General features: G+C 56.3%; 55 protein-coding genes and 1 other RNA gene (2 of these 56 cut by a window edge). 29 read left to right on the forward strand and 27 right to left on the reverse strand.

Annotated elements, in window-relative coordinates; translation table 11 throughout:
- Positions 1–774: the 3' portion of an aminoglycoside phosphotransferase family protein gene (locus M2Q46_RS16210; RefSeq protein ID WP_302357631.1), read on the forward strand. 93 nt of this gene lie to the left of the window's left edge; the window shows 774 of its 867 coding nt (coding positions 94–867); its start codon lies off the left edge, out of view; the stop codon is at positions 772–774.
- Here M2Q46_RS16210 and M2Q46_RS16215 read toward each other — a convergent pair.
- The 5 genes from M2Q46_RS16215 to M2Q46_RS16235 all read right to left on the reverse strand — a co-directional run bounded on the left by M2Q46_RS16215 (position 766) and on the right by M2Q46_RS16235 (position 5,899).
- On the reverse strand, positions 766–1,323 hold the full coding sequence (locus tag M2Q46_RS16215; RefSeq protein WP_302357632.1) for a DUF1697 domain-containing protein: 558 nt from the start codon (positions 1,321–1,323) through the stop codon (positions 766–768). The two genes, M2Q46_RS16210 and M2Q46_RS16215, sit on opposite strands and share 9 nt — an antisense overlap.
- A gap of 339 nt (positions 1,324–1,662) precedes the next feature.
- Positions 1,663–3,081 (reverse strand): indoleacetamide hydrolase, encoded by a 1,419-nt coding sequence (gene iaaH, locus M2Q46_RS16220; protein WP_302357633.1) that lies wholly within the window; start codon positions 3,079–3,081, stop codon positions 1,663–1,665.
- Positions 3,082–3,203: 122 nt separating this feature from the next.
- A complete protein-coding gene (locus M2Q46_RS16225; RefSeq protein ID WP_302357634.1) occupies positions 3,204–4,349 on the reverse strand; it encodes a diguanylate cyclase in 1,146 nt (381 codons plus the stop codon).
- Between the two features lie 132 nt (positions 4,350–4,481).
- Positions 4,482–4,682: a hypothetical protein gene (locus tag M2Q46_RS16230; RefSeq protein WP_009454811.1), complete on the reverse strand. Its 201-nt coding sequence runs from the start codon at positions 4,680–4,682 to the stop codon at positions 4,482–4,484.
- A 515-nt stretch (positions 4,683–5,197) separates the two neighbouring features.
- Positions 5,198–5,899, reverse strand: coding sequence for a pirin family protein (locus M2Q46_RS16235; protein WP_060186610.1), 702 nt, complete (start codon positions 5,897–5,899; stop codon positions 5,198–5,200).
- A gap of 97 nt (positions 5,900–5,996) precedes the next feature.
- On the opposite strand from M2Q46_RS16235, the gene M2Q46_RS16240 reads away from it, so the two are divergent.
- The 4 genes from M2Q46_RS16240 (at position 5,997) to M2Q46_RS16255 (ending at position 9,878) form a co-directional block, all read left to right on the forward strand.
- On the forward strand, positions 5,997–6,914 hold the full coding sequence (locus M2Q46_RS16240) for a LysR family transcriptional regulator (protein WP_239054597.1): 918 nt from the start codon (positions 5,997–5,999) through the stop codon (positions 6,912–6,914).
- A gap of 61 nt (positions 6,915–6,975) precedes the next feature.
- The gene (locus M2Q46_RS16245) at positions 6,976–7,443 is read left to right on the forward strand and encodes a nuclear transport factor 2 family protein (RefSeq protein WP_060186612.1); all 468 of its coding nucleotides are present in this window, start codon (positions 6,976–6,978) and stop codon (positions 7,441–7,443) included.
- 261 nt (positions 7,444–7,704) lie between these two features.
- Positions 7,705–8,691 (forward strand): phosphate acetyltransferase, encoded by a 987-nt coding sequence (locus M2Q46_RS16250; RefSeq protein ID WP_009454816.1) that lies wholly within the window; start codon positions 7,705–7,707, stop codon positions 8,689–8,691.
- On the forward strand, positions 8,691–9,878 hold the full coding sequence (locus M2Q46_RS16255) for an acetate/propionate family kinase (RefSeq protein WP_137431228.1): 1,188 nt from the start codon (positions 8,691–8,693) through the stop codon (positions 9,876–9,878). The genes M2Q46_RS16250 and M2Q46_RS16255 overlap by 1 nt, the downstream gene beginning before the upstream one ends.
- A 15-nt stretch (positions 9,879–9,893) precedes the next feature.
- Here M2Q46_RS16255 and M2Q46_RS16260 read toward each other — a convergent pair whose 3' ends face one another.
- The 4 genes from M2Q46_RS16260 to M2Q46_RS16275 all read right to left on the reverse strand — a co-directional run bounded on the left by M2Q46_RS16260 (position 9,894) and on the right by M2Q46_RS16275 (position 13,931).
- Positions 9,894–11,195: a sulfate adenylyltransferase subunit 1 gene (locus M2Q46_RS16260; RefSeq protein WP_060186614.1), complete on the reverse strand. Its 1,302-nt coding sequence runs from the start codon at positions 11,193–11,195 to the stop codon at positions 9,894–9,896.
- The gene (gene cysD / locus M2Q46_RS16265) at positions 11,195–12,106 is read right to left on the reverse strand and encodes a sulfate adenylyltransferase subunit CysD (RefSeq protein ID WP_009454833.1); all 912 of its coding nucleotides are present in this window, start codon (positions 12,104–12,106) and stop codon (positions 11,195–11,197) included. Before cysD ends, M2Q46_RS16260 begins: the two co-directional genes overlap by 1 nt.
- A gap of 9 nt (positions 12,107–12,115) precedes the next feature.
- Positions 12,116–12,853, reverse strand: a complete 738-nt coding sequence (locus M2Q46_RS16270) for a phosphoadenylyl-sulfate reductase (RefSeq protein ID WP_153230905.1) — start codon at positions 12,851–12,853, stop codon at positions 12,116–12,118.
- Positions 12,854–13,040: 187 nt separating this feature from the next.
- Positions 13,041–13,931, reverse strand: coding sequence for a DMT family transporter (locus M2Q46_RS16275; RefSeq protein WP_226349426.1), 891 nt, complete (start codon positions 13,929–13,931; stop codon positions 13,041–13,043).
- Positions 13,932–14,083: 152 nt separating this feature from the next.
- Here M2Q46_RS16275 and M2Q46_RS16280 point away from each other — a divergent pair, with 152 nt between their 5' ends.
- The 3 genes from M2Q46_RS16280 to ahpF all read left to right on the forward strand — a co-directional run bounded on the left by M2Q46_RS16280 (position 14,084) and on the right by ahpF (position 17,984).
- Positions 14,084–15,520 (forward strand): PLP-dependent aminotransferase family protein, encoded by a 1,437-nt coding sequence (locus M2Q46_RS16280; RefSeq protein ID WP_115634349.1) that lies wholly within the window; start codon positions 14,084–14,086, stop codon positions 15,518–15,520.
- 191 nt (positions 15,521–15,711) lie between these two features.
- A complete protein-coding gene (gene ahpC / locus M2Q46_RS16285) occupies positions 15,712–16,275 on the forward strand; it encodes an alkyl hydroperoxide reductase subunit C (RefSeq protein WP_009454841.1) in 564 nt (187 codons plus the stop codon).
- Positions 16,276–16,391: 116 nt separating this feature from the next.
- Positions 16,392–17,984: an alkyl hydroperoxide reductase subunit F gene (ahpF, locus tag M2Q46_RS16290; RefSeq protein WP_115634348.1), complete on the forward strand. Its 1,593-nt coding sequence runs from the start codon at positions 16,392–16,394 to the stop codon at positions 17,982–17,984.
- 1,251 nt (positions 17,985–19,235) lie between these two features.
- On the opposite strand, the gene M2Q46_RS16295 is transcribed toward ahpF, so the two are convergent.
- Positions 19,236–20,144, reverse strand: a complete 909-nt coding sequence (locus M2Q46_RS16295) for a LysR family transcriptional regulator (RefSeq protein WP_083054460.1) — start codon at positions 20,142–20,144, stop codon at positions 19,236–19,238.
- A gap of 263 nt (positions 20,145–20,407) precedes the next feature.
- Here M2Q46_RS16295 and M2Q46_RS16300 point away from each other — a divergent pair, with 263 nt between their 5' ends.
- The 8 genes from M2Q46_RS16300 (at position 20,408) to M2Q46_RS16335 (ending at position 28,831) form a co-directional block, all read left to right on the forward strand.
- Positions 20,408–21,931 carry an acetyl-CoA hydrolase/transferase family protein gene (locus M2Q46_RS16300; RefSeq protein WP_060186617.1) on the forward strand — a complete coding sequence of 508 codons (1,524 nt, stop codon included), beginning with the start codon at positions 20,408–20,410 and terminating at the stop codon, positions 21,929–21,931.
- Between the two features lie 146 nt (positions 21,932–22,077).
- The gene (gene leuE / locus M2Q46_RS16305) at positions 22,078–22,713 is read left to right on the forward strand and encodes a leucine efflux protein LeuE (protein WP_026485490.1); all 636 of its coding nucleotides are present in this window, start codon (positions 22,078–22,080) and stop codon (positions 22,711–22,713) included.
- Between the two features lie 63 nt (positions 22,714–22,776).
- Complete coding sequence (locus tag M2Q46_RS16310; protein ID WP_009454851.1) at positions 22,777–23,763, forward strand: diaminopimelate dehydrogenase; 987 nt, start codon at positions 22,777–22,779, stop codon at positions 23,761–23,763.
- A 134-nt stretch (positions 23,764–23,897) separates the two neighbouring features.
- Entirely contained in the window at positions 23,898–24,089 is a 192-nt protein-coding gene (locus M2Q46_RS16315; RefSeq protein WP_009454854.1) for a YqaE/Pmp3 family membrane protein, read from the forward strand.
- Positions 24,090–24,175: 86 nt separating this feature from the next.
- Positions 24,176–25,762, forward strand: coding sequence for an ABC transporter ATP-binding protein (locus M2Q46_RS16320; protein ID WP_302357635.1), 1,587 nt, complete (start codon positions 24,176–24,178; stop codon positions 25,760–25,762).
- Positions 25,749–26,810 (forward strand): ABC transporter permease, encoded by a 1,062-nt coding sequence (locus M2Q46_RS16325; protein WP_009454858.1) that lies wholly within the window; start codon positions 25,749–25,751, stop codon positions 26,808–26,810. The genes M2Q46_RS16320 and M2Q46_RS16325 overlap by 14 nt, the downstream gene beginning before the upstream one ends.
- Positions 26,810–27,727 carry an ABC transporter permease gene (locus M2Q46_RS16330; protein WP_009454860.1) on the forward strand — a complete coding sequence of 306 codons (918 nt, stop codon included), beginning with the start codon at positions 26,810–26,812 and terminating at the stop codon, positions 27,725–27,727. The genes M2Q46_RS16325 and M2Q46_RS16330 overlap by 1 nt, the downstream gene beginning before the upstream one ends.
- 24 nt (positions 27,728–27,751) lie before the next feature.
- Positions 27,752–28,831, forward strand: coding sequence for a BMP family ABC transporter substrate-binding protein (locus M2Q46_RS16335; RefSeq protein WP_009454862.1), 1,080 nt, complete (start codon positions 27,752–27,754; stop codon positions 28,829–28,831).
- Positions 28,832–29,060: 229 nt separating this feature from the next.
- On the opposite strand, the gene M2Q46_RS16340 is transcribed toward M2Q46_RS16335, so the two are convergent.
- Together M2Q46_RS16340 and M2Q46_RS16345 are read right to left on the reverse strand one after the other, a co-directional pair.
- Entirely contained in the window at positions 29,061–30,467 is a 1,407-nt protein-coding gene (locus tag M2Q46_RS16340; RefSeq protein ID WP_035273323.1) for an MATE family efflux transporter, read from the reverse strand.
- 3 nt (positions 30,468–30,470) lie between these two features.
- On the reverse strand, positions 30,471–30,908 hold the full coding sequence (locus tag M2Q46_RS16345; protein ID WP_035273402.1) for a PaaI family thioesterase: 438 nt from the start codon (positions 30,906–30,908) through the stop codon (positions 30,471–30,473).
- Positions 30,909–31,053: 145 nt separating this feature from the next.
- Here M2Q46_RS16345 and M2Q46_RS16350 point away from each other — a divergent pair, with 145 nt between their 5' ends.
- Positions 31,054–31,545, forward strand: a complete 492-nt coding sequence (locus tag M2Q46_RS16350) for a copper chaperone PCu(A)C (protein ID WP_257724172.1) — start codon at positions 31,054–31,056, stop codon at positions 31,543–31,545.
- A gap of 66 nt (positions 31,546–31,611) precedes the next feature.
- On the opposite strand, the gene M2Q46_RS16355 is transcribed toward M2Q46_RS16350, so the two are convergent.
- From M2Q46_RS16355 to M2Q46_RS16395, 9 genes are all read right to left on the reverse strand, one after another.
- The gene (locus M2Q46_RS16355; protein WP_035273317.1) at positions 31,612–32,418 is read right to left on the reverse strand and encodes an alpha/beta fold hydrolase; all 807 of its coding nucleotides are present in this window, start codon (positions 32,416–32,418) and stop codon (positions 31,612–31,614) included.
- 90 nt (positions 32,419–32,508) lie between these two features.
- Positions 32,509–33,198, reverse strand: coding sequence for a tol-pal system protein YbgF (ybgF, locus tag M2Q46_RS16360; protein ID WP_254002203.1), 690 nt, complete (start codon positions 33,196–33,198; stop codon positions 32,509–32,511).
- 216 nt (positions 33,199–33,414) lie between these two features.
- Entirely contained in the window at positions 33,415–33,918 is a 504-nt protein-coding gene (pal, locus tag M2Q46_RS16365) for a peptidoglycan-associated lipoprotein Pal (RefSeq protein WP_009454878.1), read from the reverse strand.
- Between the two features lie 34 nt (positions 33,919–33,952).
- Entirely contained in the window at positions 33,953–35,179 is a 1,227-nt protein-coding gene (gene tolB, locus M2Q46_RS16370; RefSeq protein ID WP_223254118.1) for a Tol-Pal system beta propeller repeat protein TolB, read from the reverse strand.
- 99 nt (positions 35,180–35,278) lie between these two features.
- A complete protein-coding gene (gene tolA / locus M2Q46_RS16375; protein ID WP_257112305.1) occupies positions 35,279–36,397 on the reverse strand; it encodes a cell envelope integrity protein TolA in 1,119 nt (372 codons plus the stop codon).
- Between the two features lie 50 nt (positions 36,398–36,447).
- Positions 36,448–36,894 (reverse strand): protein TolR, encoded by a 447-nt coding sequence (tolR, locus tag M2Q46_RS16380; protein ID WP_035273311.1) that lies wholly within the window; start codon positions 36,892–36,894, stop codon positions 36,448–36,450.
- The gene (tolQ, locus tag M2Q46_RS16385; RefSeq protein WP_009454887.1) at positions 36,894–37,568 is read right to left on the reverse strand and encodes a protein TolQ; all 675 of its coding nucleotides are present in this window, start codon (positions 37,566–37,568) and stop codon (positions 36,894–36,896) included. Before tolQ ends, tolR begins: the two co-directional genes overlap by 1 nt.
- A gap of 2 nt (positions 37,569–37,570) precedes the next feature.
- Complete coding sequence (ybgC, locus tag M2Q46_RS16390; protein WP_035273401.1) at positions 37,571–37,996, reverse strand: tol-pal system-associated acyl-CoA thioesterase; 426 nt, start codon at positions 37,994–37,996, stop codon at positions 37,571–37,573.
- Positions 37,997–38,062: 66 nt separating this feature from the next.
- Positions 38,063–39,799: a proline--tRNA ligase gene (locus M2Q46_RS16395; protein WP_060186622.1), complete on the reverse strand. Its 1,737-nt coding sequence runs from the start codon at positions 39,797–39,799 to the stop codon at positions 38,063–38,065.
- A gap of 64 nt (positions 39,800–39,863) precedes the next feature.
- On the opposite strand from M2Q46_RS16395, the gene M2Q46_RS16400 reads away from it, so the two are divergent.
- The 3 genes from M2Q46_RS16400 to M2Q46_RS16410 are packed head-to-tail and all read left to right on the forward strand — an operon-like array spanning position 39,864 to position 42,617.
- The gene (locus M2Q46_RS16400; protein WP_009454891.1) at positions 39,864–40,430 is read left to right on the forward strand and encodes an RNA pyrophosphohydrolase; all 567 of its coding nucleotides are present in this window, start codon (positions 39,864–39,866) and stop codon (positions 40,428–40,430) included.
- The gene (locus M2Q46_RS16405) at positions 40,411–41,097 is read left to right on the forward strand and encodes a response regulator (RefSeq protein ID WP_022983208.1); all 687 of its coding nucleotides are present in this window, start codon (positions 40,411–40,413) and stop codon (positions 41,095–41,097) included. Before M2Q46_RS16400 ends, M2Q46_RS16405 begins: the two co-directional genes overlap by 20 nt.
- Positions 41,094–42,617, forward strand: coding sequence for a sensor histidine kinase (locus M2Q46_RS16410; RefSeq protein ID WP_137431226.1), 1,524 nt, complete (start codon positions 41,094–41,096; stop codon positions 42,615–42,617). Before M2Q46_RS16405 ends, M2Q46_RS16410 begins: the two co-directional genes overlap by 4 nt.
- Position 42,618: 1 nt before the next feature.
- On the opposite strand, the gene M2Q46_RS16415 is transcribed toward M2Q46_RS16410, so the two are convergent.
- Positions 42,619–43,542 (reverse strand): NAD(P)-dependent oxidoreductase, encoded by a 924-nt coding sequence (locus M2Q46_RS16415; protein ID WP_302357636.1) that lies wholly within the window; start codon positions 43,540–43,542, stop codon positions 42,619–42,621.
- Between the two features lie 224 nt (positions 43,543–43,766).
- Here M2Q46_RS16415 and M2Q46_RS16420 point away from each other — a divergent pair, with 224 nt between their 5' ends.
- The 4 genes from M2Q46_RS16420 to M2Q46_RS16435 all read left to right on the forward strand — a co-directional run bounded on the left by M2Q46_RS16420 (position 43,767) and on the right by M2Q46_RS16435 (position 48,860).
- The gene (locus tag M2Q46_RS16420; protein ID WP_302357637.1) at positions 43,767–44,804 is read left to right on the forward strand and encodes an ABC transporter substrate-binding protein; all 1,038 of its coding nucleotides are present in this window, start codon (positions 43,767–43,769) and stop codon (positions 44,802–44,804) included.
- Positions 44,805–44,887: 83 nt separating this feature from the next.
- Entirely contained in the window at positions 44,888–45,973 is a 1,086-nt protein-coding gene (locus M2Q46_RS16425; protein ID WP_022983206.1) for an ABC transporter ATP-binding protein, read from the forward strand.
- Positions 45,974–45,985: 12 nt separating this feature from the next.
- Positions 45,986–47,671: an iron ABC transporter permease gene (locus M2Q46_RS16430; RefSeq protein WP_022983205.1), complete on the forward strand. Its 1,686-nt coding sequence runs from the start codon at positions 45,986–45,988 to the stop codon at positions 47,669–47,671.
- A gap of 154 nt (positions 47,672–47,825) precedes the next feature.
- A complete protein-coding gene (locus M2Q46_RS16435; protein ID WP_302357638.1) occupies positions 47,826–48,860 on the forward strand; it encodes an FAD-binding oxidoreductase in 1,035 nt (344 codons plus the stop codon).
- A gap of 190 nt (positions 48,861–49,050) precedes the next feature.
- Here M2Q46_RS16435 and M2Q46_RS16440 read toward each other — a convergent pair whose 3' ends face one another.
- Positions 49,051–50,556 carry a tripartite tricarboxylate transporter permease gene (locus M2Q46_RS16440; RefSeq protein WP_022983204.1) on the reverse strand — a complete coding sequence of 502 codons (1,506 nt, stop codon included), beginning with the start codon at positions 50,554–50,556 and terminating at the stop codon, positions 49,051–49,053.
- A gap of 17 nt (positions 50,557–50,573) precedes the next feature.
- Positions 50,574–51,032, reverse strand: coding sequence for a tripartite tricarboxylate transporter TctB family protein (locus M2Q46_RS16445; protein ID WP_009454910.1), 459 nt, complete (start codon positions 51,030–51,032; stop codon positions 50,574–50,576).
- Between the two features lie 340 nt (positions 51,033–51,372).
- On the opposite strand from M2Q46_RS16445, the gene M2Q46_RS16450 reads away from it, so the two are divergent.
- From M2Q46_RS16450 to ssrS, 3 genes are all read left to right on the forward strand, one after another.
- Entirely contained in the window at positions 51,373–51,777 is a 405-nt protein-coding gene (locus M2Q46_RS16450) for a hypothetical protein (protein ID WP_035273300.1), read from the forward strand.
- 3 nt (positions 51,778–51,780) lie between these two features.
- A complete protein-coding gene (locus tag M2Q46_RS16455; RefSeq protein WP_009454914.1) occupies positions 51,781–52,092 on the forward strand; it encodes a cell division protein ZapA in 312 nt (103 codons plus the stop codon).
- A 53-nt stretch (positions 52,093–52,145) separates the two neighbouring features.
- Positions 52,146–52,329, forward strand: a non-coding RNA gene (gene ssrS / locus M2Q46_RS16460) — 6S RNA.
- Between the two features lie 54 nt (positions 52,330–52,383).
- Here ssrS and lgt read toward each other — a convergent pair.
- Positions 52,384–53,181 carry a prolipoprotein diacylglyceryl transferase gene (lgt, locus tag M2Q46_RS16465; RefSeq protein WP_026485505.1) on the reverse strand — a complete coding sequence of 266 codons (798 nt, stop codon included), beginning with the start codon at positions 53,179–53,181 and terminating at the stop codon, positions 52,384–52,386.
- An 84-nt stretch (positions 53,182–53,265) separates the two neighbouring features.
- Here lgt and M2Q46_RS16470 point away from each other — a divergent pair, with 84 nt between their 5' ends.
- Together M2Q46_RS16470 and msrA are read left to right on the forward strand one after the other, a co-directional pair.
- A complete protein-coding gene (locus M2Q46_RS16470) occupies positions 53,266–53,634 on the forward strand; it encodes a c-type cytochrome (RefSeq protein ID WP_302357639.1) in 369 nt (122 codons plus the stop codon).
- Positions 53,631–54,161 carry a peptide-methionine (S)-S-oxide reductase MsrA gene (gene msrA / locus M2Q46_RS16475; protein WP_251197126.1) on the forward strand — a complete coding sequence of 177 codons (531 nt, stop codon included), beginning with the start codon at positions 53,631–53,633 and terminating at the stop codon, positions 54,159–54,161. Before M2Q46_RS16470 ends, msrA begins: the two co-directional genes overlap by 4 nt.
- On the opposite strand, the gene M2Q46_RS16480 is transcribed toward msrA, so the two are convergent.
- Together M2Q46_RS16480 and M2Q46_RS16485 are read right to left on the reverse strand one after the other, a co-directional pair.
- Positions 54,158–55,108 carry a hypothetical protein gene (locus M2Q46_RS16480; protein WP_302357640.1) on the reverse strand — a complete coding sequence of 317 codons (951 nt, stop codon included), beginning with the start codon at positions 55,106–55,108 and terminating at the stop codon, positions 54,158–54,160. The two genes, msrA and M2Q46_RS16480, sit on opposite strands and share 4 nt — an antisense overlap.
- Positions 55,109–55,337: 229 nt before the next feature.
- Positions 55,338–55,365, reverse strand: the 3' portion of a protein-coding gene (locus M2Q46_RS16485; RefSeq protein ID WP_009454924.1) for a hypothetical protein. Its footprint extends 137 nt past the window's final position; the window shows 28 of its 165 coding nt (coding positions 138–165); its start codon lies off the right edge, out of view — the gene reads right to left on this strand; the stop codon is at positions 55,338–55,340.

Consider the following 55,365-nt stretch of genomic DNA (forward strand, 5'->3'; position numbering starts at 1 on the left):
AAGCCTTTCAGCACGGCGACCAGCGATCTGATGCCCGTGCGGCTGTCCGGGAAGTTGGAGGGGCAGCCGGCGATGATCAAAATCACACGAGATCTTGATGAGCGCATCGGCGGCCAAGTGCTGCAATGGTGGGCTGGCGATGGCGCGGCGCATGTATATGCGCTGGACCCAGACTCTGGAGCGTTGCTGATGGAGCGTGCAACGGGCTCCAGGGACTTATTGCGCATGGCTTTAGAAGGGGAAGATGATGCAGCGACGACCTGTATCTGCCGTGCCCTTGAGCAATTGCATTCAAACCGACCTTCGGCCCCACCTGACAATTTGCGCCCCCTGAGCGATTTTTTTGAATCGCTGGCACCGATGGCGCAGCAAGAGGGCGGTCTGATGGCTGAATGCGCACTAGTGGCCAATGAACTGCTGCGAGATCAGCGTGATCAGGTCGTTCTGCACGGGGATGCGCACCATAGCAACATTCTTGATTTCGATCAGCGTGGATGGCTGGCAATAGATCCCAAGCGCGTCACTGGTGAGCGCTATTACGACTATGTAAATGTGCTGTGCAACCCTGATCTTAAAACGAGCACCGATCCAGCGCGCTTTGCACGGCAGTTGTCGGTAGTCATCGAGGTTGCAGGGCTGGAGCGTCAACGCTTGCTCAGATGGGTCATGGCGCATGCGGCCTTGTCAGCTGCCTGGTTTCTGGAGGATGGATTGCGCACCGAGGCCAATAAAGAGTTGGCCGTTGCGGCGCTGGCTCGACGGGCCCTAGCTTGAGGGGTTCATCACTATTTCATTACCCGTACTCAAGGCGATCAGCTTGCTCATGGTGTTGAAGTTGCGTGTCGTCGCAACGACCTTGAGCTTTCTCTCGATGAAATTATTGTTGGCTTTCAGGTCTCGATACCGGGTCGCGCACACAATATAGGCGATGTCATCAATGACGCGGACCTGATCCGGTGCGTGCTCCAGGGCGTGGAAGGCATGCAGCAAGACGCTATCTGCTGGGGAGCGCAGCAGGGTGAAATGTAGCTGGCTGGGGCTTTCGTCCTTGAAAGGATTGTTCGCCATCACCCGCATGAAATAAGCCGGTGTTCGGGCAATGACCTGAATATCTCCGCCCAGCTTGTTCTTGATAGTGTGGTGAACCAGTTGCTCCAACTCCGGCTGTTCCAGCTCTGTGGACACAATCACATTGCCGCTTTGTATATAAGTCCGGACCTCTTTCAGACCCGCTGCTTCCAGGGCTGCGCGTAGTGGTGCCATCAATACCTTGTTCTTGCCGGTGGGCATGAGGCCGCGCAATAAAAGAATCTGTGTATTCATGGTGTGTGCTGGCCGTGAAGTTGGGGTGTTGCCGTGCAGGCGGGAGTTTCAGTGCGCCATTTTATGCTGTGTTAAAAAACAGTAGTGAGTTTAGTTTTCAAGGCTCGTCAGTCTGCACTGTGTGAGCATCACGGCTGGTTGGTGCAGATGTGGCGTCGGCGGTTTGGCGGTAATACGGACCCGGGCGCATGACGCTTTCGTGAGGAGCCTCATCAAAAAAACAGGCCGATTTCCCTAGGAATTCGGCCTGTTTCTTGTTGGGCTGATGGCATTTGGATGTGGCGAGTTATTCAGCCTGGTGCAGTAGCCTGCAGATTGCTTAATCCGTCTTTACGTCATTTAAGCCCGTTTGCCCAAACCCGGTGCCGGTGTCGTTGGCAGCAAAGGATCAATCGCACGACACAGAGCCAGCAACTGATCATCTGCACCGATATCGGCCTCAATCAACATCCCTACTGGCAGACCACCCGACAGACCGATAGGCAGTGAGATGCCCGGTGCGCCCAGGTTCGAACCCAGGTCGGTACGCGAGATGTAAGTGTTGAAGGTAGGTACTGCCTTGCCGTTCATCATGGTGGTTTCATCATCGCCAATCGGGCAGGCGGTCAGCGGGCTGGTCGGGAAGATCAAGCCACTGACATTGGACTGGCGCAGCAGGTCTGCATAGGCCTGTTGCATCAGGGGGCGGTCTACATTCAGCGCTTCTTCGTAGGCTTCCTGGCTGATGGTGTAGTCGCCCGTAATGGCGTCGAAAATCTCTTTCACATCGGGGCTGTGAATGCCAGCAATCAACTCGTCCAAGCTAATGTCGTACTTGTTTTCGGCCAGGTACAAAGGCAGGTTCTGCAAGGTTTCATACAGCACAATCGGCATGCCGACGCGGGCATTGATCTTCAGAACCGGAGACAGGTCTACATCGACCAGCGTGACACCGGCTTTTTGCAAATCATCCAGAAACGCCAGGGTCACGTTGGCCACACCGGCATCCATATCCTTCCAGAAGCTGTCACGGGGTACGCCCAGACGTAGTTCCTTCAAGGAAGGAGTGGCAATCACAGTAGGGGCCTTCTGGCAGAGCAGGCTGTCCAGCAAGCTGATGTCAGCCAGACTGCGAGTCATGGGGCCTGCTGTATCGCGGGTAGGGGACAAAGGCACAATGCCCTGGCCCGAATAACGGCCCACTGTAGGACGGAAACCGTACAGGCCGCAAAGCGCGGCAGGTAAACGCACCGAAGCGCCCGTATCCGTGCCCAGGCCAGCTGGAAACTGACGAGCTGCCACAACCGTTGCAGTGCCACCGGAAGAGCCGCCGGGAATACGACTTGGATCATAAGGGTTGCGACTGGGGCCCGTAGTAGCGTTATTGGTCGTAATCCCAAAAGCCAGTTCGTGCATCACGGACTTGGCGGGCAGCACGGCACCGGCCTTGCGCAATTGTGCGACTACATCTGCATCTTTCAGGGGCACGCGACCTTGCAGGGCGCCGGTGCTGGACGTGGTGGGCATGTCCGTGGTGTTCAGGTTGTCTTTCATCACCAAAGGCACACCGTCCAGCGCCAAGGCTTCGCCACGGGCGCGGCGTGCGTCAGACTGATCGGCTTGCTGGTAAAACAGCTCTGAATTCAAATGTGCCAGACCGCCCAAATGGGCCAATTCTTGTGATTGTTTGAGCAGCTCGTCGGCAATCTCACGGGCGCTGAACTGGCTTTTTTCCAGACCTGCCAGTAGTTCGCTGGCGCTAAGTTCGGTAAGTGACATGGGGTCTCCTGGGGAGGCGTGAACGCCCCCGGCTTTTGCTGTGATAGTCCTATCAATCAGCCTCTAACGGGGCTGTCTTGAAAAAAGAGACTGTAAGGGTATCAGCAAGCAGGAGGAATAACTCAGGACGCCTTCCAAACGACCTTGTTGCGGCCAGCATGCTTTGCTTCGTACAAAAGCCGGTCAGCTTGCTCAATGGCCTGGTTGATGTCGCCATTGCTGTTTAGCTGAACCACACCGAAACTGGCCGTCAGCGTATGCGCCGTGGCGGGGATATGCAGATTCATCACACTGCTGCGCAAACGCTCGGCAACCAGCACGGCGGTATGCAAGCTGGTGCTGCGTATCAGCAAGACAAACTCCTCGCCCCCAAAGCGGGCTGCCAAATCGTCCTGGCGAACCGTGCGAGCCAGTAAGGCCCCGAACTCCTTCAAGGCCCGATCGCCCGCCACATGGCCCCAGGTGTCATTGACCATCTTGAAGTGGTCCAGATCGCAGGTCATGACCGCCCAGCCGCTATGTCCATACAGCTCCAGCCGTTTTTTGACCTGCTCGAAAAAAGCACGACGGTTCAACAAACGGGTCAAAGGGTCCCGGCTGCGCTCATGATCCAGCGTCTGCACAATCGACATGGCCGTACTGGTCAAAATAGCCAGCGCGACCCAAATGCTGATGAACATATTGGTCGCCAGCATCAAGAGCCAAAACCCGGAGCGGGTCAGCTCTGGCTGCATCTCGCGAGGGATCAGTGTGGCCAGCGCAAATACACGAACAAAGGCATAAAGCAAGGCTGTCAGGTAAGAGGCCCGCAACAGCGTTGCCAAAGGAATCGTGCGTGACCTGCCGGACAAGATCGACTTGATGGGCAAAGCAACCAACAAGGCCAGGCCCCAGTTCAGAATTTGTAAACGCAGCCAGAGATCATCATCAATCTGGGAAAAATAAAAAAGCAGCCCCAGCGTGACGAGGACGATTATTCCAGCCAATCTGGGATGAGCACGTCCGCCAAAACGTAAAGCGACCCCATGAGACAAAGCCCAGACACCATATAAATACATAGCCGACAAGGGCAGAGTCCAGCGGGCGAGTTGCTCATTGGGCATCAGGCTATGGATCCCCATAGGAATAGCCGTGGAGATATATCCCGAGGCAATCCAGAGCAGGTAACGGTGATCGCGTAGACGGCTCCAGCAGTAAATCATCGCGATGCCCAGCAATGCCGCGCAGGCAGGGACGATCAGAACGAAATACTGGTTGGGAGAGGACACGGTGTGTTCGCGTGCATTAAGAAGAGTTGAAAACTGGCGTTACAACAATTGTAACGATATTGCTGCAGGGCAGACGCTTATCGATTGAGAACAAACAGTTTAATCAGAGAAAAGAAGAAGTTTTGATCTGCTTTATGAGCCGGTTTCCGTTAAGGGAAGGCTGCGCAGAATGAGAAGGACAGACAAGGGGAAGGATTGTTTACCTAAGCTAAACAAAAAATCAGGAATACTTTTCAAAACCACACCGAAAACAGACAGTTGAGACAGCCCACCTCCAACTGTATTTTTCATGGCAGGAAATTGAGCCACGAAAAATACCCCTGAATCCATCATCAATTAGCTCATAGAGCGGCATCACAGTTACGTTTCGCCCTTAAATTGCTCATGATGCCAGCCACTTGGAGCCCTGCCTGGGTGTCGGGGCGATTCAGAGTACTTGTCGCGGTCAGGAGATAGCGTAGGGATGCAAGCGCCCTGTTGTTTGACCGGGGCGCTTGTGGTTCGTCCGGGGGACGAACCACCCCGGGAGTTCAGGGTGCGCCCGTAGCTATCTCCTGACAAGGGCACCGGTGCGCAGCACCGGCAAGTGCTCAGCCCGGACACCCAGGCAGGGCTCCAAGTGGCGTCTTTCTGCCAAGGTGGAGTACTGAACAAACAACATTACGCCAGCAAACGGCAAGGCAACCCAAGCGTTCTATTGGGTTGTTTAATTTCCGAGCTGACATATGACCTTAAAAAGACATATATCTTCTCTTACCTGCGTTTATTTTCAGAGCACCAGAACAGCAAAAAGAAGCGGGGGGAGCGCTCAAACGGCCCCCCCCATCTTCAAAACAGCTCGTCCGCAATTACTGCGCCGTCTCAACCAGCACCAGCTCCGCATCCTCCAGCGCCTGAATTTCCAGCGTCGTTTCATTGCGAATCGCCGCCCCATCACGGGCATTCAACTCCAGACCATTTACCGAAACCCGCCCTGTGGCAGGCACCAGATAAGCCAGATGCTCGGCAGGCAAAGACAGAGTCGTGCTTTGACCTTTCTTCAAGGTCGCTCCCAGCACACGGGCCTGGGCACGAATCGGCAAAGCCTCTGCGTCACCTTCAAAACCACTGGCCAGGGCGACAAACTGCCCCGAACGCCCATCCTTGGGGAAAGGCTTGGCACCCCAGGCTGGCGGTAAACCACGACGCTCTGGCTGAATCCAGATCTGGAAGATCCGTGTCGTCCCGCTTTCCAGGTTGTACTCCGCATGGCGAATACCCGTGCCGGCACTCATCACCTGCACATCACCGGCTTCAGTACGACCCTTATTGCCCAAACTGTCCTGGTGGCTGATCGCCCCTTCACGCACATACGTAATGATCTCCATATCGGCATGATCGTGAGGTGGAAACCCGGTGTTGGACGCAATCGTGTCGTCATTCCAGACACGCAGGGCACCCCAGCTCATGCGAGCGGGATCGTAGTAATTAGCAAAAGAAAAATGGTGCTTGGCGTCCAGCCAGCCGTGGTTGGCGCCGCCCAGTTCATTAAAAGGCCGATGTTCAATCATGATGCGCTCCTTAATATTGGATACTAAAAAGAATTCTAGGCGTCTTGCTGATTGAATAAAATAGAATCAATAGCATAGAATTCATTCCAAAAACGACATGAAAACATTACCGGATCTACAAGCCTGGGCCATCTTTGCCACTGTGGCGGAAACCGGCTCCTTTGCCCAGGCAGCCGAAGTTCTGGGCCTGTCACAACCTACTGTCTCCAAGGCAATCACCCGGCTGGAAAAACAGCTGCATGTGTCCCTGTTCCACCGTACCTCCCGACGCCTGTCCCTGACAGAAACCGGGCAGGCCAGCCTGGAACAGGCCCAAGCCGTTCTGGCTGCCGGACAAAACGCGGAAGCCCTGGCACGCGACCAGAAAGAAAGCCTGCAGGGACGTATCAAGATTGCTGCCCCCATGTCCTTCGGGCTGGAGCATCTGGCCCCTTTGCTGCCCGCCTTCATGGAAAAGCACCCGGCCGTGCTGCTGGATCTGCACTTTAACGACGCTCAGGTCAACATCGTGGAACAAGGTTTCGACATGGCCTTGCGTATCTCGACCATGGATGATTCCAGCCTTCTGGTGCGCCGTCTGTGCAATTTGCGCCTGCGGCTGGTTGCCGCCCCCAATTACCTGGCCAAGTACGGCAGACCCTCACACCCCAGCGACCTGGCTCAGCACATGAGCCTGCGCTACGCCTACGAGCGACGCGGCAGTGTCTGGCGCTTTCAGCAAGGGCAGGAGTATTACTCCCAAACCGTGCCCTGCGCTTTGCAAGTCAACAATGCCCAGGCCCTGATCCCACCCTTGCTTCAGGGCCTGGGGCTTAGCGTGCTGCCTCAATTCCTGCTGGGCGATATGGTCGAGCAAGGCCAGTTGGAAATCGTGTTACCGCAATGGGATTTGCCCAGCCTGACCTTGCATCTGCTGACGCCTCCGGGCCGCTCGCGCTCGGCTCGTGTGCAAGCTTTTATCGATTTTCTGGTCGCGGGATTTGAACAGGCCGCCTGGGCCGATACCGGCCAGTAAGAGACTGCTTACGTTTTGCCGCTAGACTGTCTGGTCCACTCTTGTTTTCTAGGAGATCACTATGGATACACGTCCTCCCTTGCCACCTTTCGATCTGGAGAGTGCCCGCCAGAAAGTGCGTGCCGCCGAGGATGCCTGGAATAGTCGTGACCCGGTCAAGGTTTCGCAGGCATATACCGTGGATACGCGCTGGCGCAATCGCAGCGAGTTTCCGCAGGGGCGAGATCAGGTTCAATCTTTTTTAGAACGCAAATGGCAAAAAGAGCGTGAATACCGCTTGATTAAAGAAATCTGGGCCTGGCATGAAAATAGAATTGCCGTGCGCTTTGCTTATGAATGGCAAGATGAATACGGTCAGTGGTGGCGCAGTTACGGAAATGAAAATTGGGAATTTGACGAGCATGGCTATATGGCGGTGCGCCATGCCAGCATTAATGATGTGGCAATTACAGAATCCGAACGCAAGTTCCGTTGGCCCTTGGGGCGGCGCCCCGATGAGCATCCGGGTTTGAGTGATCTTGGCCTTTAATTAGACCTGGGTGGCTGATCCTGGATACGCTCAGATTGCGGTGGTTCGGGACGAATAAGCCACCACGGAAATAAAAATCCGGTTTGCATTTGGCTAAACCGGATTTTTTTTAATATTTAATCTTTATGCTTCATTCTTCATGGTCTGGAAAGAATAAAGGGCGAAATATTGAAGTTTCCCTGTTCGCAATCAAAGACACACGCTTGGATAAATGGTTTAGTGTTGGGTTAGCCTTCGTTCATCTCCAAGGAGTCTTCTATCATGAATCACCCTGCTGGCCCGGATACGGCCGCCGTGGATCGCACTGGGCCTTCCAGTCATTATTCCCGATTGATCGAGCAAGCTCGCAAAGAGCACAGTCGAATTTGTGTGGTGGCTCATCCCTGCGATGATGTGTCCCTTGGAGCCGCCTTGCAGGCACGGGCCCAAGGCCTGTTCGAGATCGTGCTGGTTGGCCCGCAGGCCCGTTTGCATTCCGTAGCGGCAGAGCATGGTTTAAGCCTGGAAGGGGTCACCTTGATTGATACCCCCCACAGCCATGCCTCGGCAGAGCGAGCCGTAGAGGAAGTGCTGGCCGGCCGTGCCCAGTTGCTGATGAAAGGCAGCCTGCATACGGATGAACTGATTCAGGCCGTGCTGTGCACCCAGGGCAAAGGTTTGCGGACTGGTCGCCGTTTGAGCCATGTTTTCATCATGGATGTGCCCAGCTATCCGGAGCCCTTGTTTGTGACGGACGGCGCCATCAATATTTTCCCCGATCTGAGCACCAAGGCGGATATTGTGCAAAACGCCATTGATCTGCACCACGGGCTGGGCTTGGGCAAACCGTTGGTCGCCATCCTGTCTGCGGTCGAGCAAGTGACCGAAAAAATCCCGACCACGCTGGAAGCGGCTGCCTTGTGCAAGATGGCTGATCGCGGCCAGATTACGGGCGGTGTGCTTGACGGCCCCTTGGCGCTGGATAACGCTATCAGCCCCGAGGCGGCGCGCATCAAAGGAATTGTGTCGCCCGTTGCGGGCAAGGCGCAGATTCTGGTGGCCCCTGATCTGGAGGCCGGCAATATGCTGGCCAAAAATCTGACCTTCCTGTCCGGCGCCCAGGCTGCCGGTATCGTGATGGGGGCTCGTGTGCCTATCATTCTGACCAGCCGAGCCGATAGCGCCCAGACCCGCATGGCCTCTTGCGCCGTTGCCAGCCTTTACGCGGGCTATCTGGAACGTAAAGTTGCTGTGGAGGCTGCGCACTAATGAGCGAGCAGATTCTGGTCATTAACGCAGGCAGCTCCAGCCTGAAGTTTCATATGTACAAGGTCCAGCCGGGTGACCATCTGGATTTTGAGTTTGGCGGTCAGGTTTCGGGCATTGGCAGTAGCCAGCCAGCCTTCAAAGTTAAAGATGCCCAGGGCCAATCCATGGTCAAGCAGGATCTGGATGGCGAGCAGGCCAGGGACCTGCATACAGCGCAGGCTTTGGTGGCGCGCTGGCTGCTGGAGCATGTGGATGGTCGGCCTATTGCCGTTGGCCACCGTATTGTGCACGGGGGCGCCCGCTACGACAGCAGCGTACCCTTGACCCCGCAGGTGCTGGAGTATCTGGACAGCCTGTCACCCTTGGCACCACTGCATCAGCAGAACAATCTGGCTCCTGTTCGCGTGATCTTCGAGCACTACCCGGAAATCTTCCAGGTAGCGTGTCTGGATACGGCCTTCCATCAAGGACATGCCCCGCATTTGCAGCATTTTGCATTGCCTGGTCGGTTCTTTGAACAGGGCGTGCGCCGCTACGGTTTCCACGGCCTGTCCTATCACTATATTTCCCAGCACCTGCGTCGCGAAATTCCCGAACTGGCTGACGGGCGCGTCGTCGTTGCCCATCTGGGTTCCGGAGCATCGGCTTGCGCCTTGAAAGAAGGCCGCAGCGTTCACACCACTATGGGCTTTACGGCGCTGGACGGCTTGCCTATGGGGACTCGTCCGGGGCGTCTGGATGCCGGTGTCGTGCTGTGGATGCTGGAGCAGGGCATGGAGCACGACGAGATCCAGTCCGTGCTCTACACCCAATCCGGCCTGAAAGGCTTGTCCGGCGATCAAGCGGATATGCGTGCGCTGGAAGCTTCCGATGATCCTCGTGCCAAGCTGGCGGTGCAGTACTTCTGCTATCACACGGCAGAGAATCTGGCGGGTTTGTGCGTTGCCTTGAAGGGGCTGGACGCCTTGGTCTTCACGGCGGGGATTGGCGAGCACAGCCCGTCTATTCGGGCAGGCATCGCCAAGCACCTGGAGTGGATGGGGGTGGAGATTGATCCGGCTCGTAATCAGGCAGGGGAAACCGTGATTTCTACCGACAGCAGTGCCGTGCGTGTATTGGTGATTCCAACCAACGAGGAACTGATCATTGCTGAACAGTCCCTCGCCTTGGTGCGTGCCAAACAGTAGGCCCGCTACACGTTTTTAGGCGGTTTTTTGAACCAGACCGGCAGCCACGGTCTGGTTCGTGCTGGGGTCGATCAAGATAAAGGAGCCCGTGCTGGAGTGATCCTGATAATCGTCCAGCACCAGCGGGTCACGGCTGACCAGACTGACACGACCAATATCATTCAGGGATAAGCTGCCAGTGGCTTGCTGCTCTTGCAGGCTATGTACATCGCGCAAGGCATGAACGGCTTGCACCTTGGCTTGGGTCAGGCGTGTGCCTTGTTTTAACCAGTAAGAGCGGGTGGTGTTCAAGGCCTGCTCGTCCAGCCAGCACAGCTGCGCATCAAAGTGTTTGCTGGTGCTTACTTCTTCATGGGCCAGTGTCAGCAAATCGCCCCGTGAAATGTCCAGTTCACGATCTAGCACTACAGTCACGGCGTCCCCGTCGCTGACAGAAGTTTGTTCTGTGCCCGCGCGAAACAGCTGTGTGATCACCGCCGTTTTTCCGCTAGGCCATACCTGAACGCTATCGCCCACCTGGATGCGGCCGCCACTGAGCTGACCGGCGTAGCCACGGAAGCCATCAGCACGGCTGCCGCCATGACGCGCCACCCATTGCACAAACAAACGGGCAGGGCGCTGAATGTTCTCGCGCAGATCCAGCGATTCCAGCAAAGGCAGCAGTGGCAAACCTTGATACCAAGGCGTATGTGGCGAAGCCTGGGTGATGTTCTCGCCCTTCAGGGCCGAGAGCGGAATGATATGAAAGTGTTCAATCCCCAACTGGGTAGCCAGTTGGCGATAGGCTTCATGGATGCGGTCGAACACGGCTTGGTCCCAATCGACCAGGTCCATCTTGTTCACCGCCACCACGATATGACGCAGGCCCAGCAGCTTGGCAACGGTGCTGTGGCGCTTGGTCTGGGTCAGCAGTTCACCGTCCTTGGCGCGGTGCGCATCAATCAGAATGATGGCGGCCTGGGCGGTGGAGGCGCCCGTAATCATGTTGCGGGTGTACTGCTCGTGACCGGGGGTATCGGCCACGATGAATTTGCGTTTGGGGGTCGCGAAGTAGCGATAGGCCACGTCAATCGTGATGCCTTGTTCGCGCTCGGCTTCCAGGCCGTCGGTCAGCAGGGCCAGATCGGGTTCGGCGTCCTCTCCACGCTTGTATTTGGAGCGCTGGATGGCCGCAATCTGGTCGGCAAACACGCCCTGGCTGTCTACCAGCAAGCGGCCAATCAAGGTGGATTTTCCGTCGTCCACGGAGCCAGCGGTAATCAGACGCAGCACGCCTTGATCGGCAGCCTGCAGCCAGGCGTCATTGACTGTGTTCATTAGAAATATCCTTGTTTCTTGCGGTGTTCCATGGAGGCTTCGGACGTCTGGTCATCCATGCGGGTCGCACCACGCTCGGTAATGGTGGCCAAGGCGGTCTCAGCAATAATGTCTTGCACGGACGCGGCAGTAGAGAGCACCGGGCAGGTGCAGGAAATATCGCCTACGGTGCGGAAACGCACATCGCGCCATTCGGAGGTTTCCCCATCCAGCAACGGAGTCAATGGCGTGATGGGTACGATCAGCCCCTGACGCTCCACCACTTCGCGCGAGTGGGTGTAGTAGATGGATGGCAGATCAATGGCCTCACGCTGGATGTATTGCCACACGTCCAGCTCGGTCCAGTTGGAAATCGGGAAGACGCGCAGGTTCTCGCCCTTGTGAATACGGGTATTGAACAAGTGCCACAGCTCGGGGCGTTGCGCTTTGGGGTCCCATTGGCCGAATTCGTCGCGAAAAGACACGATACGTTCTTTGGCGCGGGCTTTTTCCTCGTCACGGCGGGCGCCACCGAAACAGGCATCAAAGCCAAACTCGGCAATCGCTTCCAGCAAGGTGACGGCTTGGGCCCCGTTGCGGCTGGCGGTTTCATTGCGCAGCACCACGGTGCCGCGCGCGATGGAATCCTCCACGCTGCGCACAATCAGTTCGGCGTTCAGCTCGGCGGCGCGGCGATCCCGAAATTCGATCACTTCCGGGTAATTGTGGCCGGTGTCCACATGCATCAAGGGAAACGGCAGCGGGCCGGGCGCAAAGGCTTTCTGGGCCAATTGCAGCAGCACAGCGGAGTCCTTGCCGCCGGAGAACAGCAGCACGGGTTTTTCAGCTTCAGCCGCGATTTCACGCAGAATAAAAATGGCCTCGGCTTCCAGCCAGTCCAGATGAGTACGGGTAGAGAGTGGTTCGCCCATGGGGTTCCTTCAGGTGTTGACACTGCTATTCAGATTGCTGGCATGCAGGCCGCATTCCAGGCTGTCGCGCTGTTCCCACCACCAGCGCCCGGCGCGCACGTCCTCACCGGGGCGAATGGCGCGCGTACAGGGCTCGCAACCTATGGAGGGGTAGCCCTGGTCGTGCAGCGGGTTGTAGGGGATGCTCAAGCCACGGATCACGGCCCAGACATCGTCCTGCGTCCATTCGATCAAGGGATTGAATTTCTGCAGCCCAAAGACGCTGTCGTATTCCTTGCTGGACAGTTCGGTGCGGCTGGCTGTTTGTTCGCGGCGCTGACCGGTAATCCAGGCTGATCGGCCTTGCAAGGCACGACGCAGTGGCTCTACCTTACGGATCGCGCAGCATTCTTTGCGCAGCTCCACACTTTCGTAAAAAGCGTGTGTGCCATGAGTGCTGACGTGTTCCTGCACCCGGTCCGGATCCGGGTGAAAAAACAGGATGGGGCGTTCGTAGTGCTGCTGGATGTCCCGCCCCAGCTGCAAGGTCTCTTCGTGCAGACGACCAGTATCCAGGGTGACGGTTTGCAACTCGGGGGTGTAGATTGACATGGCATGAAACAGCACCATGTCTTCCGCAGCCAGAGAACTGGCCAGAACGGCATCCGTGTGTTCGCGCGCGATGTATTGCAGATCGTCGCGCAGCTGTTTCCACAGCATCAGTGGCCGGGCGCTCAGGGCAAGCGCGGCAGGGGCTTGGGCGGGCATGATCAGATGTCCTTGCGGCAATACCAGTACCGGCCCTGCTCAAAACGGAGTCACGTGGGCCGCGCTATCGCCTTTACATGGTTCATGAAGTGATGAGCCAGTGTGCTTGCGCGAGCCCTCGCTGGGAACGAAGTATTAGTTAGGTGAATATGCCCTTGCTGTATTTAGCCGCCTTGTCATTGTGTTTTCAGGCGCGTCGGCTGGCGGCAATAATGGCGATGATGACGATGCAGGACAGCCAGGTCAGCAGGTCCACTTGCTCGCTTAACCATACCGCCGAGATCAGCACGGTCAGGAAGGGTTGGGCCAGTTGTACCTGACCAATACGGGCCACACCACCCATGGCCATGGCCTTGTACCAGGGGAAGAAACCCAGCAAGGAAGAGAACAGGGCCAGGTAGAGCAGAGCCATGACAGATTGGGAAGAGGGCATTTCTGTCATGGGAAAAGTCAGCCACAAGGTGGCAGGAATGGTCAGCGGCAAGCTGGCTGCCAGGCACCAGCAGATGGTGCGCCAGCCACCCAGGGTACGGGCAACACGCCCCCCTTCGGCATAGCCTACGCCAGACATGAATACCGCCAGAGCCAACCAGATATCGCCGGTTTGCAGGGCGCCCTCACCAATATAAAAAGCGTAGAGCAGCACCAGGATGGCACCCAGCAGGCTCAGCATCCAGAAGCGACGGCTCAAGGGTTCACCGCTACGGGCGGAGGCAACAATGGCGGTTGCCAAAGGAATCAGCCCGCTTAATACGGCCCCGTGCGAGGAAGGCACGGTCTGCATGGCAATCGAGGAAAACACGGGCCAGCCTACGATTACACCCGTACAGGACAGGGCGATGCCGCGCCATTCCGACGCCGTGGGGCGACGGCTGCGGGTCGCCAGCAAGATGATGGCCGCAAACACCCCCGCGATACTGGCTCGTGCCATTCCGACCAGCCAAGGGTCAAAGCTTTGCACCGCCAGCCGTGTCATGGGCAAGGTGAAGGCAAAGACGGTAACCCCGATAAAAGCGTAGAGATAGATCAGCAATGCTGGGGCGGTACTGGGCATGGGAAGACTGGTGCTGCGGCTCATGAAAATCACCACGGATAAGAAATAGGTTTATCACAGCTTTGAGCTTAAAATAAATAAACAATACAGTTGCGATACAGTTCATCAATCAGTCGGTCAAGCTGTACTGGTCAAACTTCCGCTACAGTCGGTTTTCTCGCTTGGAGCTCAGCATCATGGAATGGTTGGATTGGCAGCCCGTGCGCGGTTCGGACGTGACACTTAGCGATCAACTGGTCGCCTGGGTGCAGCAGGCCCTGCATTTGCGGTATCGGGGCGGCAGTCGCTTACCCTCTGTGCGCCGGTTGGCGCAGTCTGCCGGGGTCAGTACGCATACTGTTGTGGCCGCGTACGACAAGTTGATGGCCTTGGGCTTGGTGGAGTCCCGGCCCGGTTCCGGTTTCTTTGTGCGGGTGCGCAGCCCTCGACGCCTGCGTTCCGAATCCCTGCATGTAGAAAAGAATGAGCCGCGCAAAATAGATGTGAACTGGATGTTGAACAGTTTCATGGGGCATAGCGACAGCGCGGGCATTCCCAGTCAGTGGCTGGATAACGAGATGATTCTGGCGGCCTTGCGGCAGGTCAGCCGTAGCGCCGGCTCCAACTTGCTGGGCTATGGGCATTCGCATGGCTACAGGCCCTTGCGTCAGCACATTGCGGGACAGCTGGAAGATAGCGGCATACAGGCAGATCCTGATACGCAGCTTTTATTGTGCAGTGGTGTTACGCAGGCGCTGGATTTGCTTCTGCGCCATTGGCTACGGCCTGGTGATGCGGTTATTGTGGAAGATCCGGCCTGGTATCTCTTGTTTGCTCGCCTGGCGGTGGTGGATGTGCGAGTGCTGAGTGTGCCACGCCGCGCAGATGGCCCGGACCTGGCGGTACTGGAACAACTGGCGCGCGAGCATCGTCCACGTCTGGTCATTTTGAATACCGTGGTGCATAACCCCACCGGCTTTAGCTTGAGTCCGGCGGTGGCGCACAGCATTCTGACTTTGGCCCAGACCTGGGACTTCCACATTATTGAAGACGATACCTATAGCGAGCTGCACGCCAATCCTGCCTGCCGTCTAGCGCAATTGGATCAGTTGAATCGGGTGACATTGGTGGGGGGCTATTCCAAAGTCATGGCAGCTGGTTTGCGGGTGGCCTATATGGCAGCAGCTCCCGAACTACTGCAGTCTTTGGTGAATCTGAAAATGCTGGCAGGGCTGACGTCACCGGAGCTGGGTGAGCGGGTCATTCACCGGGTGCTGGTAGATGGACCCTATCGCAAACACCTGGAGCGGTTGCGCCGTCACGCCAACGCCGACAGGCATAAAACCCTGGAGCAATTGGCGCATGTAGGCCTGGCGCCGGACGCACCACCCCAGGCGGGCATGTTTGTCTGGGTGGATACGGGTGTGGATACGGAAAGTCTGGTGCGCGCTTTGGGGCGACCAGGGCATTTATTGGTGCCGGGGGCCTTGTTTTCCCCGCAACAGCAACCATCTACATATATGCGTATTAATGTTTCTTTAGGCGACGATGCGCAGTTTTGGCAGGATTTTTCCCGTTGTTTGTTCAACGCCAAGCAGTCCTCCAGCCCCGTGCCCAGCGAAGTAGCCTTATAGCTTGAACGCTGATAGTTGCACTGTCATCTAGCTCTGTTAGCATAAGTTTGTGCGACGCATAGAAAGAAGTTTTTATGCGACGCGCGATAGCTAATAGCAATGAACGTTATTGCATTAATCAATTTTACTAATCGGCAGTGGCTTCCTATAATGGCTTTACTGTCAATGATTAATCACTCACCGGAGCAAATATGTCTTTGATCAACACCGTCATCAAACCTTTTAAAGCACAAGCTTTTCACAACGGCAAATTTATCGAAGTCAGCAACGAAACCGTTGCCGGTAAGTGGGCTGTTTTCGTTTTCTACCCAGCCGACTTCACGTTTGTTTGCCCAACCGAACTGGAAGACCTGGCTGACCACTATGCCGAATTCCAGAAAATGGGCGTAGAAATTTACTCGGTGTCCACCGACACTCACTTTGCTCACAAAGCATGGCACGACACTTCGGAAGCCATCAGCAAAGTTAACTACCCAATGATCGGTGACCCAACTCATCAGCTGTCGCGCAACTTTGACGTGCTGATCGAAGAGGAAGGTATCGCTCTGCGCGGTACGTTCGTGGTGAACCCAGAAGGCGAAATCAAGGTCCTGGAAATCCACGACAACGGTATCGGCCGTGTGGCTTCCGAACTGCTGCGCAAAGTTAAAGCCGCTCAGTACATCGCCGCTCACCCCGGTGAAGTTTGCCCAGCTAAATGGGAAGAAGGCGCCAAGACGCTGACTCCTTCCCTGGATCTGGTTGGCAAGATCTAAGACCTTTTAAACACGGGTCTTTAGCGGTGGTCGGCGCGCTGCGCCGCCACCCCGGTGCCTGACCGGTTCAGGCACCTCAAGTTGTTTCGTTCAGTACAGGATAAAGGGCGTTTCACATGTTAGATGCAAACATCAAAACTCAATTGAAGGCATACCTCGAGAAGATCACGCAACCGATCGAGATCGTTGCGACGCTGGATACTGGCGCCAAGTCCGTCGAGCTGCGCGAACTGTTGCAAGAAATTGATGGTCTGTCCGACAAGACCAGCTATCGCGAAGATGCGGATGCGCAAGAGCGCAAGCCTTCCTTCCAAATTAACCGTCCCGGTACCGACATTAGCGTGAGCTTTGCGGGTATCCCGATGGGACACGAATTTACCTCTTTGATCCTGGCCCTGCTGCAAGTGGGTGGCCACGAGATCAAACTGGATGCCGCTGTGATTGAGCAGATCCGTAATCTGCCCGGCGACTTTGTTTTTGAAACGTATTTCTCGCTGTCGTGCCAGAACTGTCCTGACGTGGTGCAGGCCTTGAACGCCATGTCCGTGATCAACCCACGTATCAAGCACGTGGCGATTGACGGTGCCCTGTTCCAGGACGAGGTTCAGCAGCGCAACATCATGTCGGTTCCGGCCGTGTTCTTGAATGGCGAAATGTTCCATCAAGGCCGTGCCAGTGCTGAAGAGTTGCTGGCCAAACTGGATACGGGCGATAACTCGGCTCGTGCCGAAGCCTTGAACGCCAAGGACGAGTTTGATGTGCTGATTGTGGGTGGTGGTCCTGCAGGTGCTGCCGCTGCTGTGTACGCCGCTCGCAAGGGTATTCGTACGGGTGTATTGGCCGAGCGTTTTGGTGGTCAGGTTCTGGACACCATGTCGATCGAGAACTACATCTCGGTGGTCGAGACTAATGGTCCTGCGTTTGCAACGGCGCTGGAGCAGCACGTCAAAGCCTACGATGTGGACATCATGAATCTGCATCGTGCCCAAGGCATTCGCCGTGAAGGCAAGCAGGTCATTGTGGATGTGGATGGCGGTGCTCAGCTCAAGGCCAAGTCCGTGATTCTGGCTACTGGTGCCCGCTGGCGCGAACTGAATGTGCCTGGTGAGCAGGATTACCGTAACCGTGGTGTGGCGTACTGCCCGCACTGTGATGGTCCTTTGTTCAAGGGCAAGGATGTGGCGGTGGTTGGCGGTGGTAACTCCGGCGTTGAGGCGGCAATTGACCTGGCTGGTTTGGTCAAGCACGTTACCTTGATCGAGTTCGGTGATGCCTTGCGTGCTGACCAGGTCTTGCAGACCAAGCTGCGCAGCTTGCCTAATGTGACGATCATCATGCAGGCTCAGACCACTGAAGTTCTGGGTGATGGCACCAAGGTAGTGGGTCTGAATTACCTGGACCGTGCTACTCAGGAAGCCAAGAGCCTGAAGCTGGATGGTGTGTTCGTTCAGATTGGTCTGGTGCCCAACACGGAATGGTTGAAGGGCAGCGATGTGGGGCTGTCGCGTCATGGCGAGATCGAGGTTGATGCTCGTGGTGCGACTTCGCTGGCTGGTGTGTTTGCAGCGGGTGACGTAACGACCGTTCCTTTCAAACAGATCATTATTGCTGCAGGTGAAGGTGCCAAAGCTGCTTTGAGCGCATTTGATTACCTGATCCGTAGTTCGGCTGAAGTTGAAGAGCCGGTTGCAGAGAAAGTGACTGCTTAATTATTTCTGATTGTTGGACCTGGCTGTTCAAGAGGGCCACCCTGTTTGGGGTGGCTCTTTTTTTTGTCTGAGGGTGGGGTGACAAGTAGTTGTTGTGTATCGGGAGTGCTTCAGCATTGATTGGGTGCTTTGAGAAAAGTCGTCTCAGGAAAGACGCCGCTCAAGCCGTCTGCCCCTGCCTCGGGGCTTGACTACTTGCCGGTGCTGCGCACCGGTACCCTTGTCTGTTCTGGAATCCGGGCGCCCTGTGAACTCCCGGGGTACTTGGTCCCCCGGACCAAGTACAAGCGTCCCGCTCGAACAACACAGGGCTTGCATCCCGGATTCCAGAACAGCCCGCGGCAAGCAGTCTGAATCGCCCCGAGGCAGGGGCAGACGGCTTGAGCGGCTCGATGCATGAGATGGCGCGATTTTTCAGTCGTTTCATGTACGAGAAATTGGCAGGGATGTGGAACAAAAGAGGTGTTTGATTTCCTACGTTCCATGTGGAGACAACTGGCGGTTTGTGATGTGTTCTGAGCAGATGGTCATGAGCCTGCCAACTAGCTGTTGATGGACGCTAAATTGGCGGGGTTTCTTGTTTTCTGTTGGTCTACCTTCCTTCCTGTCTGCTTGCCTATTTGGCTGTCTGTCCATTTATTTCTTCGTGTTTACTTGTCAGTCGATCTGCTTGTCTGGCAACTAAGCACCTACCCGCCCACATGTTTTTTGATGCAGTGGCCAATCATGATCATCTTGCTCTAATTTGAATGTGCTGATGCTGATTTGTGATTCAGCTCTACATGTAAATACTTCCTCACTGCATGCACCGTCTCAGGCTTAGAAGTTGGCTTGATGCTTGCTGACGCTATAAACCACTGCTGCGGCCTGCGGGGGCGCGGGGCGATTCAGACTACTTGCCGCGGTCAGAAAGACAGGACGGGATGCAAGCATTCTGCTGTTTGAGCGCGACGCTTATAGCTCGTCCGGGGGACGAGCTATCGCGCGAGTTTAGAATGCGCCCGTCCTGTCTTTCTGACAAGGGTACCGACGCGCAGCGTCGGCAAGTGGTCAAGCCCGGCGCCCCTGCAGGCCGCAGCAGTGGTGCTTTACAGAGATTGCCTATGCATTAATCCAGGCTCTTCCAAACCGAAGCGACGTCACATAAGAAAGACATGCTCCTGCATGTACATAGCAATTCAATGCGATTGGGCCGGCCTTGGCCTAGTGTCGAGTACACGATGAGTATTCAAGGGCTAATAAATAGTCCTGCTATAAATCCCCTTCAAGCTCAGGCCAGTTCCCGCCCAATACATCCGCACAGACCTGTAGCCATGCTCTGGCCGCCTGCGACAGATACCGCCCATTCCACAGTAGCGCCACTTCCCAGTTCAATGCCGGTTCCACTACTTCTTTGGCAACCCAGTCCCCCGGTTCCAGCCGAGAAAGAAACGGCTGGGGCAACAAAGCGACTCCCATTCCCGCCTGTGCCATGGAAGCCACCCAATCCCATTGATTGCTCTGGGCAGCAATATTCGCCCGCAAGCCCGCATGGGCGAAAGCACGCCGCAACATACGGGTCAGGGCATAGTCTTCGCCCAGGAAAATCAAAGGATGCTTTTCCAACTCCCGTAGCTTGATCTTCTTTTGCGCACCGGCCAGCGTATCTTTATGGCCAATCGCCCAAACCGCATGCTTGGCCACGGGGGTAGCCGATACATTCAGCTCCGGCCCCAAAGGCAGAATACTCAGCCCCATTTCAACCGTGCCCGCCGCAACCATGCGCTCAATCCCCATGCCGGTTTCTTCATGCAGAATCAACTCGATCTGCGGATGCCGGTTTTTGAAAGTCTTGAGCACTTCCGTAAACAGCACATTAATCATGGGCGGAATACCCAGATCCAGGCGGCCGCGTTGCAAGGCCTGAACTTCGTGAACCTCTCGCAGCAAGCCCTGCATGCTCTGCAGAACTTCCTGCCCCCGCTCCAGCACCACCTTGCCACAATCAGTCAGCTGTAATTGACGGTGATCACGAATCAGCAGGGGCTCGCCCAGCTCATCTTCCAGCTGCTTCACCATCTTGCTGATGGTCGATTGCGTCACGTTCAGGCTCTGCGCAGCTTGCGTAAAGCTTTGATGTTTAACGGTTTCAATGAAGTATCGCAAGGATCGGATGTCCATGATTGGCAGGCCTTTTATCTATGACTTCTACGACTTCTTGGGAGTTATTTTATTCATTATGGCGATGCTATGCTGGCTTTGTTCAAAAAACATAAACGCCTGTTGTCAGGGCGATTTCGGCTTTTTATCTCCGGCTTGTACAGCCCCTATTTTTAAAGCGTGATGTCGTTCTGTTGCGTGAAGATTTCGCCTGGCGCTTTCGGCCCTGGCTCCTTCCGAAAGCAACAACAGGTAGATCAATGACACAGAGACAGGAGCACACGATGTTCAAGGATCGCATTCGTTCCCCCGAATTGGAAGGCAAAGTCATGACCGCTCAGGAGGCAGTCGCCTTCTTCAAAGACGGGATGAATGTCGGCATGAGCGGTTTCACCCGCGCTGGGGACTGTAAGGTCATGCCTCGTGCCTTGGCCGAGCGCGCCCAGACCGAGCAATTAAAACTGAATGTGGTTACCGGCGCTTCGCTGGGTAATGATAGCGACGGCATGATGGCCGAGGCCGGTGTTCTGGCTCGCCGCTCGCCGTTTCAAGTGGACTCGGTGCTACGCCGTCATATCAATGAAGGCAAGGTCCTGTTTACCGATCAGCACTTGTCCCTGACTGTAGAGCACATGCGCTCGGGTAACCTGCCTGCCATCGACATCGCTGTCATTGAAGCGGTTGCCATTACAGAAACCGGTGCAATTGTGCCGACGACGTCGGTGGGCAACTCGGCCAGCTTTGCCCAGCAAGCCAAGCAAATCATTGTTGAGCTGAACCTGAGCATGCCAGTGGAAATGGAAGGCTTGCACGATATCTATGTGCCCGAGGCTCGCCCCAACCGTCAGCCTATTGAACTGACGGATGTGGACCAGCGTATTGGTACCACCGCCATTCAGGTGGATCCTTCCCGCATCGTGGGTATTGTGGTGACCGACGCTTTGGACAGCCCCTCCAGCGTGCTGCCACCTGATGAAGAAACCCAGGCAATTGCCGGTCACATTATTGAATTCCTGAAAGGCGAAGTAGACGCTGGCCGTATGAGCCATTCCTTGCTGCCCTTGCAGGTGGGAATCGGTACGATTGCCAATGCCGTCACTTACGGCCTGCTGGATTCTCCCTTCACCGACCTGAAGATGTACTCGGAAGTCTTGCAGGACAGCGCGATTGCCATGCTGGACTCCGGCCAGCTGAGCTTTGCCTCGGCTTCGTCCTTGACGCTGTCTGCTCCCAAGATGGCGCAGTTCCTGGAAGGCCTGGAAAACTACCGCGACAAGCTGGTGCTGCGTCCACAGGAAATTAGCAATCACCCTGAGCTGGTGCGTCGTCTGGGCATTATTGCGATCAACACCGCCCTGGAATTTGATATCTACGGCAACGTGAACTCCACGCACGTCTGTGGCACCCACATGATGAATGGCATTGGCGGTTCCGGCGACTTCGCCCGTAATGCGCACCTGTCCATTTTTGTCAGCAAGTCCGTTGCCAAGGACGGCGCCATCTCGAGTGTGGTGCCTATGGTGTCGCACGTAGACCACTGCGAGCATGATGTGGCCGTGCTGGTCTCCGAATGGGGCCTGGCTGATTTGCGCGGTTTGGCTCCTCGTGAACGGGCTCGCGTCATCATCGAAAAATGTGCTCACCCCGACTATCGTCCTGCCTTGCTGGACTATCTTGAGCGCGCCAGCCAACGTGGTGGCCACACGCCCCACATCCTGGAAGAGGCCTTGTCCTGGCACGTTCGTTTCCAGCAAGAAGGCACCATGAAACAGGAGCAGTTCCAGACCCAGGAACTAGCGACTGCGTAGTCCATCAGGTCCGGTAATGCGTAGCCGAGTCAGTCCGGCAGCGTAGACCTTACAAATTGACCTGATCGCCCCTGGCATTCCACCCGTGCCAGGGGCATTTTTTTAGCGCTAAAATTGCGGATTCTGCTGCGTTTAGCGAGGCCGGCGTGTTCGAACAAATCGGTATTGTCAATTTCTGGGCCTTTGTGGTGGGTACGGTGTTTATCGTGCTTTTGCCCGGACCCAATTCTTTATACGTCCTGGCCAGTGGCGCCGGACATGGCGTGCGCGAAGGCTATAAAGCAGCCTTGGGCGTGGTCGTGGGCGACGGCATTTTGATGACGCTGACGGCCCTGGGCGCTGCCTCGCTGCTCAAGACGCTGCCCATGTTGTATATGGGCATACGCTGGCTGGGTGCGGCCTATTTGCTGTATTTGGGTGTGCGGCTGTTACAGTCGGCCTTCAGGCAAGGTGGCCCGGTTCAGTCTGTGGACACGCGCTTGCGTCACGAGACCCGCTTTCGCAAGGCCTTGCTCCTGAGTTTGTTGAACCCCAAGGCCATCTTGTTCTTCCTGTCCTTCTTCGTGCAATTTGTGGACCCGTCCAAAGGTCACACGGGCCTGGCCTTTATGTTGCTGGGCCTGGTGGTGGAACTGATCAGCATTTGTTATTTGTCTTTGCTGATTTTTGGCGGAGATCGCCTGGCAGGAATTTTCCGACGCCATCAGCGTCTGTCCCGGATGGGCAATGGCTCGGTGGGGCTGCTGTTCATGGGCTTTGCCGCCCGTATGATCAGCGACTAAGCCAGTTGCTTCAGAGCGCAGCAGTTCTGACAGCACTTATTTATCAGTTTTAAGGAAAACACCATGAGTAGCAAAATCCGTGTCGGTATTGCAGGTTACGGCAATTTAGGGCGAGGCGTAGAGCTGGCCCTGGCACAAAACCCGGACATGGAGCTGGTCAGCGTTTTTACTCGTCGTGACCCTGCTTCCCTGCGTCTGCAAAGTGCAGGCGTGCCCGTGCGCGCCCTGGACCAGATCGAACAGTATCGCAATGATATTGACGTGCTGATTCTCTGTGGTGGCTCTAAAAATGACTTGCCCGAACAAGGCCCGGCCTTGGCCCGCTGGTTCACAACTGTAGACAGCTTTGATACCCACGCCCGTATCCCTGAGTACTACGAAGCCGTGGATGCCGCCGCCAAAGGCGCAGGCACGACCGCCTTGATCGCGGTGGGTTGGGATCCAGGCCTGTTCTCGCTGAATCGCTTGTATGGCGAGTGTGTCTTGCCTGTTGGCCAGACGTACACCTTCTGGGGCAAGGGCTTGAGTCAAGGTCACTCCGATGCCATCCGCCGTGTGGCCGGTGTAGCCGGTGGTGTGCAATACACCTTGCCTATCGAAGCAGCGGTACAGCGTGTGCGCAACGGGGAGCAGCCCGAGCTGAGCACACGTGAAAAACACAAGCGTCAGTGCTTTGTGGTCCTGGAAGAGGGCGCCAGCGCCGACGCCGTACGTGAAGCCATTGTGACCATGCCCGATTACTTCGCGGACTACGACACGGAAGTCAACTTCATTGACGCTGAAACCCTGGCACGCGATCACGCGGCCATGCCACACGGTGGTTTTGTGATTCGTAGCGGTCAGTCCGGCGCGGGTTCGCAACAAGTGGTTGAATACGCCTTGAACCTGGGCAGCAACCCGGAATTTACCTCCAGTGTGCTGGTTGCCTATGCGCGTGCGGCTTACCGCATGAACCAGCAAGGTCAAATCGGTGCCCAGTCCGTGTTGGACGTGGCTCCTGGCCTGTTGTCGCCTAAATCGCCTGCGCAACTGCGTAAAGAACTGCTGTAAATCCTGGTTTCAGGCTGCGGCCCGGCTCAGCTTGCCTGAGTCGGGCCGCAGGTCTTGCTGGTTTGCGCACAAATGATTCAGTCGGTCAATAAAGGGTAAAATAGCGCCCATTCCTCACTAAATTGAGTGTTCTCATGCGCTTATTGATCGCACTGCTCCTGCCCTGGTTGGTCTTTTTCACGATCGGTCGGCCTGTAGCGGGTATTATTTGCCTGATTTTGCAGTTGACCGTCATTGGATGGATACCGGCCGCTATTTGGGCGGTATATTCTCTTAGCCAATACAAAACTGACAAGAAAATCGAGCAAGCCCTGGGCAAGCGTTAAGCCCTAGGTTTTCCTTCCTTTTTGCACGTCTGAGCAGGCCATGATGCGCTTGCTCGGGCGTTTTATACTTTTTTGCTGATACAGCCATGACCCTATCGTCTCCCGTGGGCCATTCTTCTGAGTCCGGTGAGCAAACGGTATCCGTAGACCCCAAGGCTGTGCCACGCCTGGAACTTCGCAATATCACCAAGGCCTATCCGGCGGTGGTAGCCAACGACAATATTTCCCTCTCTATTCTGCCGGGGCAGATTCATGCCGTGCTGGGGGAGAATGGCGCGGGTAAATCCACCTTGATGAAGATCATCTACGGTGTGGTCAAACCCGATCAGGGCCAGATTCTGTGGGACGGCCAGCCCGTCCAGATCAGCAGTCCGGCGGCGGCCCGACAGTTGGGCATCGGTATGGTGTTCCAGCATTTTTCTTTGTTTGACACCCTGACTGTCACGGAAAACATTGCATTGGGTCTGCCTGCTTCGACCAATATGCAGGAGCTGGCTGGTCGAATTAGTGAAACGGCCAGTCAATATGGTCTGGATCTGGACCCCCAACGTCATATCCATACGTTGTCCGTGGGCGAGTGCCAGCGGGTTGAAATTGTGCGTGCCTTGCTGGGCAAGCCCAAGCTGCTGATTCTGGATGAGCCAACCTCGGTATTGACCCCACAGGCAGTACGCCGCTTGTTTGGCACTTTGCGTCAACTGGCTGCTGAGGGTTGCAGCATTGTCTATATCAGCCACAAGCTCGATGAAATCCGTGAGCTGTGCAATGCCTGTACGGTCATGCGTATGGGCAAGGTCACCGGCTATTGCGACCCTCGCGAAGAAACCACGGCCAGCCTGTCGCGCCTGATGATTGGCGCCGAGCCTCAGTCTCTGGGTGAGCGCAGCATGCAACAAGGCGGGACGCTCTTGCAGGTGCGTAATCTGCAGTTAAGCAAATCCCATCCTTTTGCCTGTGAATTGCAGGATGTCAGTTTTGATCTGCACCAGGGCGAAATTCTGGGAGTAGCCGGTATTTCCGGTAATGGTCAGCAGGAGTTGCTGGCTGCCTTGTCAGGTGAAGATACCCGCGCACGGGCAGACATGATTTTGCTGGATGGTCAGGCGATTGCCCAACGCGATGCGGCTTGGCGACGAGATCAGGGCATGGGCTTCGTACCTGAAGAACGCTTGGGACGCGGTGCTGTGCCGGAATTGTCATTGGCTCAGAACCTGCTGCTGTCTCATCAGAACCCGGAAACGGTGAAGCGCGGTTTTCTGCGTTTTCCCAGCATTCGCCGTCTGGCAGGCGGGATTATCAAGCGTTTCCGCGTCAAGACTTCCAACGAGCAGGCCGCAGCCAACAGCCTGTCAGGCGGGAATCTGCAAAAGTACATTATTGGCCGCGAGGTCACCCGTCAGCCTCGTATTCTGGTGATTGCCCAGCCCACCTGGGGGGTGGACGTAGGGGCTGCCGCCCAGATCCACGCCGAGCTGCTGGCCCTGCGCGATGCGGGCTGTGCCTTGCTGGTCATTTCTGAAGAGCTGGATGAATTGTTTGCGATTGCCGATCGCCTGATTGTTATCTCCAAAGGTCGTATGTCTCCCTCTATTCCCGTGGCGCAAGCCAGTATTGATCAGATTGGGCAATGGATGAGCGGTTTGTGGGAGGAGGGTGAACATGCTCAGGCTTGAGACTCGTGCCACGCCCTCTACCTTGATGGCCTGGTGCTCCCCTTTGCTGGCTGTCTTGCTGACCATGGTGGTCGCCGGAACCTTGTTCTGGTCGCTGGGCAAGAATCCTCTGGCGGGTTTGAACGTATTTTTTCTGGAGCCTTTGCGTGACCTGAATGGTTGGGCCGAGGTGGGCGTCAAACTGGTGCCTTTGCTGCTGATCTCGGTCGGTCTGGCCATCTGTTTCAGAGCCAATATTTTCAACATCGGGGCGGAAGGGCAGTTGGTGATGGGCGCCTTGGCAGCCGGGGCCTTTATTCTGCACGTGGACGATGGTGATAACGGTGGTTTTTTCCTGATTACCGTGGCTTTGGCCTGCGGCATGCTGGGCGGCATGGCCTGGGCTGCTATTGTGGCTTTTCTGAAAGATCGCTTCAATGCCAACGAGATTCTGGTGTCCCTGATGCTGGTCTATGTGGCCCAGCACTTGCTCAGCTATCTGGTACACGGTGCCTTGCGCGATCCCGATGGCTTTGGTTTTCCGCAGTCCAGCCTGTTCTCGGACGGCTTTTTGTTACCCGCGGTCTTGCCCGGCACGCGCTTGCATAGCGGTATTGTGCTGGCCGTGATCGCTTCGGTGGCGGCCTGGCTTTTCCTGACACGCAGCATGGCCGGTTTTCGCTTGCGCGTGGGGGGTATGGCCCCATTGGCTGCTCGTTACGCCGGTTTTTCCTCCCGTAAAGCCTTGTGGAGTTCCTTGCTGATTTCGGGGGCATTGGCCGGTCTGGCTGGTGCAGCAGAAGTCATGGGCCCGGTTGGGCAACTGACCCCTTCGATTTCTCCCGGCTATGGTTTTGCGGCCATTATTGTGGCCTTTGTGGGGCGACTGCACCCGCTGGGACTGATTTTTTCCTCTTTTGTGATGTCCTTGCTCTATATCGGTGGGGAATTGGCCCAAAGTCGTTTGGGCTTGCCCAATGCGATTACTGGCATTTTCCAGGGCATCCTCTTGTTTTCCTTGTTGGCTTGTGACGTGCTCATCACCAAGCGTTTGGTCTGGAGAAAGTAATGGACGCGATTGCACCTTTGCTCGCCGCAACCATCAACGCAGGCACCCCTTTGCTCCTGGCAGCCTTGGGTTTGCTGATTAATGAAAAGTCGGGCGTCATCAATCTGGGCTCGGAAGGCATGATGCTGATGGCGGCCATTGTGGGCTTTGCGGTGGCCGTGCAAACCGGCAGCCCTGCTTTGGGCTTTGTGCTGGGCGCGGTGGTTGGCATGGTCATGGCAGCCGCCTTTGCCTGGCTGACCGTCTGGCTGGGCGCGAATCAGGTGGCTTGTGGTTTGGCCCTGTCCTTATTCGGGGTAGGGGCCTCGGCCTATATTGGCTTGCCCTTTACTGGCAACTCCCTGGTCGTGACCAAGCTGTCCATTCCCGTGCTGAAAGATATTCCCCTGATCGGGCCTGCTTTTTTCCAGCAGCATTACATGGTCTATGTGTCCTGGGTGCTGTGTATTGCCGTGGCCTGGTTCCTGACTCGTACCCGTTCCGGTCTGGTGCTGCGCGCGGTGGGTGAATCGCCTGCCTCGGCGCACTCGCTGGGCTACAACGTGCGCTACATTCGCCTGGGTGCCTTGATGTTTGGTGGTGCCTGCTGCGGTCTGGCCGGTGCCTTCATCTGTCTGGTTTACACGCCCATGTGGGTCGAGAATATGGTTGCCGGGCGCGGCTGGATTGCGTTGGCGCTGACGACGTTTGCGACCTGGCGTCCCTGGCGCGTCATGCTGGGCGCTTACTTGTTTGGTGGTGTCACGATCCTGACCTATCATGCGCAGGCTCTGGGTGTTCCGGTAGCCTCGCAATTGCTGGCCATGATGCCGTATCTGGCCACGATTATTGTGCTGGTTTTAATTTCCCGAAACGCTAACTGGATCAGGTTGAATATGCCTGCATCGCTTGGCAAAAACTTCAATCCCAACAACTAGAGGACTGACATGACTGGAAACTTTATGCGCAAGGCTCTTTTGGCCGCTGCAATCGCTTCCCCCCTGGCCGCCTTGCCTGTGTCCGCTCAGGCAAACGATCAAGAACCCCTGAAAATCGGTTTTGTGTATGTCAGCCCTATCGGTGAAGCCGGTTGGACCTGGCAGCAAGACATTGGCCGTCGTGAAATGGAAGAGGCCCTGAAAGGCCGCGTGGTCACTCAGTACGTAGAAAACGTGCCTGAAGGTGCAGACGCAGAGCGCGTCATTCGCGATCTGGCTCAGCAAGGCAACAAGCTGATCTTCACCACTTCGTTTGGCTACATGAACCAGACGCAGAAAGTGGCCAAGCAGTTTCCGGACGTGAAGTTCGTGCACTCTACCGGCTACAAGACGGCTCCTAACGTGGCCACCACTAACGCCCGTTTCTACGAGTCCCGTTACCTGGCTGGCGTATTGGCTGGCAAGATGACCAAGTCCAATGTGGTCGGTTACGTGGGTGCTCACCCCATTCCTGAAGTACTGCAAGGCATCAACGCCTTTGCCATCGGTTTGAAGAGCGTGAACCCCGAAGCCCAAGTGCGCGTGGTTTGGGCCAATAGCTGGTACGACCCAGGTAAAGAGCGTGACGCAGCGGTCACGCTGCTGGGGCAGGGCGCGGACGTGGTGACTCACCACACCGACTCCACCGCCACCGTGCAAGCGGCTGAAGAAGCTGGCAAGTACGCGATTGCCTACCACTCCGACATGAGCAAGTTCGGTCCTAAAGCTCAACTGGCTGCCGTGACCCACCACTGGGGTGATTACTTCACTCGCAAAGCCACTGAAGTTTTGGATGGCAAATGGCAGAACGACAGCACCTGGGGTGGTCTGAAGTCCGGTATGGCTGCTTTGGAAGGCTTCGGTCCTGAAGTGCCGGCTGACGTGAAAGAGTTCGTTCTGGCCAAACAGGCCGAGATCGTGGCTGGCACACTGCAACCTTTTGCCGCTCCTATCAAGGACAACGATGGCAAGGTGCGTCTGGAATCCGGTTTCCTGGATGACGATGCCTTGAACCGCATGGACTACTACGTGGAAGGCGTGGCGAGCAAACTGCCCAAGCAGTAAGCTGCCCAGCAGTCTGTAGATAAACAAAGCCCCTTGTCGGACTTTCCGACAAGGGGCTTTGTTATAGGTGACCGGTGTAGCTTTTCAGGCTGCTGTTGGGATCAAGCCCGAGCTTGTTCGGTGTTTGTTCCGGGGCTGGTTTGTCATCCGTTCAGGAAGACAAAGCTGACGCACAGAGCTGCAATACAGAGTCGCCATGCAAAATTGATCTATGGAACCGACCTCAGAATTATGCTGCCTGTGCAGGCCGCTTGCGGCCCAAGCGTGTCGATGCCCGCATCCAGCGCAGCGTCATCAGCACGGCAACTACGGACAAACCTGTCACCAGCCCGATCCAGATTCCCATCCCGCCCATATTGAACTGGAAGGCCAACAAAGAGCCCGTAGGAACGCCCAGCACCCAATACCCTAGCAAGGCCAGCAGCATGGGTATGCGCGTGTCATGCAGGCCGCGTAGCATCCCTGCAGCCACGGCCTGAGCACCATCACTGATCTGAAACAGCGCCGCCAGCGCCAGGAAGGTAATGGCCAACTGAATAACGGCCTGGTTTTCGGCGACATCCAGATCCAGAAACAGGCCAATCAGGGTCAAGGGGGCGAACCAGAATACCAGAGCCGCCAGCCCCATGAAGCCCACCCCCAGAATGTAGGAAATCCAGCCGGCGCGGCGGGCACCCAAAGGATCGACCCGGCCTGCAGCCAGCCCCACACGGATAGTGGCAACCTGACTGAAGCCCAAAGGAATCATGTAGGACACCGAGCAGATCTGCATGGCAATCGCGTGTGCGGCCAGATCAGATTGCCCCAGTACGCCCATCATCATGACGGCGGCGTAAAACACCAGGGTTTCCAGGGTGAAGGTAATCGCAATGGGGATGCCCAGCGCCCACATTTTCCACAGACGCTTCACACTCCACTGCCAGGCATCGTTGAACAGGTAGTAGCGTCGGAAGCGCGGATCGCGCAGTACCACCCAGCTCAAACCTGCGAACATGAAGATGCTGGACAAGGTGGTGGCCAGACCTGCGCCTGCCAGTCCCATGGCGGGCATGCCCAGATTGCCAAAGACCAGGAGCCAGCCCAGCACGGCATTGATACCGATCGCGGTAATGGCCACCGCCAAAGTCCATCCCGGCTTTTCCATGGCGGCCAAGAAGGAGCGCAGCACGATGTAACCCAGATAGGGCAGCAAAGCCCATTGCAGGGTGTGCATATAGGTCACCGAGCGCGCCGCGACAACGGGGTCCTGGCCCATCATCAGCAAGATATGCTCGGCATTCCACAACACAATCCAGGCAGGCAGGGTAATCAGTAAAGCCGTCAGAAAGCCGTGACGGATGATTTGCTGGGATTCGCGTACATTGCGCAGTCGTCGGCCCAGCGTTGTGGCCAGCATGGGAACGACAGCGGACACCAGCCCCATGCTGAAAATCATGAAGGCCTGATACAGACTGGCGGACAGTGAACCGGCAGCCAGCTCATCAGGGCCCAGTCGGCCCATGTAAATCAGGTTGGTTGCCAACAGGCTGACTTGAGCCAGGTTGGTCAGAATCAGGGGGCCGCCCAATCGCAGGGAGGATTGCAGCTCCGCCAACCAGAGCTGGCTCGGGCTGGTAGTTTGAGACTTTGCAAACATGGTTTATTTGGCGCGAGGCAGGGACCAGGTGCTGATAACTTGTGCGACTGCCGGGCCACCGTTGGCCGGTTCCAGCAGCACATCGCCCGCGCAGGTACGGCCGGTCTTGTGAATCCGGGCATGAGCCAGAATATCGCCGGGAGGGGCCTTGCGCAGGAAATTGATGGTCAGGCTGGAGGTGACAGCATCGGGGTTGCCCGTGGCTCCGACTACAGCGGCATACAAGGCCAGATCAGCCAGCCCCATCAGCATGGGGCCTGCCACCATGCCGCCCATGCGCTGGTGGGCATTGCGTTCGGGCAAGCGCAAACAGGCGTTGTCGTGGCCTATGTGGACAACATCAATACCCAAAACGGCGGCAAAGGGATGCAGACGCTCTAGAAGATCACGAAACTGAACAATATCGATTTTAGGCTCGGGTGCAGAGTGTGTGCTGGTCATGACGTCGTCACTGAAAAGAAGGCCGTTGTAAGAAGGGCATACTGGCTGGTACTGTATCAGATCGTCCCGCGTATCGGGGTAGTTCGGCGCCCGGCTGTTCAGGGCTGGACCCATTCCAATCGATCAACAAGAAGCGAGGAGCATCATGAAACGCAGCGCAATTGTGTTTGCCTTGAGTTTGCTGGCATCAACCGGCACCGTGATGGCACAGGGGCATGGAGGCCATGGTCATGGCACGCCCGAACCGGTACGCGCCTTGAGCACGCAGGTCCATGCCAGCCAATGCTGGGTGCGCATGATGCCCGAGCCAACCCCTTCCGCCGCCTATCTGGAACTGGAGAACAAGGGTGAGCAGTCCGTAGCCGTGACAGGAGCCAGCTCATTGTCCTTTGGGCATGTGATGTTGCATCAAACTAGCGAGAGCGAGGGGATGGCGCGCATGTCGCATGTCTCCGAGGTGGAGATCCCGGCAGGGGGAACATTGAGTCTGAAGCCGGGGGCTTTCCACGTGATGCTGGGTCAGGCCAAAGAAGACTTGGCCCTGGGGGAGCGCATCATCTTGAGCATTCATCTGTCGGACGATACTCAGGTCCAAGCCGAGTGCGAGTTGCGACCTGCCAAGACACAGGCTTATTAGACGTAATTAGCGTTTGGATAGAGACCGGGAGTTGGCCGCTGCATGCGGCCAGTTTTGCATTGGGCTTCAGGCTTGCAGCGCGTCCAGCACTGCCTGGTTGAACGCCTTGGGATTGGCCAGATTCATACCGTGGGCAGCCAGCGGAATGCGGTGCATCTGATCCTCGCGTCGGTGCTGACGAATGATGTCCATGCAATGGTGATAGCGTGTGGGGCTGTTTTCGCCTGTGATGAAACTTAAGGGCGCCTTCATCTGCTTGAGCCACTCCAGATCCGGACCTTGATTGGGCTCTTGCTGCTGATCCAACATGGTGTGGGCGTTGTCCTGAATCATCTCGCGGAACCAGCGTGTCATTTGCTTCCAGGTCCCCGAGCCATTGACCGTATCCACAAACAAAGCCATGGCACCATCGCGGTCGCCCTGTTCCAGGCGTTCGGCCACTTGCTGGAACAAGGGAGCATAGGAGTAGGCACCGGGAGTCGGAAAGCCGGGATCCGCCAGGGTCAGGCTGGCCACCTGCTCGGGCATTCTTTGAGCCAGCAGCAGGGCTACATGACCACCGCGAGAGTGCCCCACGATATGCACTTTCTCATCAGGAATATGCTGATCCAGCAGGGCCTGCAGGTCCTGGGCGTGTTGCGCCGTACTGAAGTGGCCGGGGCTGGGTGCTCCGGGCCAGTAGGAGCGCAGGCTGGGAGCCAGAACCCGATACTGGGTAGCAAAGGCGGGGATCTGCCAGCGCCAGTAGCGCCAGTCGCACAGGGAACCGTGGATCAGCAAAACGGGTGCGCCTTGTCCCTGATCCACAAAGGTGTGGCGATAGCCTTGCGCGGTCAGTTCAAGCGTGGAGAAATCGGCAAAAGGGTTTGTCATGGCAAGCAGTAGAGGTCAGGCAAGGATGGGCCACCTGAAAAAAACAGACCGGGTCTGAACCCGGTCCTTGTGGCACTGCGCGCTGGGTGATTATTCCAGCAATTTCAAGCGGCTGCGCGCGGTCTCGGCTGCCTCGGATTGTGGGTAGTCCTTGACGATACGCTGCAAGGTGGTTTTGGCACCGCTCAGATCGTTCAGTTCGATCTGGCTGGAGGCTGTCACCATCAGGGCATCAGCCGCGCGTGGGCTTTGTGGGGAGGCCTTCACAAAAGCCTGGAGTTTCTGAATGGAGGTCTTGAAGCTTTTGACAGCGTACAGGCTGCTGCCTTCGTAAAAGCGCACTTCGTCAGCCAGAACGCTGGATGGGTAGGCGGCCAGAAAGCCGGCAAAGGCATCGGCGGCGGGCTTGTATTGGCCAGCGCGGTAAGCGTCCATGGCACTATCAAAGACGGCTTGTTCTTGTGGGTCGGCGGCATGAGGGCTTTGCTGGCCGGGAGCCGGGCTATTGGCCTGGCCTTGGCCGCTGGCTTGCCAGCTCAGTTTTTCTACCTGGCCGCGCAGCGACACCACCTCGGAGCGCAGGGTATCAATTTGATCAGCCAATTGCAGGCGAGCCTGGGTGTTTTGCTCGTTCATCTGACGAATTTGCTGCCGCAGCTCCAAAATGGCGCGTCGGGCCTCGTCATCGGCAAAGGCCTTGGCCGGCAGGCTGGCGAACAGGGCGGCCGTAGCGAACAGGGTAACGGTCGCGAGACGAAAAGGCTTTTTATAAGCGTGCATAGTGAAGTCCGTTAAAAAATGTGCATCCGCAATGCGCAGGCTCCTCACCTGCCGGTTTCCCCTCTGTCGGGGGCTGTGGTCTGGGGGCTTTGTGCCGGCCTGGCGAGCCCGCTGTCCAGCATAACGAATTTTCAGTGGATCGGGCACAGCGCCGATAAAAAACGCCGCGGCGTTAACAACCGCCACGGCGTCGGAACCACTTGGTCGATGCAGAAATTATCGTTGGTAAACGATGTCTGCGCGACGGTTTTCAGCGTAATCAGCTTCGGTGTTACCCAATGCTTTTGGACGCTCTTTACCAAAGCTCACAGCTTCGATCTGGCTGTTGCTTACGCCCAGCAGACCCAGCATGCGTGCCACGGCGTCGGAACGACGCTGACCCAGAGCCAAGTTGTACTCGGCACCACCGCGCTCGTCGGTATTACCTTCGATGCGTACGGTTTGCTGAGGATGGCTGCTCAGGTACGAAGCGTGCATTTCTACCAGGCCACGGTACTGGTCGTTAACCACGTAGCTGTCGTAGTCAAAGAACACCGAGCGTTGTTGTGCCAGTGGGCTTTGAGGGTTGAAGGGGTCCATGATCTGGCCTGCGCTGGCAGAGTCCGATCCTGTACCGCCGGTTGAACCGGAGCCAGATTGATCCAGAGGAACCGAGCTGCAAGCAGCAAGGGCGGCAGCCATAACGGCGAGGGTAAGACTTTTAAGAATGCGCGAGCTCATTTGAATTCCTTTTGAAAAAGAGTCACACAGGATGTCAGTTGGTAAATGGTCCCCAGGTGGGTTCGCGTACTTTGCCATTCAAAGACGAGAGGGTCTGACGAACGCGACCGTCCACGGATGTCACAGCTAGGACACTGCGGCCCCCCTGAACAGAACTATATAAGATCTGCATCCCATTAGGGGCGAAACTCGGAGACTGATCGTCGGGACCTGTCGTCAGCAGTTGCTCAGCTCCTGATGCCATATCTTGAGTGGCAATTCGGAAAGCACCGTTTCTGCGTGTGACGTATACAAGCCTAGTACCGTCTGCAGAGACCTCCGGTGAAATATTGTAACTCCCGTTGAAGGTAATGCGCTGTGCATCGTCACCACCCAGGCTTACTTTGTAAATATTGGGAGCGCCACCACGATCGCTCACAAATACAAGGGAGTTGCCATCGGGCATAAAACTCGGTTCAGTATCGATCAAGGGAGAACGCATCACGCGGCGCAATCCGGAGCCGTCCGTATTTAGCGTGTAAATCTGCGAAATACCGTCTCTGGAGAGCACAACAGCGACCTGATTGCCGTTGGGAGCCCATGCTGGACTACTGTTATTACCCTTGAAATTAGCTAACGGTTCGCGGTGACCGGTGGCCAAAGTTTGCACATATACAACAGGTTTGTCGTTTTCGAAGCTCACATAAGCCAGCTTTTTACCGTCAGGAGACCAGGCTGGGGAGATGATTGAGTGTCGAGAACGCAACATTACTTGCGGATTTTGCCCGTCCGCGTCAGCAATTTGTAACTCGTAGTTGTTGCCTGTTTGCAACACGTAGGCCAGTCGAGTCGAAAAAACACCGCGCACGCCGGTAATTTTTTCATAAATCCGGTCTGCAATCTGGTGGGAAATACGGCGCAGTTCTTTTTCACTGCCCGCAAAAGCCACCCCATCCAGTTGTGTTTGACGGACCGAATCCACCAGGCGATAGCTGATGGAATATTGGCCGCCGGTCTGGGCAACCGAACCATAGGCCAGGTAATCGGCACCGCGATTGCGCCATTCGTCGTAGGCAATCGTGCTTTCTGCATTCAGACCAGCACCAGTGGCATTGATCAATTGGAATTGACCCGAACGGGTCAGGTCGGCACGGATAACTTCAGCTAGCGATTGGCTGGCTGGGTTGTCAGCAAAATCGGCGATCGCGATGGGGTACTGGGTAGCACCCACACCCGATATATCGACCCGCAGTTGGGCCTGGGCCGGTTGGCTGGCGAACATGCCAGCGGCCAGGGCAAACGCTCCAGTGGCCGTGGCGCGCCAATGACGACCTAAGGTCGCCAGGGCTGGGGTAGCGGCGGTCATTATGCAATCTCCTGATTAATCGAACATGCGGTATTCGCCATCAATATACGATGGATACTGCCCGCTAGGCGGTTTGGGGAAAGGGCTGCAACGGGCAAGACCCTTGGATACGGCATCATCGAACTGCGCGATGCCGGACGATCGTTTGATTTGAACGCGGTTAGGCGTGCCATCGGCATTCAGGTCCACGCGGTACTGCAGTGCAGGGTTGCCACGTACTTCAGAGCGGGCAGGGGTGCTGTAGACCACGCCAGGCTGCACGCAAGCGCGCACCTTGGCGGCATAGCCACCATCACCACCACCGCCTCCGGCCTGGTTGCGGTCTGCTGTACCACCGGGACGTCCGGGGGCACCTTCACGCATGGCACGGCGGAATGCTTCTTCCTTGGCCTTGCGCTCGGCATCGGCACGGGCTTTGGCGGCGGCCTCGGCACGGGCTTTACGTTCCGCGTCTGCTTTGGCTTTAGCTTCGGCATCCGCCTTGGCTTTGGCTTCTGCATCGGCTTTGGCCTTGCGTTCGGCATCGGCCTTGGCTTTCGCGTCGGCTTCTGCTTTAGCCTTGCGCTCTGCGTCTGCCTTGGCTTTGGCTTCAGCTTCAGCTTTTTCCTTGCGTTCCTGTTCCTGCTTTTCCTTTTGTTCGCGTTCGCGACGTTCAGCAGCTAGCTTGTCCTGACGCTGTTTCTCCTGACGCTCCTGTTCCAGCTTTTCTTCACGCTCTTTTTTCTCGCGTTCCTTGCGAGCCTGCTCCAGGGCGATTTCGGGATCAACCTCAGGTTCAGCAGGAGGGGTGACCTTTTCAGGCTCTGGAGGCGGCTTGGGAGCCGGAGCCGGTTCAGGTTTGGGCTCGGGCTTGGGTTCTGGCTCTGGAGCCGGTTCAGGCTCAGGCTGCGGCTCGGGTTCGGCCTCGGGGGCTTCGGGATCAGCATTGACGGCCGCATCGGGTGCGACACCGTCCATCCACAATTCGACCTGCACCGCATTGGGGGTCTTGGGCGCAGAAAAAAGGGCTCCCGCCAAAATGGCGAGCAGCAACAGCCCGTGCAGACCCAGGGCGATGAGCAAGCCGCGCCGATCTTCCTTTTGCTCAGGCGAGCGCAGCGCCTGATTGCGGGTATTGCGTGTTCTGTGCTTCATTCAGTTCAGGTTTTTCGCGCCGGACGGCGAGCACGCTATCCGGCCAGAGGTTATTTGCGAGCGTCAGGATCGCTGTTGCGATCGACGATCAGACCCAGGCGGTTAATGCCATTGGAGCGCAGTTCATCCATCAAGCCCATGACGGTCTCGTAGGGAACCTTGCCGTCGGCGGCAATGACAACCGGGCTGTCGGCCTCCATACGCGAGCGCACTTCATTGAGCAGTGTGGACTTTTCGATGTTCATGAACTCGGAGCCCGCATCGCGCAAGCGAATGGCCAGTTTGCCGTCCTTATCAACCTGGATTTCCACCGGCTTGGCAGGCACTTCGGAGGCTTGGCCTACCGAAGGCAATTCCACCAGACCGGGGGTAATCATGGGAGCAGTGACCATGAAGATCACCAGCAGCACCAGCATCACGTCGATATAAGGGACGACGTTGATTTCATTTTTCATGCGCCGGCCGTGACGGCCGGTGCTTCCACGCATCGATGGCATCAGTTCACCTGCCGCTGCAAGATGTTCAGGAATTCGTCGATAAAGCTGTCAAAGCGGATCGAGATACGATCGAGCTCGTTGGTAAAGCGGTTGTAGGCAACCACGGCAGGGATAGCGGCAAACAGACCGATAGCTGTGGCGATCAGGGCTTCGGCGATACCGGGAGCCACCGAGGCCAGTGTGGCCTGCTGCATGCCGGACAAACCGATAAAGGCGTGCATGATCCCCCAGACGGTACCCAGCAGCCCGATGTATGGGCTGACCGAACCGGCAGAGGCCAGGAAGTTCAGGTGTGTTTCCAGTGTGTCCATTTCGCGCTGGTAGCTGGCGCGCATGGCACGGCGTGGACCGTCCAGCAGGGCTGGGCCCGAGCTCTGGCTGCGACGGGCCTTGATGAATTCGGTCATGCCGGCTTCAAAAATACGGGCCAGTGCACCGTGTTCGGCGCGACGCGAGGAAATGGATTGCTGAAGCACGGCCAGATCGCCACCTGCCCAGAAGTCGTCCTCAAAGCGGCGGGTCTGTTCCAGCGTGCGTTTAAGTGCAGCCCGTTTACTGAAAATATAGGCCCACGAGAGAATCGAGATTCCCAACAGAATCAGCATGACAAGCTGAACGGGAATACTGGCATCGAGAAGTAGCGAAATCAGCGACAGGTCGCTAGTAGCTTGCATGGTCAGTCCTGAACCTTTTCCAAGAGGGTACGTAAATCAGAGTCCAGCTTGCTTGGACGAAGCGTGTTGGCGTCAACGCAAACAATTTGGATGGTGCTTTGGCATAACAGTTCCTCACCTCGCAGGGCACCTTGTTCGAAATGGATGGTAGCCGAACCCAGCTGGGTAATACGGCTGCGCACCGAGATCAAATCATCGAGCCGGGCAGGTTTGAGATATTGTATTTCAACCTTCTTGACTACGAACAGGCGTTGATTCTGCTCGGCCACATCGGATTGGTTTACGCCCAGGTTCCTGAGCCATTCTGTGCGCGCACGCTCAAAGAATTTCAGGTAGTTGGCGTAATATACGATCCCCCCAGCGTCGGTGTCTTCGTAATATACGCGAATATCAAGCCGAGCCTGGGTGTCCCACTTGTCATTAAGCATGTCGTTCGTAAAAGAGTTTATGTTGACGGGCAGGGCATGGCGCACGGCCAGCCCTGCTTGGAGTCCTTACAGCGTGGCCAAACGCTCCAGGCTGACCTGGGCAATCTGGTCCACCGGCACGTTGGTGCTGCTGGCGTCACGGCGTGCCTGCATTTCAACCATGCCTTCTTTCAGGCCGCGCTCGCCAATGGTAATGCGCAGTGGCACACCAATCAGCTCCCAGTCGGCAAACATGATGCCGGGGCGGGCGTCGCGGTCGTCCAGAATGACATCCACACCTTGCTCTTTGAGCTGGGTGTACAGATCAGTAGCAGTCTGACGCACAGCATCGCTTTTGGTAAAGCCGATCGGGCAGATCACCACTTCGAAAGGAGCCAGGGCACGAGGCCAGATCATGCCGCGTTCGTCGTGGTTTTGTTCAATGGCAGCAGCGGCAATACGGCTGACGCCAATGCCATAACAACCCATTTGCATGACAGCCGGTTTACCATCAGTTTCCAAAAAGGTGGCGTTCAGCTTCTTGGAGTAGACATCGCCCAGGAAGAAAACGTGACCCACTTCAATGCCGCGCTGGATGGCCAGCTTGCCGCCTTCGGGTGCTGGGTCGCCGTGAACCACGTTGCGCAGGTCTGCCTTGATGGGCTCGGGCAGGTCACGACCCCAGTTCACGCCCGTGTAGTGGAAGCCTTCTTCGTTGGCACCGCACACAAAGTCGCTCATGTTGGCTACGGTCAGGTCGGCAATCACTTGCACAGGCTGACGGGTGCCGATCGGACCTAGGTAACCGGGCTTGCAGCCAAAGGTGGCCACAATTTCCTCTTCCGTGGCCAGACGGTGGCCTTTTTCAAAGCCGGCCAGCTTGGAAACCTTGATGTCGTTGACTTCATGGTCGCCACGAACCAGCAGCAGGTGGACGGTGCTCTTGGTCTTGCCGTCTTCTTCGACGTCCGTTGCCAGCACAACCGACTTGACGGTTTGGCTCAGGTCACAGCCCAGGAATTGGGCCACCAGTTCACACTTGGGGGCATCAGGCGTGGCGGTCTTGACCAGGGCTTGGCCAGGAGCGGCACGCTCGGCCAGCAGGCAAGGGGCGGGAGCCAGCTCGATATTGGCAGCGTAGTCGGTGTCAGGGTTGTAAACCAGCAAGTCTTCGCCGGTATCGGCAATCACCTGGAATTCATGGCTGCGCGAACCGCCAATGGAGCCGGTATCAGCGGCCACGGCACGGAAGTTCAAGCCCAGGCGCCCAAAGATGCGCATGTAGGCGTCGTACATATTGTCGTAGCTGGCTTGGGCGTCTTCGGCATTGCGGTCGAAGGAGTAAGCATCCTTCATGGTGAATTCGCGGCCACGCATCAAGCCAAAGCGGGGACGGCGCTCGTCACGGAATTTGGTTTGAATGTGGTAGAAGTTGATGGGCAACTGGCGCCAGCTGTGGATTTCGTTGCGGGCAATGTCCGTGATCACTTCTTCGGAGGTAGGCTGCAGCACGAAGTCGCGCTGGTGGCGATCCTTGATTCGCAGCAGTTCGTCACCATATTTTTCCCAACGGCCCGACTCTACCCAGAGTTCGGCAGGCTGGACGACTGGCATCAGCAGCTCAATGGCGCCGGAGCGGTCCATTTCCTGACGGATGATGTTTTCAATCTTGCGCAGCACGCGCAGGCCCATTGGCATATAGGTATAGATACCGCCGGCGGCTTTACGGATCATGCCGGCGCGCGTCATGAGCTGGTGGCTGGCAACTTCGGCCTCGGTAGGCGCTTCTTTCAGGGTATTAATGTGATACTGGCTAGCATGCATGGTAGGGAACTCGTCAGGTACGTATAATCAGATCTAATTGTATTGAATTCGTTAGAGGTGGCCTATGTTAGATCGTGAAGGCTACCGTCCTAATGTCGGAATTATCCTCGTTAATCGCAAGAACGAGGTTTTTTGGGGCAAGCGTATTCGGGAACATGCCTGGCAGTTCCCGCAAGGCGGTATTAAATACGGTGAAACACCCGTACAAGCGATGTACCGCGAACTGCATGAAGAAGTGGGCTTGCTGCCTGAGCATATCCGTATATTAGGCCGGACGCGAGATTGGCTTCGCTACAACGTGCCCAATCATTTTGTACGTCGGGAGGCGCGTGGCCATTACAAGGGCCAGAAACAAATCTGGTTCCTGTTGCGGCTGGTAGGGCGAGACAGTGATGTCTGCCTGCGTTCCTCGTCGACGCCGGAGTTTGATGCATGGCGCTGGAGTCAATATTGGGTGCCACTTGATTCAGTGATTGAGTTCAAGCGGGAAGTCTATCAGCAAGCGCTGAACGAGCTGTCGGATATTTTGTTCCGACGACGGCAGGAAAATCGTTATTTACGTCAGCGCCTGCAAAGCGCAGTTGATGCCGATACCTTAGATAGCAGGGATCATGCGCATATTATTGGTTGAAGATGAGCGGGAAATGGCCGCATGGCTGGAGCGGGCCTTGGCGCAAAGTGGTTTTTTGCCCGATCCCGCTCATGACGCTCGCTCGGCAGAAGTACTGTTGGCGGCCCATGAGTATGATGCGGTCGTGATGGATTTGCGCCTGCCCGACAAACACGGGCTGGTGCTTTTGCGCGAGATGCGCGAACGCGGCGATCACACTCCTGTGCTGATTCTGACCGCTCAAGGTGCCTTGCAGGATCGCGTTCGTGGTCTGAATCTGGGTGCCGATGATTTCCTGACCAAACCCTTTGCCCTGGAAGAGCTGGAAGCTCGCCTGGCGGCACTGGTACGGCGTAGCCGTGGCCGTGTGGCCCCGGTGGTCAGCTGTGGCTCTTTGGAATACAACCCTGAGAGCCGAGCATTCCTGCTGGACAATGCCATTGTGCATTTGACGCCGCGTGAACATGCGGCCTTGCTGGTTCTGATCAGCCGCTCTGGCATGCCTGTAGAAAAGTCTCAGCTATTTGCCCGAGTATTCGAGCACGATAGCGATGCCAGCCCTGATGCTATCGAGGTTGTCCTGCATCGCTTGCGCAAGAAACTGGCCAATAGCGATGTGCACATCGTGACGGTGCGTGGTCTGGGCTACATGCTGGAAGTGCTTGAGGCGGAATCCGGCGTTTCATGACGGCCCCTTCTCCACCCCCCGCCAATGCCTGGCAAGGCAGTTTGCGCTTTTGGCTGCTGGTACTGCTGATACCGGGGGTGGTGGCTTTACTGCTTTACGACAGCTGGGAAGACTACCTGGCCATGAACGCGGTCACGGAAAATGTCTACGACAGCGCCTTGCTGGAACCGGCCAAAGTGCTGGAGACCAGCGTGGAGTTCAATACTGACGGCAGTTTGCGTATTGATCCGCCTTTTTATGCGCAGGTCATGCTGGAATCCCGACCGGGTAATCGCAAGTATTTCCGCGTCGAAGAAATCACCCCTTTGGTGCGTAACCTGGGCGGTGTTGATGCCAATCAGTTAAAAGGGCGCACCTTGCTGGGGATGGAAGGGCTGCCGCGTCCTTCCAATCTGGCCGACCATGAAGGCGTGCCGGTTTTCTACGATTCGTATTTCCGCAATGACACCGTGCGCATGGTGGCCTTGTGGCGGGACCTGCACTACAAAGGCCAGCACAGGCAGGTTCTGGTCATGGTGGGCGAAAGCCTGGATTTGCGGTTGCGCACCCAGCAAGAAGCCTGGCGCGAAGGTATTTTCCGCAATTTGCGCATGTTGCTGCTGGCTGTGGCGTTGGTGTGGTTTGCCGTAGCGTGGGCCTTGCGCCCCCTGCAGGCCTTGCGACAGGAAGTGCGTAACCGTAGCGTGGACGACTTGCAGCCTTTGGACGAGCGTGATGTTCCTCGTGAAGTAGTGCCTTTGGTGCGTTCGGTCAATCACCATATTGAGTTGTATCGTTCCGTGCTGGATCGGCAGGCCCAGTTTCTGGCCGACGCCTCGCATCAATTACGCACCCCTTTGGCGATCATTCATACCCAGGCCCAATACGCTCGCCGTGAACCGGATATCGAGCGTGTACGCGAATCCCTGGGGGCGATCATCAAGCAATTGGGGCAGGCCACTCGCCTGACCGAGCAGTTGTTGGCTCTGGCTCATGCCAGCCATACCACCACCATGAGCCAGGGGCAGGTTGACCTGGCCAGTCTGGGGCGTGAGGTGGTGCTGCAATATCTGCCTTTGGCCCGTGAGCATCGTCAGGATCTGGGCTGGATCGGGCCAGGAGAAGAGGGCGAGCAGGCACCTTTGTGGGTGTATGCCAGCGATGCCGAGATCCATGAGTCCGTTTCCAACCTGATTCACAACGCCATCAATCACGCTGGTAGTGGCAGTGCAATTACGGTTTCTGCCGGGCATGACGACAAGCTGGCCTGGATCAGCGTCACCGACAACGGCATGGGCTTGGCTGCCAGTTTGCGTGAAAGCGTATTTGTACGTTTTGACCGGGGCGGCCCGGCACGCAAGGGTGGACGGGGTTCTGGCTCCGGGCTGGGTCTGGCCATTGCGCTGGCTTACGCCGAGCGCAATGGCGGCACGATTGTGCTGACCGATGGGGAGCCCAACGATATGGGCGGCTACGGTTTGAAGGCGACGCTACGCTTGCCCTTGCTGCAGTCCGAAGCGCCTAAACCAGAAAACACGTGAATTAAGCCGCGTCGTTTGGACGGGCCAGCAGATTGAACAGGGTAGAAATATCCCAATCGCGATGGCCCTGCTGGGCAATCTTCACAAACTGCTCCTGAATCAAGCGGGTTGCGGGAAGCTGGGCCCCATTACGCTGTGCCTCCCGCTGCACCAAATCCAGGTCCTTCAACATCCAGTTCACGGTAAAGCCGGGCTGAAAGTCTCTGGCCAGCATTGTGGGTCCTTTAGTTTCCATTTGCCAGCTGCGCGCCGCACCCTTGGTCAATACAGACAGGGCCTGCTCCATATCCAGTCCGGCCCGTTCACCAAAAGCCATGGCTTCGGCCAACCCCTGCAAGAGTCCGACAACGGCAATTTGGTTCACCATCTTGCACAGCTGCCCGGACCCCAAGGGCCCCATCAGGGTGCAGGCCTGGGCGTAGCTCATCATCAGCGGGCGGGCGCGTTCCATATCCTCAGCTTGCCCACCACACATAATGCTGAGCATGCCTTTCTGGGCACCCGCCTGTCCGCCAGAAATGGGGGCGTCGATAAATGCAACTTGCTGTTTGGCAGCCAGTGCTCCCAATTCCTGGGCCACTTCGGCCGAGGCGGTGGTGTGATCGATAAACAGGCCACCTGCCTTCATGCCTGCCAGCGCACCGTCCGGTCCCAGAAAAATCGAGCGCAAGTCATCATCATTGCCTACGCAGGCCATAACAATGTCCGCTTGTGCGGCGGCCAGGGCCGGAGTAGCGGCCCATTCCTGTTTGAACTCCTCACTCCATTGTTCCGCCTTGGCCTGATTGCGGTTGTACACCGTGACGTGGTGTCCAGCCTGGGCCAGATGCCCCGCCATGGGATAACCCATCACCCCCAGACCAATGAACGCCACTTTTTGTGGTGTATTAGGTTCATAGTGTTTAGGCTGAATGGATGAGTTCATGGCGCGGGTCTCCTTGAAAATAATCTGTTCGATCGTACAGCTTAGCGCAGCTTTATCGGCTTGATCTTTGCCTGCCCGAATAAGCGGCAAAACGTTTTAGGCTTGACGGCGTCAGGCCCCTCATGTTCTAAACCAAACATAGATCTGTAATAAATGGAATTTGCCTGTCTGGATTATGATGGGCGCACATAATTTCCTGGCTAATTAACTGGAACTTGAATCCTATGACCACTTTTGATCGTCGTCGTTTCTTGAAGCTGGCAGGTGCCACCGGACTGGCGTCTATGAGTACCTCTTTGCCATGGGCGGCGTGGGCGGCAGACGCAGCCGTACTGGAAAAAGCAAAGGCTCAAGGCCAGGCTGTTTTCTACGCCAACATCACGGCGGTTGAGCCCATCATGAAGGCCTTGCAACAAGCGCAAGGCATTGAAGGAAAATACACCCGTATTTCCAGCTCCAAGTTCATCCCCACCATCCTGACCGAGTTCAACGCCGGCAAGTTGATGGCGGACGTGGTTCAGGCTCCCTTGCCCATGCTGCAACTGCTCAAAGAGCAGGGCGTGCTGATTCCCCATCAGTCCGAAGCCGTGCAGGGCTACCCCGAGTGGGCCATTCAAGACGATTCGATTATTCAATTTGGCATCGAATATGTGTCTTATATCTATAATACGGACCACCTCAAGGCCGAGGATGCGCCACAACGCTACGAAGAGCTGGCCGATCCCAAGTGGAAAGACAAGATTGTGATGGCCAACCCTTCCAACCACCCCTCCACCATTGGCTGGCTGATTGGTTTGAAGGAAAAGGTCTTTAGCAGTGAAGAGCAGTGGCTGGACTTCCTGAAAGGCCTGGCTGCCAACAAGCCCATGTTCGTGGCCTCGTTTGGCCCAACTCCGGCTCCTATTGAAAGTGGCGAGAAGTTGATTGCCATTTCCATGCCCAAGTACATCGTGACCAAGTCGCCTGCGCCATTGGCCTGGGGCCCCATGTCGGATCAGCCCTTGCTGGGCTCCCCACGTGCCATCGCCCTGACCAAGAATGCACCGCATCCTGATGCTGCTCGCGTGTTCCTGGACTACTGGCTGGGTAATGAAGCCATGGGCATTCTGGCCAACAAGGTTGGCGAATACGTCCTGGCTCCAGGGGTACACCCTCCGGTTGCGGGGATCGATAAAGCCAATGTCGAGCCTATTCGCGACCTGAGCGACGAAGAACTGGTCCGTTGGGGCCGCGAATTCAGCCGTATCTTCGCCGTCCGTTAATCGGGACGACAAGAACGACAGGTTCGTCTAGAACGGGGCGCCTTGGCGCCTCGCCTTATTTTTATTGAAAACATTTACTCATTATGCAAATTGAAATTACCGGCCTAAGCAAGACCTATGTCTCAGAGGGCAAAACCTTCAAGGCTTTGGACAATATCAACCTGACGATTCCCGCTAATGAGTTTTTCACACTGTTAGGGCCCAGCGGCTGCGGCAAAACCACGCTGCTGCGGTGCATTGTTGGTCTGGAAACCCCAGACGAGGGTGAAATCCGCATTGGGGACGAGATCGTCTGGTCCAGCGCCAAGAATATTGCTGTGCCGGTGGAAAAGCGCGGTTTGGGCATGGTGTTTCAGACATACGCCATCTGGCCGCACATGACGGTGTTCGACAATATTGCTTACCCCTTGCAAGTGCGCGGCGAGCGCAAAGAGGTGATTCGTGAAAAAGTCGCGAACATCCTGAAGTTTGTGCAGCTGGAAGGGGTGGATCAGCGTTCCGCAACGCGTCTGTCCGGTGGTCAGCAGCAGCGTGTGGCATTGGCCCGAGCCCTGGTGGCCGAGCCTAAAGTCATTTTGTTTGATGAGCCGCTCAGTAACCTGGATGCCAAGCTGCGTGAAGAAACCCGTAAAGAACTGCGCGAATTTCTGAGCCGTCTGGACATTACCGCTGTGTACGTGACGCATGATCGCGTCGAGGCATTGGCCTTGTCCAACTCCATCGCTGTGATGCGAGGTGGCAAGATTCTGGAAATTGGTACGCCAGAAAAAATTTACTTTGATGCCGATCACCGCTTTGTGGCCGACTTTATTGGTCGTGCCAACCAGATCAGCGCCAAAGTGCTGGAGCAGCGTGCAGACTCCACCATTGTGGAATGCGAACTGGGCCAACTGCATTGCAAGAAGCGTGACCTGCCCGTGGGCACCGAAGTTACCTTGTGCATTCGCCCGGAATTTATTCGTGTCAGCAGCCAGGCCAATGAAGTGGGGCAGAACCTGTTCCACGGTCAGGTCCAGGCCCTGGAGTTCGTCGGTGAGTCCTACGAGGCCGAGGTCAAAGTGGGTAAAGAGCAGCTTCTGGTGTGTATTGATCCAGACGTGAAGGTGAAAGAGGGCGATACCGTACGCTTTAACCTGCACCCTGAACACTGCATGCTGTTGTCGGCATAAGGGCGGGGCATCATGAATCACACACGCAGACCACTTAGCTGGTCGCTTATTCTGATCGTCGGCTTTCTGACGCTGTGCCCGGTCCTGATGTTGCTGCTGGGCAGCTTCTCGCAGGGCCTGACGGCTTTTGGCTCCTTTACCACGGCTAAATACGTAGCCGCCTACACCGATCCCTTCTTGCTGGAAGTCACCTTCAATACGGTGGTTTTCGTGCTGGGCTCGTCCCTGTTCTCTACTGCGCTGGCTGTTTTCCTGGCCTACCTGAATACGCGTACGAACATGCCCATGAAAGGGGTGTTCACGGTGCTGTCCATCGTCCCCATGATGATTCCGCACTTGCTGTTCTCGGTGAGCTGGGCATTGTTGCTGAACCCGTCCAACGGCCTGATCAATATGTTCTTGCAGGACACATTGGGCCTGCAGGAAGCGCCGCTGAATATTTATTCCCTATGGGGCATGATTCTGGTCGAAGGCTTGTTGAACATGCCTGTGGCCTACCTGATCATTGCGCCTGCCATGGCCTCTTTTGACGTTTCCATGGAAGAGTCCTCGCGTGTGTTCGGGGGCGGTCTGTGGCGTACCTTGACGCGGGTTACCCTGCCGATTCTGCGTCCAGCCATCATGGCGGCTTTCATTCTGGCGATTGTGCGGGCCTTGGCTTCCTACGCCGTGCCACGTGTTCTGGGTACCCCAGGTCGTGTGGATGTGCTGGCCACTTATTTGTTCGAGATGATCTCTACCGGCTTCGCTCCGGATTACGGAAAAGCGGCGGCGCTGGGCATGAGTGTGCTGTCGGCCTCCATTGCCCTGATCGTTCTGTATCGCTACATGACGAAAGAAAGCAGCAAGTATGTGACGATCTCCAGCCGTGGTTTCAAACCCACTCAGCTGGAGTTGCGTCGCGCGAAAATCCCCTTGTTCATCATTGTGGGCATTATCAGCTTGCTGATGGTGGTGCTGCCTGTGGCCGTGCTGCTGTACACCTCCATGATTCCGTATTCCATGGTGCCTAGTGCTCGCGCCTTCTCCCTGATGAGCTGGGCGAACTGGATTGATGTCATTCAAGATCCGATCTCCAAAGTGGCCATGAAGAACAGTTTGTTCCTGGCTGTGGTCGGAGCCAGTCTGGGTGTATTGCTATCGCTGTTTGTGGCCTATGTGGTGGTCAAGTTACGAACGCGGGCGGCGGCGCTGCTGGATACCTTGAGCTTCCTGTCCTTTTCCTTCCCGGGGATTGTGATCGGTATCGGCTTTATGTGGTTCTTTGTGCAAACGCCTTTGTATGCCACGCTGACCGCCTTGCTGCTGGCCTATATCGCCGCTTATCTGCCTTACGGTATCCGACCCTTGTCGGCCGCCTTTGTGCAGGTCCATGCCCACCTGGAGGAGTCCTCGGCCGTTGCCGGGGCCAGTTCCTGGACCACCATGCGCCGCATCATTATTCCTTTGCTGATTCCTGGTGTGGTGTCGGCCTGGATCTTGATGGCAACCATGTTCATTCGTGAGCTGACGGTGTCGGTGGTGCTGTCCCGTCCCGGTACGGAAGTGCTGGCGGTACAGGTGCTGGGTTATGCCGAAGATGGTTTGTGGGGCAAGCTCTCGGCGCTGGGGATCATCATGATTCTGATCTCTACCGTGCTCGTGCTGCTGGCCATGTATATTGGTAACTTTTACAAGCGCCGCCAAGGCACGATGTAAGTTGGACTGATCTCAAGGGCCTGAATTCCGCAAGGGATTCAGGCCCTTGTTGTTTTTGCTGAGAGCAGACCGTATCTTGTTGCCTGGCTGGCTATTCGCTTGTTCATGCGCACAAGGGGCTGGCTGTTTTTTGTTTACTCATTAGTAGAAAGCTATGACGCATAAATGCAAAGTGCTGGTCGTCGGTGGTGGCGTGATGGGGGCGTCGGTCGCCTGGCATCTGACTCAAGCGGGTGCCGCAGTCACTTTGATCGATCAGGGTTCGGGTAGTGTGCCTAGCGCAACCGCTGCCTCTTTTGGATGGGTAGGAGCCAGCGCCAGTACACCTTCTGATGACACTGACGCCTTTGCCTTGCGTCTACACGCTCTGGAAGAGTACACGCGTCTGAAGCAGAGCTTGGGGGCATTGCCTGTGACCGTGCGTGGAGCCTTGTCCTGGGGGGAAACGACGGACGAGACAGCCGCCTTGATTGCCGAGCATCTGGCAGCCGGTTCCAGGGTTGAAAGCCTGTCAGCCGCGCAAGTGCGTCAGAAAGAACCGTCGTTGGCAGCCGTACCGGATTTGGCAATGTGGGCGCCCGATGATTTCGCCTTGGAGCCAGTAGATCTGGCACGTTGTTTTATTCAAGCGGCGCAAGCGAATGGCGCCACGGTTTTGTCCGGTACGGTACAGCGTGTGTTGTCGGCAGGAGGGCGAGTGAACGGTATAGAAGTGCAAGGGCAAGTCATCGTGGCCGACAAGGTGGTGCTGGCCAATGCTTATGGTGCCTTGGTTTTGGCAGCCAGTGCAGGGGTAGCGTTGCCTATAGAGCAACAGCCCGCCGTGTTACTGCGCCTGGATGCTGATAGAAATCGGGTCCGGCATTTACTCTGTGCTCAGGATCTGGAGGTGCGACCGGGCAAAGAAAGAGGGTTGATGTCGGCGTTGGATTATCCCTTGGAAGGCGAGGCAGGTTTGCAGCGTCTGGCCGAGCAAACCTGTCAGTCCATTGCTCAGTTGCTGCAACTGCCTTCTGTCCCGCGCATCTTGTCGATAGAGGTCGGGCAGCGCCCCATGACTAGTAACAAGCAGCCATTGTGTGGGCCTATTGAGACTGTAGATGGTTTGTTCGCCGTCGTGGCTCACCCCGGTGTCATTCTGGCTCCCTTGTTGGGAAGCTTGTGTACGCAGGCAGTTCTGGCTGCCTGAGGTTTGTTTCCTGACGTAGGGCTGTGCGCTCTTTCAAAGATTTGGCTGTCTTGAAAGCAGGCAGCGAAACCAGCTGACAAAGAAAAAGGCCCGATTTCGTGGAGAGACGAAATCAGGCCTTCTTGTTGACTGCGCCGGTTTGAATGCTCCCTTTCAGCGGGAGCGTTCAAACCAGAGAACGGACGGTGTCTTAGTCCTCTTCGACGAAGGTCTCTTCGCGTTTCTTTTTCACCGAAGGCAGGGCCACAACCACAACCAGGAAGGCAGCCAGGACCAGCAGCGACAGGGACAGAGGACGTGTCACAAAGGTGGTGTAATCACCGCGGGACAGTAGCAGGGCACGACGGAAGTTTTCCTCCATCATTGGTCCCAGGACCAGACCCAGCAACAGCGGAGCACCTTCACAACGCAGCTTGGACCAGACGTAGCCCACCAAACCGAAGGCGGCGGTGACCAGAATGTCAAACACGTTGTAGTTCAGCGAGTACACACCCACCGTGCAGAACACCAGAATGGCGGGGAACAGCAGGCGGTAGGGCACTTTAAGCAGTTTCACCCACAGGCCTACCAATGGCAGGTTCAGGATCACCAGCATCAGGTTACCAATCCACATGGAGGCGATCAGACCCCAGAACAGTTCAGGGTGGCTGGTCATCACTTGTGGACCAGGCTGAATGTTGTGGATGGTCATGGCACCAATCATCAGCGCGGTCACAGCGTTACCGGGGATACCCAGGGTCAGCAGCGGGATGAAGGAGGTTTGAGCGGCAGCGTTGTTGGCAGACTCGGGACCGGCCAGACCAGCAGGGTGACCTTTACCAAAGCGTTCCGGGTTCTTGGAGATTTTCTTCTCCAGTGTGTAAGACGCAAAGGAGGACAGCACCGCGCCACCACCGGGCAAGATACCCAGGCAAGAACCCATGGCGGTACCACGCACGACAGCAGGCCAGGACTCCTTGAACTCTTGCTTGTTGGGGTACAGCGAGCCGACCTTGCCAGTGATCTCCACGCGTTGATCGCCCAGCTCCAGGTTGTTCATGATTTCGGAGAAACCAAACACACCCATGGCCACCACGGCGAAGTCGATACCGTCTTGCAGTTCTGGAATACCAAAGTCGTAACGGGCAACACCGGAGTTCACGTCGGTACCGACCATACCCAGCAGCAGACCCAGCAAGATCATGCAGATAGCTTTGGGCAGGGAGCCCGAAGCCAGCACCACAGCACCGACCAGGCCCAAGACCATTAATGAGAAATACTCCGCAGGTCCAAACTTGAAGGCGACTTCAGCCAAGGGCGGTGCAAAAGCGGCCAGCAGCACGGTGGCCACACAACCGGCAAAGAAAGAACCCAGAGCAGCAATCGCCAGGGCAGCACCGGCCCGGCCATTACGGGCCATCTGGTGTCCGTCCAGCACGGTGACTACGGCCGAAGTTTCCCCCGGCAGGGCAACCAGAATGGCGGTTGTAGACCCACCATATTGGGCGCCATAGTAAATACCGGCCAGCATGATCAGACCAGCAACGGGAGGCAGCACATACGTAATGGGCAGCAGCATGGCAATGGTTGGTACAGGGCCAATGCCTGGCAACACGCCAATCAAGGTGCCCAGTATGCAACCGAGCAAAGCGTAGGCCAGGTTCTCGGGCGTGATCGCCACCGAGAAACCCAGCATCAGGTTGTCAAATAATTCCATATTCGTTCACCCCCTAATCAGGCCAGAAAACTTGGCCACAGGGGGAACACCAGCCCCAGGCCCTTGATGAATGCCAACCAGACGAACAGCACCAAAAAGACGGCTGCGCCCAGTGCAACAGGCCAGCTAAATTCATGGCTGGCAAAGCTGCTGATCAGTACAAGCAGGAAAATGGAGATGTAAACACCCAGCGAGTTCAGTGTCAGACCGCAAAGCACGACCGCGCCGATGATAACGAAGAGCACTTTCCAGTTAAACTTCTCTACCTCGGTGCTTTCTGCTTTGGCAGACATCGAGCCCAAAGTGACAACCGCCCCTAACAAGCTCAGGCATACACCAAGCCAGAAGGGGAAGTAGCCGGGCCCCATGCGGGCGGCTGTTCCCATCGAGTAGCTGGTGGCCCCGAGCGCGAAAGCGGCGCCCACGACCACGAACATGACCCCGGACCAGAAGTCCTGTTTATTTTTAATTTGCATAAGGTGGATTCTCCTTGTCTGCCTTGCGCATTGGTTTTCCTTTTTCCTGTGTCAGCTTCTTTATAGTGGAGCGGGCTCCATACTCTGCGTGTGCCGACTGCATTGAACAGAGGTGACGCATGGTAATGGAGCACTTGAAGACTGGAAACCCTGAGATGACCCTAGTTTTTAAGGGTTTTCCCGGTAATTCCGGAAATTTAGGGTTTTTTGGGAGCGTGTTCGTAGGTGGATGGCAGGCTTTGAAAGAAGTTTGAAAGGTAATGGAAAGATGGGTGAAAGGTTATCATTAGTATGAAATTCCTCTACCCAGTAACGCTAGCAATGGTTTACGATAAGGCCCATGTTGCAAGATCTCGACTTTCTCGCTGACCGTATCGGTCAACTGGTAGAGCAATCTCGTCAGCTCAACGCTGAACGCGCTCAATTATTAGCTCGTCTGAAAACTCAGGATGCCGAGCTGGACGCCTTGCGCCAGCAAAATCGTCGTCAACAAGATGAGTTCGAGTCCCTGTCCACCGGTGTTGCTTCGCATCAGCGTCAACTGGATGTGGTGCAGCAACAAGCGCAGGCTGATCAGGCAGAACTGAAAAAGCTGCTTGAACAGGAACAGGCCCAGGTAGTTGCCTTGCGTCGCGAGTTGGACAGCGCACGCGCGGGTATGGGTGTGTTGCGTGATGTAGCAGGACAGGCTCGCGACCAGATCGGTTCGATCCTGATGCGTTTACCCGGTGCCGTACAGGAGTAAGTCATGGAACGAGTCGATATTTCCCTGTTGGGCCGCGATTACTCTCTGGCATGCCCTCCTTCCGAAAAAGCGCGCTTGCTGGAAGCTGTCAAACTGGTAGACCAGCGCATGCAGTCTATCAAGGGTTCGGGCCGTGTCTCTGGCAACGAACGTATCGCCGTCATGGCCGCCATTCAGATCGCCAGCGAGTTTTTATCCGCTAAAGCACCTGATGGTCCTCTGGCTAATGTTGCTTTTGGCGATTTCAAGCGTAAAATTGAAGACATGCACGCAATGATTGACGAGGTCATCGAACCTTCGGGTACCGCGCGCTAAACCAAATTTGAAAGCAGTCCCTTGTTGTCCCTCGCGGGCTGCTTCATCCCAGTAAGTCCCTGCCGTGTTCGTGACACGACCATACATTCCTTGAACCAATGCTTTTGGCATACAGGTTGTTGGATTAGCCAGTAGGAGCGATCGTCCTCGTCGACGAACCCGAAGCTGGCTTGATGACAGCCGATCTTGGACCCTCGGTTCCAGGATGCCGGTCTTGACGGCAATGGTGGGGCACCTACAAAAAAAGCCCGTCCAGATCTGGACGGGCTTTTTTCTTTTCTGCTGTTTTGTTTATTTCTGACTGCCAGGCGCAACGTCTCGTTTGCTGGCATACGCAAACAGAGCCAGGCCAGCGACAATCATGGGCAAGGACAACCACTGCCCCATCGACAAGCCTGCGCTGAGCAGACCCAGGTAGCCGTCGGGCTCGCGGGTGTATTCCACCATGAAGCGGAAGAAACCGTAGCCGATCAGGAACAGGGCACTGGTCTGACCGACGGCGCGTGGACGACGCGTGAACCACCACAGCAAGATAAACAGGGCAATGCCCTCCAGGGCCATCTCATACAACTGCGAAGGATGGCGGGGGGTTGCATCCACTTGCGGAAATACCATGGCCCAGGGCACATCACTGGGGCGACCCCATAGTTCGCCGTTAATGAAATTACCCAGGCGGCCCACGGCCAGCCCCAGGGGAATCAGGGGAGCCAGAAAATCGCTGACTTCCAGAAAACGCCGTTGACGGTTTCGAGCAAACAGCGCAATTGTCACCAGCACACCGATCAGACCACCATGAAAGGACATGCCACCTTGCCAGACATACAGAATCTCCAGCGGGTGCGACAAGTAGTAAGAGGGTTGATAGAACAGGGTGTAGCCCAGACGCCCACCTGCCACCACGCCCAGGACGCAGTAAAAGATCAGGTCTTCCAGGTCCTTGCGGGTCAGCAAGTCATAGCCCGCACGGATACGCGCTGTGCCAGCCAGCCAAACCAGGCCAAAGCCCACTAAATACATCAAGCCATACCAATGAATGGCAAGGGGTCCAAGTTGTATGGCGACGGGATCAAACTGCGGGTGAATTAACATGCGTGCCCATTACAGAGATGAATATCAGATAATAGCGTGACTGCGAGCCCAGACCAGGGCTGGGTAAATTGTAAGGGAAGGATCATGCTGCATTCAGTCTCTTGGGCCAGACGTTTACCATTAGTAGTTTTTTGTGGATTGATGATCTTTAATCCGGTGGCAAAGGCTGATACGGTAGCGCTGATGGATATCGTGCAGGCGCAGTGCTTGTCCTGTCATCAAATTGATCGTAAACGGGTCGGGCCCCCTTTTCGGGAGAGCGCCCAACGCTACGCGTCAGGTCCGGCGCAGGAAACTCAGGCGTATTTGCAGCGACAAATTCAACAGGGTAGTCGGGGGAACTGGGGAGCTATTCCCATGCCCGCTCAAAACCGGATCAGCGCCGAGCAAGCACAAGCTATTGCAGCCTGGTTGCTGAGTCTAGCCAATTCGTCAACAAAGGAGAATTCATGAAGGAAACAGCCATATTAGGTGGCGGATGTTTTTGGTGCACTGAAGGGATTTTCAAAGCCTTGCAAGGTGTGCAGTCTGTGGTGCCCGGATATTGTGGCGGCCATGTAGAGCATCCCACCTATGAGCAGGTTTGCGGCAAGCAGACCGGCCATATTGAAGTGGTCAAAGTGGAATTCGACCCTTCCGTCATTTCCTATCGGGATTTGCTGGAGGTATTTTTCCTGACCCATGACCCTACCACGCCGGATCGTCAGGGCGCTGACCAGGGGCCACAGTATGCGTCGGCAATTTTTTGTCAAAATGAAGAACAGCGCCGCCAGGCCTTTGAAGTCATCGAAGAAATCAAATCGCAGTTTGATGCACCGATCGTGACCCATGTGCTCGACAGTTCCACTTTCTGGGAGGCCGAGGACTATCACCACGATTATTTTGCATTGAACCCCGAGCAAGCCTACTGCCAGATGGTCATTGCGCCCAAGCTCAAGAAGTTCTACCAGCGTTTTCAGGATCTGCTGGTCAAAAGCTAAGCATCCTGAGGGTGCGAGGCAGAAGCAAGGTAGCGTCTGTACAGGGCGCTACCTGGTAATGTCAGACGGGCCATCAGGCCAATAATCAACAAGGTCAGAACAAGTCGGCCGACCAGGGCCACCCAGATGTTGGCACCCAGAGCCAGAATAAGAATGGTGTCTTCAATCAGGGAGTGGCTCAATGACAGCCAGGACAAGGCCAGCAAGCGTGTTCTGGGACTGTAGTTCTGCTGGCGGGACTCATCAATAATCAAGGCACCGCCGTAGCTCAAGCCCAGCAATACGCCAATCGTGGTGGTGGGGGCGACTCGTTCTTCCAAGCCTGAAAAGCGGAGCAAGGGAAGCAGGAGTCGAGTCAGCAATCGGGTGAAGCCGATTTTCTCCAGGACTGACAGGACCAGGAGCAGGCCAAGAATAATCAGCCAGGTCATGAATAGCGAGCTGGCCGTTCCCCACAACCAGTCTACCCAGCCTTGCCAACCGCCTTGTGTGGCATTGGATTGCCCATAAAGCCAGGCAAGGGACACGGGTTCCTGTAACAGCCCGGCGCTATTCAAACCCCAGGCCAGCAGGCCACCGTAAAGCAGGGCGCAGACAATCCGCAGCGTGGCGGTAAACCAGAAGCTGGCTCCGGCTCGGCGCACAATGGCCTGTTCCATGGGCATATTGTGTGCAAACAGCATCATGGTGCCCAAGACGCTGATTTGAGCCACGTTGAAACTCAAGCTGTCGCCCAAGGCCGCCATTGATCCTATGCCAGCGTAAATACCGGCCAGAGCAGTGGTTGCCCAGACAATACCGGCTTCGGCTGGCAGGCCAACCAGTGCCATGATCAGACCCAACTGCGCGGCAATACGCACCGCAATCATGATGGGGAGCATGATGCGCGCAACGGTATAAAACATGCGCAGGCTGCGGCTAAAGGTGGTGCGAAGGAAGGTCAGCATGACAACAGAGGGTTGGGAAATCTGATTGATGCTAGCACGGCTCTGTGCTTGCTTTGTCGTGCTCTGGCGCTTGTGTGGGGCGGGCAATGCAGGCTGTCGGTTTGTCACTACAAGCCGATGCGCTTTCCTTCACCCAAAAGAAAACCCCTGATGATGAAACCCGATGCAGCCAAGTAAGGCTGCCTGGTTTTCTCCCATCAGGGGTGTTACAGGCCGGGTAGGCCCCGGCTTATCGACCCGAGCAGTGGCCGCCGCTA

The organism is Alcaligenes sp. YSL9, from assembly GCF_030515105.1.
GTDB lineage: Bacteria > Pseudomonadota > Gammaproteobacteria > Burkholderiales > Burkholderiaceae_B > Alcaligenes > Alcaligenes phenolicus.

What these genes read in the sequence shown, in the direction of transcription:
- M2Q46_RS16215 (WP_302357632.1), bottom strand. Translation starts at nt 1,323, where the DNA reads ATGAATACACAGATTCTTTTATTGCGCGGCCTCATGCCCACCGGCAAG.
- iaaH (WP_302357633.1), bottom strand. Translation starts at nt 3,081, where the DNA reads ATGTCACTTACCGAACTTAGCGCCAGCGAACTACTGGCAGGTCTGGAA.
- M2Q46_RS16230 (WP_009454811.1), bottom strand. Translation starts at nt 4,682, where the DNA reads ATGATGGATTCAGGGGTATTTTTCGTGGCTCAATTTCCTGCCATGAAA.
- M2Q46_RS16235 (WP_060186610.1), bottom strand. Translation starts at nt 5,899, where the DNA reads ATGATTGAACATCGGCCTTTTAATGAACTGGGCGGCGCCAACCACGGC.
- M2Q46_RS16240 (WP_239054597.1), top strand. Translation starts at nt 5,997, where the DNA reads ATGAAAACATTACCGGATCTACAAGCCTGGGCCATCTTTGCCACTGTG.
- M2Q46_RS16245 (WP_060186612.1), top strand. Translation starts at nt 6,976, where the DNA reads ATGGATACACGTCCTCCCTTGCCACCTTTCGATCTGGAGAGTGCCCGC.
- M2Q46_RS16250 (WP_009454816.1), top strand. Translation starts at nt 7,705, where the DNA reads ATGAATCACCCTGCTGGCCCGGATACGGCCGCCGTGGATCGCACTGGG.
- M2Q46_RS16255 (WP_137431228.1), top strand. Translation starts at nt 8,691, where the DNA reads ATGAGCGAGCAGATTCTGGTCATTAACGCAGGCAGCTCCAGCCTGAAG.
- M2Q46_RS16260 (WP_060186614.1), bottom strand. Translation starts at nt 11,195, where the DNA reads ATGAACACAGTCAATGACGCCTGGCTGCAGGCTGCCGATCAAGGCGTG.
- cysD (WP_009454833.1), bottom strand. Translation starts at nt 12,106, where the DNA reads ATGGGCGAACCACTCTCTACCCGTACTCATCTGGACTGGCTGGAAGCC.
- M2Q46_RS16270 (WP_153230905.1), bottom strand. Translation starts at nt 12,853, where the DNA reads ATGCCCGCCCAAGCCCCTGCCGCGCTTGCCCTGAGCGCCCGGCCACTG.
- M2Q46_RS16275 (WP_226349426.1), bottom strand. Translation starts at nt 13,931, where the DNA reads ATGAGCCGCAGCACCAGTCTTCCCATGCCCAGTACCGCCCCAGCATTG.
- M2Q46_RS16280 (WP_115634349.1), top strand. Translation starts at nt 14,084, where the DNA reads ATGGAATGGTTGGATTGGCAGCCCGTGCGCGGTTCGGACGTGACACTT.
- ahpC (WP_009454841.1), top strand. Translation starts at nt 15,712, where the DNA reads ATGTCTTTGATCAACACCGTCATCAAACCTTTTAAAGCACAAGCTTTT.
- ahpF (WP_115634348.1), top strand. Translation starts at nt 16,392, where the DNA reads ATGTTAGATGCAAACATCAAAACTCAATTGAAGGCATACCTCGAGAAG.
- M2Q46_RS16295 (WP_083054460.1), bottom strand. Translation starts at nt 20,144, where the DNA reads ATGGACATCCGATCCTTGCGATACTTCATTGAAACCGTTAAACATCAA.
- M2Q46_RS16300 (WP_060186617.1), top strand. Translation starts at nt 20,408, where the DNA reads ATGTTCAAGGATCGCATTCGTTCCCCCGAATTGGAAGGCAAAGTCATG.
- M2Q46_RS16310 (WP_009454851.1), top strand. Translation starts at nt 22,777, where the DNA reads ATGAGTAGCAAAATCCGTGTCGGTATTGCAGGTTACGGCAATTTAGGG.
- M2Q46_RS16315 (WP_009454854.1), top strand. Translation starts at nt 23,898, where the DNA reads ATGCGCTTATTGATCGCACTGCTCCTGCCCTGGTTGGTCTTTTTCACG.
- M2Q46_RS16320 (WP_302357635.1), top strand. Translation starts at nt 24,176, where the DNA reads ATGACCCTATCGTCTCCCGTGGGCCATTCTTCTGAGTCCGGTGAGCAA.
- M2Q46_RS16325 (WP_009454858.1), top strand. Translation starts at nt 25,749, where the DNA reads ATGCTCAGGCTTGAGACTCGTGCCACGCCCTCTACCTTGATGGCCTGG.
- M2Q46_RS16330 (WP_009454860.1), top strand. Translation starts at nt 26,810, where the DNA reads ATGGACGCGATTGCACCTTTGCTCGCCGCAACCATCAACGCAGGCACC.
- M2Q46_RS16335 (WP_009454862.1), top strand. Translation starts at nt 27,752, where the DNA reads ATGCGCAAGGCTCTTTTGGCCGCTGCAATCGCTTCCCCCCTGGCCGCC.
- M2Q46_RS16340 (WP_035273323.1), bottom strand. Translation starts at nt 30,467, where the DNA reads ATGTTTGCAAAGTCTCAAACTACCAGCCCGAGCCAGCTCTGGTTGGCG.
- M2Q46_RS16345 (WP_035273402.1), bottom strand. Translation starts at nt 30,908, where the DNA reads ATGACCAGCACACACTCTGCACCCGAGCCTAAAATCGATATTGTTCAG.
- M2Q46_RS16350 (WP_257724172.1), top strand. Translation starts at nt 31,054, where the DNA reads ATGAAACGCAGCGCAATTGTGTTTGCCTTGAGTTTGCTGGCATCAACC.
- M2Q46_RS16355 (WP_035273317.1), bottom strand. Translation starts at nt 32,418, where the DNA reads ATGACAAACCCTTTTGCCGATTTCTCCACGCTTGAACTGACCGCGCAA.
- ybgF (WP_254002203.1), bottom strand. Translation starts at nt 33,198, where the DNA reads ATGCACGCTTATAAAAAGCCTTTTCGTCTCGCGACCGTTACCCTGTTC.
- pal (WP_009454878.1), bottom strand. Translation starts at nt 33,918, where the DNA reads ATGAGCTCGCGCATTCTTAAAAGTCTTACCCTCGCCGTTATGGCTGCC.
- tolB (WP_223254118.1), bottom strand. Translation starts at nt 35,179, where the DNA reads ATGTTCGCCAGCCAACCGGCCCAGGCCCAACTGCGGGTCGATATATCG.
- tolA (WP_257112305.1), bottom strand. Translation starts at nt 36,397, where the DNA reads ATGAAGCACAGAACACGCAATACCCGCAATCAGGCGCTGCGCTCGCCT.
- tolR (WP_035273311.1), bottom strand. Translation starts at nt 36,894, where the DNA reads ATGCCATCGATGCGTGGAAGCACCGGCCGTCACGGCCGGCGCATGAAA.
- tolQ (WP_009454887.1), bottom strand. Translation starts at nt 37,568, where the DNA reads ATGCAAGCTACTAGCGACCTGTCGCTGATTTCGCTACTTCTCGATGCC.
- ybgC (WP_035273401.1), bottom strand. Translation starts at nt 37,996, where the DNA reads ATGCTTAATGACAAGTGGGACACCCAGGCTCGGCTTGATATTCGCGTA.
- M2Q46_RS16395 (WP_060186622.1), bottom strand. Translation starts at nt 39,799, where the DNA reads ATGCATGCTAGCCAGTATCACATTAATACCCTGAAAGAAGCGCCTACC.
- M2Q46_RS16400 (WP_009454891.1), top strand. Translation starts at nt 39,864, where the DNA reads ATGTTAGATCGTGAAGGCTACCGTCCTAATGTCGGAATTATCCTCGTT.
- M2Q46_RS16405 (WP_022983208.1), top strand. Translation starts at nt 40,411, where the DNA reads ATGCGCATATTATTGGTTGAAGATGAGCGGGAAATGGCCGCATGGCTG.
- M2Q46_RS16410 (WP_137431226.1), top strand. Translation starts at nt 41,094, where the DNA reads ATGACGGCCCCTTCTCCACCCCCCGCCAATGCCTGGCAAGGCAGTTTG.
- M2Q46_RS16415 (WP_302357636.1), bottom strand. Translation starts at nt 43,542, where the DNA reads ATGAACTCATCCATTCAGCCTAAACACTATGAACCTAATACACCACAA.
- M2Q46_RS16420 (WP_302357637.1), top strand. Translation starts at nt 43,767, where the DNA reads ATGACCACTTTTGATCGTCGTCGTTTCTTGAAGCTGGCAGGTGCCACC.
- M2Q46_RS16425 (WP_022983206.1), top strand. Translation starts at nt 44,888, where the DNA reads ATGCAAATTGAAATTACCGGCCTAAGCAAGACCTATGTCTCAGAGGGC.
- M2Q46_RS16430 (WP_022983205.1), top strand. Translation starts at nt 45,986, where the DNA reads ATGAATCACACACGCAGACCACTTAGCTGGTCGCTTATTCTGATCGTC.
- M2Q46_RS16435 (WP_302357638.1), top strand. Translation starts at nt 47,826, where the DNA reads ATGACGCATAAATGCAAAGTGCTGGTCGTCGGTGGTGGCGTGATGGGG.
- M2Q46_RS16440 (WP_022983204.1), bottom strand. Translation starts at nt 50,556, where the DNA reads ATGGAATTATTTGACAACCTGATGCTGGGTTTCTCGGTGGCGATCACG.
- M2Q46_RS16445 (WP_009454910.1), bottom strand. Translation starts at nt 51,032, where the DNA reads ATGCAAATTAAAAATAAACAGGACTTCTGGTCCGGGGTCATGTTCGTG.
- M2Q46_RS16450 (WP_035273300.1), top strand. Translation starts at nt 51,373, where the DNA reads ATGTTGCAAGATCTCGACTTTCTCGCTGACCGTATCGGTCAACTGGTA.
- M2Q46_RS16455 (WP_009454914.1), top strand. Translation starts at nt 51,781, where the DNA reads ATGGAACGAGTCGATATTTCCCTGTTGGGCCGCGATTACTCTCTGGCA.
- lgt (WP_026485505.1), bottom strand. Translation starts at nt 53,181, where the DNA reads ATGTTAATTCACCCGCAGTTTGATCCCGTCGCCATACAACTTGGACCC.
- M2Q46_RS16470 (WP_302357639.1), top strand. Translation starts at nt 53,266, where the DNA reads ATGCTGCATTCAGTCTCTTGGGCCAGACGTTTACCATTAGTAGTTTTT.
- msrA (WP_251197126.1), top strand. Translation starts at nt 53,631, where the DNA reads ATGAAGGAAACAGCCATATTAGGTGGCGGATGTTTTTGGTGCACTGAA.
- M2Q46_RS16480 (WP_302357640.1), bottom strand. Translation starts at nt 55,108, where the DNA reads ATGCTGACCTTCCTTCGCACCACCTTTAGCCGCAGCCTGCGCATGTTT.